Here is a 57671-nt window from a genome sequence, read left to right as displayed (position 1 = left end):
CTTTATTCATCAACTAAAAATCAATCTCTTGTCTGCCCGGGTTCAGCTGAACAGAACACTGACGGAAGATTCGGAATGGATATTATGTATGGCCTTGGCAATGAGACTGCCAACGGAAATTACCTTGAACTTGTCACTGCTCAGAGCCTGGGCATTGAGCGGGATGGTGTCGGTCACGATGACCTGCGAAAAAGCCGAGTTGTTGAGACGCTCCACTGCAGGTCCGGAAAGGACCGCATGGGAGGCGCAGGCAACGACATCCTCGGCGCCGTTTTCGGCCAGCATGTTCCCGGCCTCGGTCATGGTGCCGGCCGTGTCGATCATGTCATCGAGCACAACGGCGATCTTGCCCTTGACGTCACCGATGAGCTGCATGGCATGAGCCTTGTTCGGACCTTCGCGGCGCTTGTCCACGATGGCCAGCCCTACGCCGAGACGCTTGGCGTAAGCTCTCGCCCGCTCAGTGCCGCCAGCATCGGGCGACACGATGATCAAATTGTCACCCAGCTTGCGGATATACTCAAGCAGTACCTGGGCCGCATAGAGGTTGTCCACGGGCTTGTTGAAGAAACCCTGGATCTGCCCGGAATGCAGGTCGATGGTCAGAACGCGGTCCACGCCGGCAACGGTGATGAAGTCGGCCACCAGTTTGGCGCTGATCGGTGCGCGGGGCACGACTTTTCGATCCTGACGGGCGTAACCGAAATACGGCACCACCGCCGTGACCCGGCCTGCACTGGCACGCTTCAGGGCGTCGAGCATCAGGCAGAGTTCCATCAGGTTATGATTGACCGGAGCGCAGGTGGATTGCACCACATACACATCGTCACCCCGAACGTTCTCGCCCATTTCAACACGGATCTCTCCATCGCTGAACTTATCGACCAGGGAGTGGGTCAACTTGCAGCCCAGATGATCACAAATGCGGGCAGCCAAAGCCGGATTGGCGGTTCCCGTGACGATTTTCAGCTCGCCCATGCGTGGCATAATCTGTCCTTGGATAAAAAAATGGCTGGGGCGGGAGGATTCGAACCTCCGAATGACGGAACCAAAAACCGTTGCCTTGCCAGCTTGGCGACGCCCCAACATAGGTCGCCCGGCCTGTCGGCCAGTGGCTTCCTCAAGTAAAAGAAAAAGAGCGTCGGGTTTGCAGACCCGCAGCCCAACCCTAAGCCTTCACGAAATCCAGTCCAGAGGTTCGCCGGATCTGCTCGCGTGGCATGTGTTCCCCATGGTCCGCATGACGCAGGCACACCGAATCGCACGCTCCGCTGAAGAAAAAAGAGCCACAAAACTTGAACCGCTTCCACTCATGACGCAGGCGTCCGGAAAGTGATTCAGTATTTGCCTTTTGACCTCGTAAAGCGCTGGAAATTCATGAAAAACAACGTCTTCAAACCCATTCCAAAGCTTGGGCGGTTTCGTGAAGCAAAGACTCATAATAGGGCTGATTTCGGGTGTCAACTCTTTTCTTGGTCGCACGCCTGCGCTTTCACGCATCTCGTCCCAGCGCCCGTAGGCCCACTTGGTGTTGACGTGCACGGAAGGACAGATCACCAGCAGAGTGTAGCCGGACAGATCGCAGTCCACCGGCTGGAGCTTCTCGCCAATCCCCGTGACCCAGGCCGGTTCGTTTTCCAGAAAAAAAGGTACATCAGCCCCCAGTGTCAGGGCCAGTCCTGCCAGCTCGCTCCTGCCCAGGGCACGCTCTTCGGCCCGGGCGTTGAGCCAGGAAAGAAAGGCGGCCGCATCGCTGCTGCCCCCCCCGAGACCCGCGCCCATGGGTATGTTCTTGTGCAGATGCACCGACACGCCCGGAGCAAAACCCGTAGCTTCGGCGAACCTCATGTACGCCCGGGACAGGATATTTTCCCCGCCGTCAAGATCTGGAACGGAACAGGACAGGCTAAGGCCCTGCCCTCCGGTCAGCTGCACTTCCAGAATATCGCATGGCGAGGGGAGCGGGTAAAAGAGGCTCTCAATCTCATGATAGCCGTCTTCCCGCACCCCGACAATGTCCAGGTAAAGGTTGACCTTGCACCCTGCGCGAAGCGTCCAGACCGCGCTCATCCCTGCCTGATCCGACATGTTCCTAGGAGAGGGGCACGGTACGGAAGATGTTGCGGCCCTGACGCTTGAGCAGCAGCATGACAACGCCCTTCTCCTTGCCGTCGCCTTCGACCACCTCACGCAAGGCCTTGACCGTGTCCACGGCCTTGCCGTTGGCTTCAAGGATCACATCCCCGGCGCTCAGGTCGTTTTGCGCAGCCAGGGAACCCTCGCTCACTTCAACCACCAGAAGCCCCTGGGCCCGGTCGAGCTCCAGCGCCTTCGCCTCGGCCTCGGTCACGGGGCGGACGCTCAGGCCAAGGACATCCTCGCCCTGGTCTTGCGGGGCGCCGGGCCGTCCCTGCGCCACCTTTTCCGCGCTGCGCTCACCCAGGACCAGTGGAATCTTGACGATCTTGCCCTCGCGCCAGACCGAAAGATCGATCTTCACGCCGGGGAGGAGATCACCGATCTTGCGGGTCAGATCCCCGGCGTCTGCCACGGAAATCCCATCCACGGCGACAATGACGTCTCCGGCCTTGATCCCGGCCTTTTCCGCCGGATCTCCGGCCGTCACGGACGAAACCAGGGCGCCCCGAACCTCTTCAAGGCCCAGGGCCTTGGCGGAATTCTCATCCACGTTCTGGATGGACACGCCCAGCCAGCCGCGCTTCACGCTCTGGTATTCCCTCAGCTGCTCGATGACCTGCCTGGCCATGTTGCTGGGAATGGCAAAGCCGATGCCCTGCCCCGATGCCACGATGGCGGTGTTGATGCCTATCACCTGCCCGTCCAGGTTGATGAGCGGCCCGCCGCTGTTGCCGGGATTGATGGAAGCGTCGGTCTGAATGAAGTTGTCGTAGGGACCGGCGCCGATGGTGCGGCCCTTGGCGCTGACGATTCCGGCCGTGACGGTGTGGTCAAGGCCGAAGGGATTGCCGATGGCCATGACCCACTGCCCTACCTTGAGCGCGTCGGAGTCGCCAAAAACCAGATACGGCAGCGGCTTGTCGGCCTTGATCTTCAGAAGCGCCAGATCCGTCTCCTTGTCCGTGCCGATGACTTCGGCGTCGTAGGAGCGGTCGCCGTTCTTGTCGACCTGAAGATTGACCTTGATGGAATCCGCGCCCTCGATGACATGGTTGTTGGTGACTATGTAACCGTCAGCGGAAAAGACAAAGCCCGATCCCAGAGAACGTTGTTCGCGCGGGGCTCCCTGGCCCTGCTCCCCGAAAAATCGATCGAACTGATCGAAGAAATCCCCGAACGGGTGCTGTCCCTGAGGCCCCCTCGGAAAAAACTGCTGCATGTTGCGCTGATTTTTGACGATCTTGACCGTGCTGATATTGACCACCGCCTGGCCCGACTTTTCCGCAAGCTCCGTGAAATCCGGAAGCTGCGCGGCCATGGATGCCGAAGCCACAAACACGAACATGATGGTAAGGAGTCGAATGGCATATTTCATTGAAGACCTCCGTCTCTTGTTGACAACCTGCAAAAAGCATCGATCATGCCAGAGCCAACCCACTGGTCGGCAAGAAGAAAAAATTTGCGCGCAGACATTCTGTGCAGCCAATTGCACACTTGTGACCATCTGCAGAATCCTGCGCCTCATTCCTGCACTTGCGATGCAGCCGGGTCCAGCAGAAAGCGCATGGCCATCCACTCCGACCAGTACATCCAGCCCCCGCCCGAACCCACAAAACCCACATGGCCGCCGGTCGGAGGAGTGAGCAGGGTCAGATTCCCGTTGGCGCGGGCTTCCCCTTCAGGATAACACCGCGGCCCCAGAAAAGGATCATTGGCGGCATTTATTATACACGTCCGCCGGTCGATGCCGGGCAGATACTGCCGCGAACTGGATCTGCGCCAGTAGTCAAGCGCGTCGCGGAATCCGTGCAGGGGGGCCGTGAAGCGGTCGTCAAACTGGCGAAAGGTGCGCAGCTTCTCCACGCCTTTGAGGTCGAGCGCTCCGGGAAAAAGCCGACCTTTATCGATAATCTTCTTTCGCAGCTGGTCAAGCAGATAACGGGTGTAGAGGGCGCACTGGGGACGGGCCAGAGCCCTGGCCGAATCCTCCAGGTCGCAGGGTACGGAAATGGCCACGGCCCCACTAACGACCCCGGGAATGATCGACGCATCCTCCCCGAGATACTTGAGAATGACGTTTCCACCGAGACTGAACCCAATCAGGTGTACACTCCGATAGCGCCGCAGGGACGCGATCATGAGCAGGGCCTCGTGCAAGTCTCGGGTCCAGCCCGAATGGTACATGGAGACTTTGCGATTGGGCTCCCCACTGCAACCCCTGAAGTTCATGGCCACGGCGTCAAGGCCGTGCTCCCGCGCGGCCCTGACCATTCCCAGTACGTATTTACGCCGGGAATGCCCCTCCAGGCCGTGCATGATGAACACAAGACCGGGGCTCCCCTCGCCCCGGGACCAGTCCAGATCCACGAAATCGCCGTCCGAAGTCTCGAAACGCTCCCGCTCGTAACACGCGTCCGGCATGGACCGGAACAAAGGCGGGAAAAGGGTCTGGACATGCCCCGAGGAGAAGGGAAAGGCTCTCGCCAGCTGAACCAAACCTTATTCCTCTACGCTGACCCGGGTAATGATGACCGACTCCTTGGGCACGTCCTGATGAAAACCGAAGTTGCCCGTGGGCACGCCCGCGATCTCTTCCATGACTTCAATCCCCTCGACCACCTGCGCGAACACGGCGTAGCCGAAATCCCGCGAGCCGTGATCCAGGAACGCGTTGTCGCGCAGATTGATGAAAAACTGTGAGGTCGCACTGTCCACGGCCTGGGTGCGGGCCATGGCCAGGGTGCCGCGCTGATTTTTGAGTCCGTTGTCGGCTTCGTTCTTGATCGGATCGCCCGTCTTCTTTTCGCTCATGTTCTCGGTCATCCCGCCGCCCTGGATCATAAAATTGGGAATGACGCGATGGAAGATCGTCCCGTCGTAAAAGCCCTCGCGCACATAATTGAGAAAGTTCTCGCAGGTCAGAGGGGCTTTGTCCGCGAACAGTTCAATCTTCATCGTCCCCTTGGAAGTTTCCATAACTATCATTTTTAGTGTCTCCTTATGGTTTCTTGCGCGCCAGGCAGATTCCGTCCTGCTCCGGCGCATGATTCGGTAAGAATGCGTAAATATTGACCGCGTCCCAGCGCCTGCCATCCTGGATCAGGATGTTGAATTCGCCTGCGTCGGCAAAGGCGGTGTTGTCCGCGACCAGCAGCCCCCCGGGCCGCAACAGTCGGTGGCAGACGGATTCGAGCTTTGCGTAATAGCGCTGGTCCACATCCAGAAAAACCAGGTCAAAGCCTTCGTCACCAAAAGGCAGCGCGCGGGCGTCGGCGCACAGAATGGCGCAGCTCTGCCCCAGTCCGAAAGACGCCAGATTGGCCCGCGCCTCGCGGCAATGGGCCTCATGCATGTCCACGCTGAAGGCAAATCCGCCCGTATCCCGCATGGCCTGGGCCAAAAAAGTCGTGGAATAGCCTACGGCCGCGCCCAGCTCAAGCACGCGCAAGGCCCCCATGACCCGGCACAGAAGCGCCAGCAGCCCGCCCACGACCGGCCCGATGACCGGCACTCCCCGCGCAGCGGCATCCCCGGCCAGCCTCGACAGATCGCGTGCTCCGTCCGGAACCAGAGCACGAAAATAGGAGTGCGGGTCTTTCACGAGCCGGGGCAAGGCGTCCACTCCAGTACCAGGGCATCTTCGCCGCTGTCGGCGTAATACGCCCTGCGCATCCCCACCTGCACAAATCCGCACCCCCCGTAAAGGGCCCGGGCCGCGGCATTGCCGCTGCGAACCTCAAGCACCGCACGTTCTGCGCCCCGCAAGCGTCCCTGCTCCAGGAAAAAAAGCAGCAGCGAGCGGCCGATGCCTTTGCCGCGCTGGGCGACAGTCACCGCCACGTTGACTATTTCCAGCTCACCCGCCACACTGTAAGCCGTCAGGTATGCGCACAGCCCGGCAGGATCAAAGGCGCCCACGGCCAAAAAACGATCCTGCCCCAAAAGGTCCCTGAACTGCTCGAAATTCCATGCGTCGTCAAAGACCCGGGCCTCCAGAGCGGCCAGCGCCGCTGCATCCCGAGGCCCGAGCACGCGCAGTTCGAGACCCTTTTCAACCATCTTTACCTCTTTTCAGTGCGGGAACTCATGTCTTTGGAAACAGGCCAGGAAAAAATCCATGTCGTGGACGAAAACAACCTGCCCCTGGCCATCATGGCTTCGGAGCAGGTCCATCTGCAGGGACTGAGGCACAGGGGTTTTCTGCTCTTGCTGACGGATGCACAGGGACGTCTCGTGTTGCGCAGGCTGGACAAAAGCCACCCCCTTCATCCGGGGCGCTGGGACATCGTGGGCTGCGGGCACATCATGGCCACTGAGGCCGCCGAGGAGGCCGCCGAAAGGCATCTGCCCCCCGTCGCGGCCGAGCTGACCGGAAATCTGCGGCATATGCTGACATTGGCCGAAGGAGCGGGAACCGGCAACGAAATCGTGGACGTCTTTTGCGCCGGTCTTTCAAGCCAGGCCGCCCGGCTCCTTCTTCAGGATCTCTCCTTCATGGCCGTGGACCAGGACGAACTCGACGCCCTGGCCTCCGCCTACCCGGACCAGCTCTCACCGGCGCTTCTGACCGTGTGGAACGCGAATCTTCATCGCCCGGCCACTGCTAGTTGATATAGACCTTCGAGAAACACGCCTCATCCTCAAGAGAGCGGCCAGTTCCGCGCACTACCGTGGTCAAGGGATCATCATCGATATGCACCATGAGGGAACTCTGCTGCGTGATGAGTTTATCCAGACCCTTTAAAAGGGCCCCGCCGCCAGCCAGCAGCAGGCCGTTGGTGGCGATGTCCGCGACCAGTTCGGGAGGAGTCTTCTCAAGGGCCCTGCGCACGGCTGCGACAATGGCGGCCACGGGCTCCTTGATCGCCTCGCGCACATGCGAGTCGTTCAGGATGATGGACTTCGGGTTGCCGTCGACCAGGTTCTTTCCCGCCACCCGGTATTGCAGGGGCTCGGGCAGGGGCACGGCGGACGCGATGTGGATCTTGGCCGCCTCGGCCATGTTCTCACCGATCAGAAGCTGAAATTCATCCTGAACGTAGCGCTGGATGGCGTCGTTGATCTCGTCCCCGGCGATGCGCACGGATTCTGAGTAGGCCACGGCGGAAAGCGAAATGACCGCCACTTCGGTAGTGCCGCCGCCGATGTCGACCACCATGTTGCCCCTCGGTTCGTGGATGGGCAGGCCCGCCCCGATGGCTGCGGCCATGGGCTCCTCGATGAGCTTGACCTCCCGCGCTCCGGCCTGCAGCGCCGACTCGATGACCGCCCTCTTCTCCACCTGGGTTATCCCCGCAGGCACGCAGATGACCATGCGCGGCTTGACGATGCGCATGCCTGTCATGACCTTCTTGATGAAGTAGGAGATCATGGCCTTGGTGACCTCGAAGTCGGCGATGACCCCGTCCTTCAGGGGACGCACGGCACGGATCCTTTCCGGGGTGCGGCCGAGATATTCCTTGGCCTCCCGGCCCACGGCCAGGATGGCATCGTTGCGGATGTCGAGGGCCACCACCGACGGCTCGTTGAGCACGATCCCGTCCTTGGGCGAATACAGGAGCGTGTTGGCCGTGCCGAGGTCCATGGCCAGATTTTTACCGAGAAAGCCGAAAAGCTTGCTGAAAAACATATTCGCCCTGCCTGACTTAAGGGTGATAATCGGAATTGTCGAAATCGGAAGCGTCGCCCGGATCGGTTATGCCGGGAAGGGCAAAACGCCTGACCTTGTTCCTCAGATACAGATTCTCCAGAAAAAGAGCCAAGTAATCCGAGGCCATGTTGGCAAAGGCCCGGATTTCACTGCTGATGACCCCGCTTTCGCGATCCCCGAAAACCAGCACGCCCCGACAACGGGTATGCACTTTCAGGGGAAAAGCCATGAGGGTATTCAAAACCGGGCCCGGGATGTCGCGGCCAAAAAGGGGCGTGCGGCCAAGCTCGCTCTTGCCGTCGCCAAAAAAGACAGGCTGATTCTTCTTGAAGACCCATCCCAGAAGTCCGCTGCCCGTGCTGAAAGACTGCCGGGCAGTGATGTTCTCGGGCATGAACGGCTTGTTGCTGCCTTCAAGGAGATAGTTGTTCCCCCACTCGTCGCTGACCACCAGGAAGGCGTATTCGTAACCGCTGGCCCCGGCCAGAAGAGCCAGATAGCGATTCAGAAAGTCCGTCCATTTGGGATGCGCCTCGCGCAGGGCGTACACCTGCTGCAGCACACGATACAGGGCCTGCTCGCGACTGGAAACCCCGCCCTCGCCCACATCATCGATGATGGCGGCCACAACCAGGGCAAAGAGGGACAGCAGACGCTGGTCCTTGGACGTGAAGGCGTAGGTTTTCTTGCTGTCCATGCACAGGGCGCCAAGTCCGCCGGGCAGGGGACAGCCAACGAAAACCTTGATCTGCTCGTCCTGTTCTGCGCCGTAGTAACCAAGAAAGGTATTCTTCTCGTCGAACTTCTCGACAACAAGCGGCGAGTCGTTCTTGAGAATCCAGCCCACCAGGCCCTGGCCAGATTCGATCTTTGCGCCCTTGCGGATGGAATCCCCAAGACTGAATGAAGTGGTTAAATCGAAAGTTCCGGCAGAATTGCGACAAAAGAGAACCACCGAATAGGCGTCAAAAACGCTGCCGATGCTCTCAAGCAGCCTGTCCAGGGATGGGTATTTCATGGTCATGGGATAAACACTCGCACGGCGTGCCTGTGGTTTGAAACACGCATCGACGCAAGGACTCGAACATACAGGGAATGAATACTCTCTTCAACCTCCGGAGCGACCGGCGGCACGAACTGAAAATCCTGTTTACTGGCAACGCAAAACATGAAAAATAGTCTACACACTACCGTAACAAACACAATGAGATAGTTGGCACCAGCATGAAATGGCAAAACGCGTTCTCCGAGATTCCGACCCTTAAAGCCCTGAAAAACGGGCACCTGCTGCCGAAATCTCCATTGCGCGACATGAATGAGCTGCGGCGCTTCCTGGATTTCATCCACATCAAATTCTGCCTGCTCAAACCCTACGCCGAGGTCAAGGGCTATCCCCTGATCGACGCACGCGACCTTTTGCCTTCGTTCGAGCCTTCCCTGACCGAATTCCCGGAACTTCCGGGCTTTTCCATGGTCGCCTTCGGGCGCCCGCTGGACTACTTCAACGAAATTTTCCAGTTCGACCTGCTGCACACCTGCCGCGACCCGGGCAGCCGCGTACTCGGAGACAGTTGCGTGCTGGAATCCTCGCTGCACAGCAAGAACCTGGCCTGCTTCCTGGCGCACATGTCAAAAGAGATGCGCGAGGAATTCAAGGAGGCGACCAGGGATCACCAGATCTCGGATATCTCCTCCTATTCCCTGCTCGTCGGCTTCCTGAGCCGCATGGACCGCGCCCACGTCCTCTCGTTGGACCGCGACGGCCAGTTCTATCTGTCAGGAATCTACGCGTCCCTGCCCTCGGACCTGGACACCGAACTCAAACGCTTCGGGCTCAGGAGCCGCAAATTCAAATCCAACGACAATCTGCTTTACGAAAACAACCGCGAATTCGTGTACCAGTTTCTTATGGAACTGTACGGTTACCCCATCTCTTCGGAACGCAAGACCTCGGCCGCAATTTTTGCCAGACGCCTGCACAAGATGGGAGAAAATTTCCTGATAAAGGCGCTGGGGCAGTCGGACCGGACCCTGACATCCATTTTCAGCAGCCAGTCCGGACACGCCTACCCCCGCGTGGAGAAAGTCGCCCTGGTTCCCATGGAAATCGGCAGCAGGGATGTCGTCGATTACCTGGAAGAAGGAGGCTACTTTTTTGACCGCAAGCGGCGCATCGTCATCCTGCGGGTGGTTTACCGCCAGCACAAATTCGACGCCAACAACGTCCGCCAGGACCGCGCCCTGTCCGTCTGGAGACAGGAGATCCTCCACCCCCTGACCGGAAAGGTCTGCACCTCCGTCAACCTGCTCAAGGACACCTACACCATGAGCCTCAAACTCAACGACATCGTGCGCGGTGAGTATCTGGGCCGGGTGGTTTACAAGAAAAACGACATCATCGAGAATACGGAGACCCACGAAAAGCGCCTCAAATTCCTGCACTCGTGGCTCAGCAAGCATCAGCGGCGCATGATCGGATATTCGGATGAATTCTATGCCGAGATCGTGCGCGTACTGGACGGTTATCTGTGCGATCCGGGGCTGGCCGAGGAGTTCGGCGAACACCACGAACTCTACCAGGAGGTCTGGACCACTTTCAGCTACATCAAGCAGGCCAGGGAGATCAAAGAACTCGAAGACCTGAAGAGCCGCATCCACAAGGGAAAGAAGATCTCGTACCTTGAAATGCTGCGGCTGAGCACCGCTGTCCTTGGCAACCTGAAATTTGAATTTGCCCATTATTTCGAGCCGCTGGTCGCCAAGGCCATCTTTTTTTCCGAATCCATGCTCAACGACCGCTATCTGATCAAGACCTACATGACGCCAAAAGAGGATCAACTTACCGAAAACGGCATCATCATCAGAAAGCTTTACCGCAGGCTGGTCTCCCTGGTTGACGAACTCAAAGCCATACGCAAGACAAAGACCGATGCGTAACCCCACCACCCTCTAACAGCGGGAAACACCTATGTCCGAACTGCTGACCACCCCTCTTCATGCCTGGCACAAGAACAACGGAGCCAGAATGGTCCCTTTCGCGGGCTGGGACATGCCTGTCCAATATGTAGGCATCCTTGAGGAACACAAGCACACCAGAGCCCACGCGTCCATCTTCGACATCTCCCACATGGGAGAGTTTCTGCTCGAGGGCGACGGCGCGACCGAGGCCCTGGCCGCCGTCGTGACCCACAACCTGGCCACCCTGGCTCCCGGGAAGTGCCGCTACGGGTTCCTCCTGAACGAAAAGGGCGGCGTGCTCGACGATCTCATCGTCTACCGGCTGGACACGGAAAAATACATGCTCGTGGTCAACGGAGCATGCATCGAATCCGATTTCGCCTGGATAAAAAGCCACCTCCCGGCAAGCCTGACCCTTGTCGACCAGAGTTTCGAGATCGCCAAGATCGACCTGCAGGGCCCGGAATCCTTTGATGTGCTGGCCCGCATCATGCCCGGAGACTGGACCGGCCTTGGCTACTTCGCCTTCCGTGAAGTGGAGTTTGAAGGATTCAAGCTCATAGTCAGCCGTACCGGCTACACGGGCGAATTGGGCTGCGAATTCTACCTGCCCTGGGACAAGGCCGAGGTGCTGTGGGAGAAGCTCATGGCCGACGAAGCCGTGCGCCCGGCGGGCCTTGGCGCACGTGACACGTTGCGCCTTGAGGTCGGGCTGCCCCTGTACGGCCAGGACCTGGACACGGATCACACCCCGGTGGAGGCCGGCTATGGAGCCATGCTCAAGAGCGAAGCGCAGTTCATGGGCAAATCCGGGCTCGGCAACGTGCGCGAAAAGCTGATCGGCCTGCGCATCGACGGCCGCCGCAGCGCTCGCCATTACGACGAGGTTTATGTGGGCGAAACCAGGGTCGGCACGGTCACCAGCGGCTCCATCGCGCCCAGCCTTGGCTACTGCGTGGCCATGGCCTTTGTGCACGCGGACATGGCCGACAAGGAGGCGTTTACGATCAAGGGACCCCGGACCACCCTTGAAGCCATCCGCGTGGACATGCCTTTCTACACCGCAGGCACGGCCCGCAGGAAGCTGATCTAGGTGGCGCGTCTCAATTCCTTTTATCTGGCTCCCGCCCTGTGGCGGGAGCCTTTTTCACTCGACGGGGAAGAATTCCACCACCTGACCCGCGTGCTGCGCGCCAAGACAGGAGACACGATCCGCCTTTTTGACGGTCGGGGTCGATGGGGAATTTTCTGCGTCCGGGAACTGTCCAAGAAAAACGCCGGCCTCCAGCGCCTGTCAGAGCAGACAGACCCCGCTCCATCCTGTCCGCTTGTTCTGGCCGTGGGCTGGTCCAAGGGGCTGCGTCGGGGTTTTTTACTGGAAAAGGCGGTGGAACTCGGCGCGGCGCAGGTCTGGTTATGGAAGGCGGGCCGCTCCCAGGGTGCGGTTCCGGAAGAAGGCAAAGACGGATGGGAGAGACAGCTCACGGCTGCGGCCAAGCAGTGCGGCACAAGCTGGCTGCCCCGAATCCGGACTTTTTCCGGGCCCGGTGACGTCATCCGCGCCGCTGTTGACCTTGGATCCAAGGTGCTTTGCTGGGAACAGGAAGAGAGCGGGTTCGTCGCCCCCTCGCTGCTGGCCCATCCGCGGGGCAGCATCGCGGTACTGGGACCGGAAGGCGGGCTGGAGCTCAAAGAAGCCGCTCTTTTCCGGGAGCATGGTTTCATCCCGGTGGGGCTTGGTCCGAACATCCTGCGCTTTGAAACTGCCGCCGTCCTGGTCCTGTCCCTGCACCTCTGGGCCGCCCGGCAACACCTGCCAGTCCCCTGACAGGCAGTCAGCTAAAGCCGGGACATCCTCTCCAGTTCCCCTTCCAGAAAACGCCGCAGATCCATTTCAAGGTCCAGGGCCCTGGAGTCATCGCCTGCGGTGACAACCTTGAAAAACTCCGCGCAAAGACCGCGCGGCTCCCTGCTCCAGGCGCTGGTGAATCCCTGCTTGCCGCCCTCGTCGAGGGTCGCGGGCAAAAAATCTTCGCCCCGCCAGGCATGTGACCAGTGGATCACGTACCAGTAGTGCAGCAGGAAGCGATCCAGCAAAACAAACACCCACTGCACCGTGTCCAAGGGGCCGACCTGCACGCTGCGCTGTCCGATGCCCAGTCCCAGGACCTTGCCCCGCACCAGGCGTTCGCCCTGAAAAAGGGCGGCAAGTCCGGCCGTGGCCCCGCCCACGGCGGCAAAAAGTCCCAGGCTGCTGCCCAGCGTGGCCAGATCAAGCGCGACCCCCGCCGCTCCACCGGCGGCCACGGCCGCTGCCACGAGCTTGCCCTTGCTCAGTCCGAAGACGGTCCAGGTGGTGCGGGAAAACAGATCCTGACGCAGGACCGACTGTTCCGGGAGCACAAAGGATCGCCGATCATGGCGAAACTGCAGGCAGACCTGCTCGTGCAGCACTTCCTCCTCCTGCCGGATCCGCTCCTCCAGACGCGTGGTCAGGCGGGCCTCCACTTCGGCCCTGCGGTCCAGGTCGGACAGCCGCGCCGTTTCCACCATGCCAAGCACACGCCGCAAGAAAGCGCAGACCAGGGCCGCGCATTCCGCGTTCCTGCGCTGCCAGTCGCGCACAAAGACATCCACCACCAAACCCAGCGCGTCCTCCCAGTCCTGTTCGAGGGCGCGCAGGCTTTCGAGCAGACGCATGCGTTCGGCAAAAGTTGCGCGTAAGGCGTTGAAAGTACGCACCATATTGAAATGTTTGCGCAGCTCGTTCTTCCATTCCTCCAGAAACTGCTCCTCCCCGGTCTTGCAGTTGAGAATGGCCATGCGCGGGCGTCCGGTCAAACGCAAAATCTCCATCTCGGCCTTGTCGACCTGTCGCAGCGGGCGTGAGGCGTCGAGCACATAGATGATCCCGGCTCCATCGCGCACCGGGGTCAGTAACTCGCACTCATGGGCCATGCCCGGGTCATCCCTGAACTCGGCCAGGAACGCAGCGAAGACCTCGTTTTCCGGACCGCGGAATTTTCGCATCCAGCCAAGGGTCTGCACGGGGTTCTGAAAACCGGGAGTGTCCACGAAGGCAATGACATCCCTTCCGTCGATGCTGACCGGGTAGGTCATGGATTCCACGGTCTCGCCCGGCCGGGGGCTGATGCGGATCTGATCATTCTCGACCAGGGTGGCCACCACCGAGGACTTTCCTTCGTTTGGATGACCGATGACGGCAAAAACGGGCATGGACTTCATGTGTTTGCTCCAAAAATATCAACGCGCAGCGGGGCCAGACGGGCAACGGCATCGGCCCAGACCGCCCGCTCGGCCTCATTTGGAGCGGTCAGCCAGTCCCCGCCGGAAGGGCGGCCGCAGAAAACAAGGACCAGGTTCCGGCCCCGGCCTTCTTCCCGGCCAAGCAGCGCCAGGGCCTGCATGTTCTCCCGGATGGGCGGCTGCCAGGCCTCGACGAGCACCACAAACCGCTCGAATCCTCCGGCCCAGTCGAGCCCGGCGCAATCATCCAGCACCTGCCGGACCTCATCCACCTCCAGGGCGGCGGGAACCACGCGCCCGGCAGGATAGCCACAGACCCGCCGGGTCAGGTCCGAGAGAAGACCGTCTTCGATCCGGCCCACAAGTTCCGGCGGCAAGAGCAGCACGCAGCCTACTTCGGCCGGAGACTGCCGGGCGGAACGTTCCGCGTCCGGACTCGCCTCGATGCCAAGGGGCAAGGGCGCGGACGGGCTCTCTTTGCCCCTGGACGAGCCAAGCAGCGGCGCCTGCATGCGATCGACGATGCGTCCGAGATCAGGATGGACAAAACGCCGTTCCGCGCGCCGCAGCATCCAGTGGGCCGACGCCAGCAGGAGAAGTCTGGGCAGCAGGGCATAGACCAGCAGGCACATGCACAAAAATGGCCACCAGGCAACGAGGTCCGCGCTGGCCAGGGCCTGAATGCCGTCTTTTAGAACTATGCGGCTGCCCTCGATCTGGAGCAGGGTCGGCGTCAGCCCCCACTGCTCCGGCAGCCAGGACCACGGCACGGACAGGGCCGAGACCAGGGAGTGCATGCCCTGCGCCCCGATCTGCAGGGTCGACTGCCAGCCAAACGCAAGGTCCGTGACCGCCACGCTGACGGCCAGGCTCGCCAGAGAACCGAAAGCCAGGCAGAGGCCGCCCAGATGCAGGAGCCGCAAGCTCTCCCAACCCAGCATCCGGGCAGGCCAACCCCGGCGCAGGAAAAGCGCGCGGACAAATCCGGCCTGGGCGGAAAGGCTGCCGGGCCTGCGCCAGAAAAGATCGAACAGGGGGCGCAGCGGGATGCGAAATTCGGCCCGGCCCAGCCCCCGAAGCACAAGCAATCCTGCGGCCAGCAGGCTGAACCCCGCCTGAGGCAAGACGGCCAGCAGCAAAAAAACCGAGACATTGACCGGCTCGATTCCCGAGTAGAGGAGCAACGCCCGCACCAGCGAGATGCCCGTCAGCAGGCCGCCGATCACAAGCAGCAGGCGCAGCACGACCAGGACCGTCCGCAACGAATCCGACGGCAGCCCTGCGGCACCTGCATCCCGGCGATGCTCCAGCCAGTATGCGCCTTGCAGCTTGGGAGGCACTGCATCGGCCTTGGCAGCCAGTCCGATAGTGCGATCCCGGTCCAGGATTTCTCCGGGATCGAGGACCCTGTCCTTTTCAAGGAACCATTCCAGGTCGAGATAGTCGCCAAGGCGCATGCCGTGTTTCATGGCCACAAGCCTTACCAGCACGCTGCCCTGTTGGCAAAAGAGAGACCACGGCAAAAATTGCGCCCTTGTCAAAAAAAACATGAAACGCTAGCGTTCGCACTTCCTCGAAACGAAGCACACCGATCAAGGTTACTTTATCGATGCTAGCCCCCGCTGGAGCAGCTCTCCAAGGATTTTCATGTTTTCTACCCGCCGCAGCCTCAGTCTGCGCCTGATCATCTCCATGGGGCTTTTGAGCCTGGCGGCCAGCACCATCCTGGCCGCTGTCCAGCTTCATTTCAAATATGAGAGCAATATCGGCGCTGTGTACGAATCCATGGAACAGGTAGCCTCCGGCGATCTCAACAGCATCTCCGCTAGCCTGTGGCAACTTGATACCGCCCTGCTCGACATCCAGCTGCAAGGACTCATCGCACGACCGAACTTCGTGCACGCGGCCATTGTCCAATCCGGCAAGACCATCGCAGAGGCCGGCCGCGTCGATGCCAAAAGAGCCATAAGACGCGAATTCGAGCTCACATTTGCCTTCAACGATCAGCCCTACGAACTGGGCACACTGGTGCTAGTCGCTTCGCTGGACGGGCTCAGGGCCCAGGTTGGCCGCGAATTCCTGGACCTCTTCGTGGGCGAGGTCATCGTCGCGCTGTTTCTGGTCTCTGCCCTGCTTTTTCTTTTTCACCGCCAGATAGGCATGCATCTGCGGACCCTGGCCGCCCGGGTCCGGGACATCTCTCCCGTCAATCTGGAGCAACCCATCGCGCTCAACAAGAGGTTCCGCGACGACGAACTCGACCAGGTCACCGCTTCGCTGGAAAAAATGCGGAGCGGACTGCTGGAGGCCTTCACCAAACTGAGCGAGGAAGTCGAAGAACGACGCATCGCCGAATCGAGACTGTCCCTGGCCAAGGAACAGGCCGAAAGCGCGACTCAGGCCAAGACCCAGTTTCTGGCCAACATGAGCCATGAAATCCGCACGCCCATGAACGGGGTCATGGGCATGCTCCAGCTGGCCATGGACAACTCCGACCCGGCCGTCATTCAGCAGTATCTGCAAACGGCCATGCGTTCCTCCCGCAGCCTGTTGCGGCTCCTGAACGACATTCTGGACCTCTCCCGGCTGGAAGCCTCGCGCATGCCCGTGATGCAAGAGCCTTTCGACATCCGCGAAATCATGGATGAGTTGACGGACAGCTTTCAGGCCGTGGTCCTGGACCGGGGCCTAGCGTTGCGCGGCACTGTCGACGACGCCGTGCCCCCGGCCCTGCTCGGAGACACGGTGCGAATCCGCCAGATCCTGACCAACCTCATCGGCAACGCGGTCAAGTTCACCCTGCGCGGAAAGGTCGAGATCCGCGTCTCAAACCTGTCCCCCGTCAAACCCGGCGAGAACCGCATCTACATCGAGATCGAGGACACCGGAGTGGGCATCCCCGACAAGGCGCAACCCGCCCTGTTCGCGCCTTTTGCGCAGGCCGACTCGACCCAGACCCGAAAATTCGAGGGCTCGGGCCTTGGCCTCAGCATCACCCAGCAACTGGTCGTGCTGCTGGGCGGCTCCATGGCCTTCGAGTCGAGCCCGAGCGGCTCGCTTTTTGCCGTCTGTCTGCCGTTGCAGCCCGCGCCGCCGCACTCACTCAAGCATGCTCCGCCGCTCCAAACCGAGAATGAGCAGCCCATACAGTCCCTCAAGGTGCTCGTGGCCGAAGACAACCCCGTCAACAGCATGATCGCCATAAAATTCCTGGAAGGCATGCAGCACAAGCCAATCCTGGCCACGAACGGGCGGGAAGTTCTCGAATACATGCGCAGCGAACCTTTCGACCTGGTGCTCATGGACATCCAGATGCCTGAAACTGACGGATTGGAAGCGACCCGAGTCATCCGCTCCTGGCCCAAATCCGAAGGCGGAGAGACTCCCATCGTGGCCATGACCGCCCACGCCTTCTCTTCCGACACCGAGCGCTTCATGGCCGCGGGCATGAACGGGCACCTGCCCAAACCCGTCTCTCGCCAGGATCTGGAACGTCTCCTGCGCACAATGCCAATGGCCCGGCAGGCATGACCAAAAACGGACACACCCTGTTCCGGCCGCCCGCAGAAGCGTACAGCGCGCTCATTCGCGTGGCCGACGGATGCCCGCACAATTCCTGCGCCTTTTGCGCCATGTACCGTGGCGTTGCCTACCGCGTTCACGATCAGGCCTCCGTGAACCGGAGCATCGCCCTGGCCGCCGCGCAAGACCCGGGCGCCCGGCGGATTTTTCTGGCCGACGGAGACGTGCTGGCTCTTCCCGCCGCGATGCTGGAAATGATTCTGGACACGGCGCGCGCATCGTTTCCAAGACTTTCGAGGGTCAACTGTTATGCTTCCGGCCAGGCCCTGGCGGGCAAAAGCGACGCGCAGCTGGAGCGCCTGCGCCAAAAGGGCCTGCACACCCTTTATCTTGGCCTTGAGAGCGGTTCCGAAGAGGTCCTGCGACGCATGTCCAAGGGGGGCACGGCCCAAGGAATGATCGACGGCTGTCTGCGCGCTCAAAACGCCGGCCTGACCGTCTCGGTCATGGTCCTCATCGGCCTCGGCGGTCAGGAACTGTCCGCGCTGCATGCCCGGCAGACCGCGGAAGCGCTGAACGCCATGCAGCCCACCCTCCTGTCCTGCCTGCGTTTGGTCCCCATCGCAGGCACCGCCCTTGCCCGGCGCATCGCGGACGCGAGCTTCAGGGAGCTCACGGAAGAGCAGTCCGTGCGGGAACTGCGGGACATCCTTGCGGGCCTGAACCTTGGACGAACCGTTTTCCGAGCCGATCACAGCTCCAATATCCTGCCTCTCTCCGGCCGCCTGCCACGGGACAAAGACAGGCTTCTGGACGAATTGGACGAACTGCTCGAATGCAAAGCGCTGGACCCGGATACCCCCGGAGCGATGCCCGCCCTGCTGTAGATCGCGTTTACGCCCACGCGCTTTTCCCATGGGAGCTGACAAACTATTCCGCAGTCGGCCTGCGCCGCTTCAATTCTTGCTTTTTTTCGCATATCCAGCCATGCAAAAGGGCCTGCACAACCGCAGAAATCAACGGGACCCGCAGCGATGCACCGGAGCACGGCACCTTCCCTGAACCCCGCGCATAATTCGCCGGGCAACCCGGTGTGCGCCTCGGCAGTCCTTCACCCGACCGGAATAACATCGAGCGAGACAGAAGATGATCGACCTGTTTTCAATCCAGGCCTCGGACAACCCGATACGGCAGATATCTTTGGCTTTCTTCAATTCCGGCGGCCACCAGCCTGAAGAAAGCCGCATTGTGACCACTGCGATTCTGGTCGGTGCGGTCGTTCTGGCCTACATCATCTGGAAACGCTTTGGCGGGGGAGCACCCTGGAACCGGCAGTCCGGATCCACCGTAGTGCCCAAGGACATCGCCACCATCCTGGAGCAGGCCATGGTCGTACGCAGTCGCATCGACATGAGCTTTCACCCCATCACCACTTCCCGCCAGACCATCTCGTGCACGCTCTTTGAAATGGCGGACACGGGCATTACCCTGGAGATGCCTCTGGGCGTGGACCCTTCCGATGCATGGATCGGCAAGCTCATGGTCTGCTATTTTCGCATCCCCCGTGAAAACAAGCAGCCTTATTACTACACCTTTCTGTCCCCGGTGGCGGGCGTGTGGAAAAAAGGAGACATCTCCTACGTAATCCTTGGCATACCCCCCAAGGTCGAGCTTGGTCAGAAACGCAAACATCTGCGGCTGGAGCTTCCCCCCAGGGACATAAAGGATTTTCGCATCTGGCCAGCAACCGAGGACGGAAGCTTCCACTTCGAGGCGGATCCCAAAAACTGGCCCAACCCTCTTGCTGTCTACACCCGTAACGATCCTGACGGACTCAAAGTGCTTGACCTTTCCGGCGGAGGCATCAAATTGTCATTTGATCCGAAGCTCTACGACGGACTCAATGATTTTGTGGCCAAAAATCCGATTCTGTTCATGCGCCTTGAGCTTGAACAGACCAACGACATGGAATTTCCTCCGTATTTCATGGCCGCCAAGCTGCGCACCAAGGCCCAGGACCCTGATCAGGACGTCTTGATGCTCGGCTACGAGTTCGTGGAATGCTGCTCCAGCGACGGCTCGGAAACCATCGACTGGGTCAAGATCGATCCCGAAAGGGGCATCGACGAACTGGTCACGTGGGTTTTCAAACGCCACCTGGAGCTTTACCGGGAACGGGAAATTGTTTAGTTGAGCAAGCGTTTTTCAACTTGTAAACCTTCCATTGGAGGACACAGTATCTATGGACGAGGGCCCTGACAGTCGACTTTGGACCACACTGAGGCGCTTTTTTTCACGCAGGGGCGAATGCCATCTGGAAGAAGCCATACAAGAGGCCAAAGACGGCGGTGAACTGCAGAACGACGAAATGTCCATGCTTTTGAACGTGCTGCAGCTTGATGACAAACAAGCATACGAAATCATGATTCCCCGCACGGACATCGTCTGTGCTGAAATCGACGAAACTATCACTGAAGTCGCCAGAAAATTCTTTGAAAGCGGGCACTCGCGCCTGCCCATCTACAAGGAAACCAAGGATCAGATAATGGGTGTGCTGCACTGCAAGGAGCTGCTGCGCTTTTTTGTCGGCGACGAAGAGGCCCCGACGGACCTGGCTTCCGTCCTGCGGCCGCCATATTTCATTCCCGAAACCAAGAACGTCAAAAACATCCTGCTTGATTTTCAGAGCAACAAACAGCACATGGCCATCGTTCTGGACGAATACGGCGGAACGGCGGGTCTGGTCACCCTAGAAGACGTGCTCGAAGAAATAGTCGGCGACATCGAGGACGAATACGACCCCATACGCCCCGAGGACATCCAGCCCATCGACGAGGGCACGTTCCTCGTTTCCGGACGAACCATCCTCGAGGACTTGCACGAGGAATGCGGCATCCTGCTGGAATCCGAACAGGTCGAAACCGTGGGCGGTTACATCAGCGAACAGCTCGGCCGCGTCCCCGAGACCGACGAATCCCTGGAGCTGCAGGGCTACACGTTTCTCATCAAGGAAGCCGATGTCAAACAGATCCAATGGGTTATCGTCTCCAAGCCAACATCCTGACTCTCTTTTGCACCGTCTTGGTCCCATGGGCTTGGCTCTCATCGGGACCTGGTTTGGATTTGCCAATCCGCTCCTGCACTTCCCCCTGGCCATCCTGCTTCTGCCCGCAGCGCTTGTCCTGTCCGCGCTACGGGCCAAAAGCTTTGCCCAGTCCTTCAGAAACGGATTCCTGACCGCGTTGCCGGGCTATGCCGCCAGCCTTTACTGGCTGGCGATCCCCGTGCACGACCACGGCGGATTGCCCTGGGCCCTGGCCCTGCCCTGTCCGGTCCTGGTCGGGGCCCTGCTCGCCGCTTACGCCGGCCTGTTCTGCATGGGCGTGCACCTGATCAGATTCCGGATTTTCGCCCCCCTGGCCATACCCGCCTCGGGGCTCCTGTGGGCCAGCCTGGAACTGGTCCGCAACCATTTCCTGACCGGCTTCTCCTGGCTGACCCTGGCCCAGGCCCTGGCGCCCTGGCCTCAAACCCTGGGCCTTGCCGCCTGGATCGGCGGCTTCGGGCTGTCCGCGCTGCTGGCAAGCATAAGCCACTGCCTGTTCATCAGCAAAAGTTTCTCGCGCCTGGCCGTGCTGCCCCTGATCGGCCTTGCCCTGCTGCCCGGTCTGGTCTCCAGCCCCCAGGCCCCGAAAGCCACGGCTTCGGTATCCATGATCCAGGGCAACATCGATCAGGGCCTCAAATGGGACGAGGGCATGCAGGCGGACATCCTCAAGACCTATCTGGACCTTTCGTTCAAGGCCGTCGCCGAAAACACGCCGGACCTTGTCGTCTGGCCGGAAACAGCCATGCCCTTCTATTTTCAGGACCCGTCCGACCTGACCACGAACATGCGCCTTGGCGTGGCGCGGATGCAGGTGCCGGTCCTGGCCGGAGCTCCGGCCTATTCCATCCCCATGGAACCGGGCGCTCCTCCGTACGTCCTGCACAACCGCGCCTATCTTCTGGGCGCAAACGGCGAGCCTCTGGCCTCCTATGACAAGGAACACCTCGTCCCCTTTGGCGAATACGTGCCTCTGGGCAAATGGCTGCCCTTCATCACCAAGCTGGTCCCGGGACAGTTCGAGTTCAAGCCAGGCCTGAGCACCGAACCGCTCAAGACCGGTCCGCTGGCAATGGGCCTGCTGATCTGCTATGAAGCGATCTTCCCGGAACTGGCCCAAAAACAGGTCGAGCTCGGGGCCAATGTGCTGGTCAACATCAGCAACGACGCCTGGTTCGGTCGCTCTTCGGCGCCGTGGCAGCATCTGCACCTCTCCGTACTGCGTGCCGTGGAGCAGAACCGGGCCATCATCCGAGCCACCAACTCCGGCGTGAGCGTCTTCATCGGCCCTGACGGCGGCCTGCGAGGCCCCACTGAGCTCTTCACGACCAGGATCGCACACGACCCGGCCATACCGCTCTTGACAGAGACGACCTTTTACCACGAACATTTCCTTCTGATTCACATGGCCTTTCCCGTCCTGACGATCGCCCTCCTGTGGGCCCTTTGGCGGAAAGGCCCAAAAATTCACACCTAATCGAGAACATCATGCTGCAATATTCAGAACTTAAAGCCCGAGCCGCGCAACTGGACGAACGCTTCACCGACTTCTGGAGGCGGCTTTGACCTGCGCAAGAACAAGGAACGCCTGAACGAAATCGAAAAGCAGCTCTCCTCGCCCGGAGCCTGGGACAAGCCCGAGCTTTTGACCCCGGTGCTGCAGGAGAAGACCCAGCTTGAAAGCCGGGTGGACGAATGGGAAGCCCTCCATCAATCCCGGGACAACGCGCTGGAGTGGCTCGAAATGGCCTCCACGGAACAGACCGAAGAGATGCTGCATGCCCTGGAGGATGCCCTGGAGGAGATGAGCGCCAGGCTTGAGGCCGCCCAGATGCGAACCCTGCTGAGCGATCCAGAGGATGTGAGCGAGGCCATCCTCGAAATCCATCCCGGAGCAGGCGGAACCGAGTCCCAGGACTGGGCCGAGATGCTGCTGCGCATGTATCGCCGTTTCGCCGAGCGGGTAGGCTTCAAGGTCGAGCTTCTGGACCTGCTGCCCGGCGACGAGGCGGGCATCAAGAGCGTAACCCTGCACATCCACGGCCCCTACGCCTATGGCCAGCTCAAGGGCGAAAAAGGCACCCACCGCCTGATTCGCATCTCGCCCTTCGACTCCAGCGGGCGGCGGCACACCTCTTTTGCCTCCGTGGACGTGTATCCCGACGCAGGCCAGGATATTGAAATCGAGATTCGGGACGAGGACATCCGGATAGACATCTTCCGCTCCAGCGGACCGGGAGGCCAGTCCGTGAACACCACTGACTCGGCGGTGCGCGTTACGCACATCCCGACGGGCCTTGTGGCCCAGTGCCAAAACGAGAAGTCCCAGCACAAGAACAAGGAAGCGGCCATGAAGGTTTTGAAAGCCCGCCTCTACGAGCTTGAGCTGCAAAAAATAGCAAGCGAGCGGCAGGCAGAGTATATCGCCAAGGGAGCCATCGCGTTCGGCTCCCAGATCAGGACGTACACCCTGCAGCCCTATCGCCTGGTCAAGGACCACCGCACCGGCACGGACACCAGCAACGTGGACGCGGTCCTCGACGGCAACATTGACGCATTCATACACAACTACCTTTTATACCTGCATGGCAAATCATAATCTCCCTCCGGACGAGGCGCTGCTGGATGAACTTGAATCCCTGGAAAAGGAGGTGCATTTGCCTCCGGCCGACTCAGAGGTGGCGGCCCTGGTCCGGCTGATCCGCTCCGACCCGTCCTGGCCTGAACGTTTGCGTCAGAAAAAACTTGGGCAATGGCTCGTCCTGCCCCTGCACGGCGACAAATTTCCGGCGCTGGTCCGGCTTAAGGAGCACATCGAACACCTGACCGTTCTGCAGGGCCAGGATGCGCTGACCGGCCTGGCCAATCGCCGTGGATTCGATCAGGCCATGTCCATGGAGATAGAGCGTTCCTCGCGCTTCAAGACCCCACTGACGCTATGCATCATGGATCTGGACAACTTCAAGGCCGTCAACGACATCCATGGACACCCCTGCGGAGACGAGGTCATCAGGGCCATGGCGTCGATCTTGCTTGCCGAAATGAGAATGATCGACACGGCGGCCCGCATCGGCGGCGAGGAGTTCGCCCTCTTGCTGCCCGGCACGGGACAGGCCAGGGCCCTGAAACTCCTGGAGCGCATCCAGTCGGTCATTAAAGACACCTGGATCACCTGCGGCGAGGCACGGCTCACCATGACCATGTCCATGGGGGTGGCCAGCTATCGGGGCAAACTCACGCCTGACCCGGTCAAACTTCTGGCCGAGGCGGACAAGGCCCTGTACCGCGCGAAGCGGGCCGGAAAAAACAGGATCGAGACCTCACCCATCCTGGACCTCGTCCACGCAGAAGAGCCGTCGCTGGTGCACCAGAACGAAAAACGCTTTCTTTTTTCCTCATTCTCCGACCCATCGTCAGGGCCGGAGTAGAACAAGGACCGACATGACCGAAGCCAACACGACACTCAGCATCTCCGTCGCCAGCGGCAAAGGCGGCGTGGGCAAGACCAATCTCGCCCTGAATCTCTGTTTTGCCCTGCATGAACTCGGCAACAGCATCGTCCTGCTGGACGCCGATCTGGGGCTGGCCAACCTGGACGTGCTCCTTGGCATTTCCCCGGAAAAAAACCTGCAGGACCTGCTTGGTGACACCTCGGCCGAAAACGTTGTCATTCCCCTGGCGGGAGACGGCTTCGTCCTGCTCCCATCGGCCTCCGGCGTGGCCGAACTGGTGGAAATGGACGAGGACGTGCAAGGCCTGCTGCTGGACAAACTGGACGCCCTGTTCCGGCGCTACGATTTCCTGATCCTCGATCTGGGCGCCGGCATCAGCCCGACAGTGCTCTCGTTTGCGGCCATGCCCCAGGAACGGATCGTGGTCATCACCCCCGAGCCCACTTCCCTGACCGACAGCTATGCCCTGATCAAGGTGCTCTGCACCCAGCGTCAGATCAGGAATTTCCAGATCATCGTGAACATGGCCGAATCGCAAAAAGAGGCCAAAAACGCCTTCAACCGCCTGGCCCAGGCCTGCGAGCATTTCCTGAGCCTGCCCATCAGCCTGCTCGGCGTGGTCCACCGCGACCCCATGGTCACGGAATCCGTCCGCCATCAGGTTCCGCTCCTGAAATTTGCCCCAACCTGCCAGGCGGCGCAGGACATTCGCGAAATCGCCCAAAAAATCATGGACCGCCGCATCAGATTGAAAGATCTCATCTCCCGCAGCCCGATCCTGAAACCCCTGATCTAAAGAGGCCTCCTTGAAGACAAGCATCCATGCCGCACTCTGGTTCACCCTGGCCCTGGCCCTTTTTGCGCCCGCCCTGGCCGGGGCCGAGACGACAATCCTCTTCTCCGCGAACAGTCTGGGAGAATTCGCCCCATGTCCCAGTTGAGGGAATAAAACCTTCGGGGGGCTGGCCCGGCGGGCCACCTATTTCAAAACCGCGCGCGAGAATGCGGACACCGTCATCATAAGCGGCGGATACGAGTTTTCCCCCATCGGTCTGGAGAGGGACAGGCACCCGTCCGTCATCTCCAAGCTCAAGAGAGCCTACGACCTGCTTGGCTACGATATCGCGCTGCGTGCCCCCAATGACGCCGTCGCCTTCGAGCATGCAGGCGTGGAAACCGGTCAGTGGGCCGGCCCGTTTGACGAACCGCAACTGGTCGTCAGGCAGGTGCAGGGCGGCAGCCTGGCTTTCGTTCTTTTCCCCGACAGCGGGCTGCACGACCTCGAGATCGAGGACAGGGCCGCCGCTTTGGCGAAATCTCTGCGCAAAGACGGCAAGCACAACTTGATCATCGGGATCAGCACCTGGGGCGCGAACCGGGAGAACGATTTCATCGACCGTCACGGCGCGGCTTTCGACATCATTCTTGGGTCCGGGCCGGGCCCGGGCTATGCGGGTCTCTTCATGCGCGAGAACTCGCTGCTCTGGGTGCGGGCCTTCACCAAAGGCAGAAACATCCTCGGCGTGACCATTCCAACTCTGCCCGAACCCGGCGTCAAGATGATCTGGGAGCCGCAGACTACCGTTTTCACGGCGGCCACGCCTCTTGGCGGCGAAGTCGTCGCGGACCCTGAAATCCACGCCATCTTCAATCCCTAGCCAATTCCTTGCATTTTGCCGCAATTCCCCATAATTTGGCACTTATAATAAATTATCCTTGAAGGAAAACGCATGTCCATTTTCGCCGGCCCGACCCAATTTTTTTACAAGATGCAAGGCAGCGGCAACGATTTCATCGTCATCGACAACCGCGCAAAGACCATATCCCCCGGGCTCATGCCCCGCTGGGCCAAGGCGCTGTGCCCGCACGCCTTCAGCATCGGCGCGGACGGCATCATATTTCTGGAACTCGACGACTCCGGACAGGCCGCTACGCGTTGGCACTTTTTCAATGCCGATGGCTCCCGCGCCGAGATGTGCGGCAACGGCTCGCGCTGTGCCACCCTGCTGGCCCACAAGCTAGGCATGGCCCCAGCCGAACACCTCATGCTCACTGACGCGGGCGCGGTGCACGCCCAGGTCTTCCCTGAAGCCGGCGAGGTGGAAGTGCAGCTGACCCCGGCGCGTGACATGGCCCTGAATTTTACCCTCGAACTGGGCGGCGAGACCTTTACGGCCCATTTCGCCAACACCGGCGTCCCGCATACGGTCATTATCACCGACGACGTCAAGGGCCTTGATGTAAAAAGCCTTGGAGCCAAGGTCCGCTATCACGGACACTTCGCCCCGGCCGGGACCAACGCCAACTTCATCCAGATCCTGAACCGCGGGGAGCTCCTGCTGCGCACCTACGAGCGAGGCGTGGAAAACGAGACCCATGCCTGCGGAACCGGCGCGGCCGCTTCCGTGGCCGTTGCCCACGCGCTGGGCCTTTGCGATGCCAGGGCAAGCGTAACCACCTCGGGCTCGGAAGTGCTCGGGATAGGAGTTCAAGGCTCGGACATTTTCCTGCGCGGCAAAGCACTGCTCGTCTACAAGGGCGAGTTCTGCCCCGCCGCCCTGGGCCTTTAAGGCTCCAGACGGCCAACTTATCAACCACAGCCCCAATCCGGGAGGAAACGATGCAATTCAAAGGAGCGTTTACAGCCCTGGTCACCCCGTTTTCAAACGGCCAGCTTGACGAGGAAGCCTATCGAGAGCTCATCGAATGGCAGATTCAAAGCGGGATCAACGGCGTAGTGCCCTGCGGCACCACCGGAGAGTCCGCCACCATGAGCCACGACGAACACAAGCGGGTGATCCGAATTTGCGTGGACCAGGTCAAGGCCCGGGTGCCGGTCCTGGCCGGTGCCGGATCGAACAACACTGCCGAGGCGGTGGAACTGACCCGCTTTGCCAAGGAGGCAGGAGCCGATGGCGCGCTTCTGATCACGCCCTACTACAACAAGCCGACCCAGGAAGGGCTCTACCAGCACTTCAAGCGCATCGCCGATGAAGTGTCCATGCCCTTCATCCTCTACAACGTTCCGGGCCGCACCAGCGTGAACCTGCTTCCGCAAACAGTGGCCAGGCTGAACAAAGACATCCCGGACGTGGTCGGCATCAAGGAAGCCACGGGCGATCTGAGTCAGATATCCCAGGTTCTCGAATTCTGCGGCCCCGACTTCCAGGTCCTCTCCGGCGATGATTTCACGGTGCTGCCCCTTTTGTCCGTGGGGGGCTGCGGAGTCATCTCGGTTGTCTCGAACATTCTGCCCGACAAGATGAGCGCGCTCTGCTCGGCCTGGTTTGCGGCCGATCTGCCCAAGGCGCGGGAAATGCACTTCCTGCTGGCGTCGTTCTCCCGCATGATGTTCATTGAAACCAACCCCATCCCGGTCAAGACGGCCCTCTCCCTCATGGGCCGCATCAAGCTTGATATGCGCCTGCCCCTGACACCCATGAGCCCTGCCAACGCAGAAGCACTGCACGGATTCCTGGCCGACAAGGGACTGATCTGATCCACTCGACGCACCATGAAAAAAGGCCGCTGTCCCCAACGGGGAGGCGGCCTTTCTCTTTTTCGACGCAATACGGGATCAGCTCAGCACAACCTGGTCCTTGCCGTCGCGCTCCTGCAAAAAAACATTGACCTGCTGATCCCGTTCCGTAGCCACGGTCTTGCCGATAAAATCGGCCTGAATGGGCAGTTCACGGTGTCCGCGATCGACCAGCACAAGGAGTTTCACAGCCTCGGGCCTGCCAAAATCCAGGATGGCCTCAAGGGCGCAGCGGATGGTCCGACCGGTGAAGAGCACGTCATCGATGAGGATGATGGTCTTGTCTTCCACGGAAAAATCAATACGTGTGGCGTTGATGTTCGGAGTGGCCGTGGAGGAGGTCCAGTCGTCGCGGTACAGATTGATGTCCAGTTCCCCGCAGGGAATGCTCCGCTGTGTACGCGCCGACAGGAGGGCGCAAAGCCTGCATGCGAGGTCCGCGCCGCGCCGCTGGATGCCGACCAGGGCTATGGACTCGTGGTCCGCGATCTGTTCCAGAATCTGACAGGCGAGACGGTCAAGTGTGCGCTCGACATCGCGAGCGGCCATGATTTCCTTGCTGCGGTGCATGAGACTCCTCCATTTCATGTGACAAGCCTTGTTCACTAAGGGCCCCAAGTTGTAATTGCAAGTGAATCGTCCTATAGCATTAAACGATAAATTCTTGGGACACGGAGGAAGATAAATGGGCGTCGACAATCTTTTCTTTCTTGAGCTCATCGAGTGGTTTGACGACAGCGGTCAGGAATTCGCGCGGCGATTCCCACAGGATGGCTCCGGCGAAATCAAGTACGGCGCGCAGATGGTCGTGCGCGAATCCCAAGCCGGCATCTTCTTCTACAACGGCAAGGCCGTGCATGTCTTCGGACCGGGCAGGCACACCCTGAAGACCGCCAACATCCCAATCCTGAACAAGATCATGGGCATCCCCTGGGGGCTGGAGAGCCCGCTCCGGGCGGAAGCCTACATGGTGAACACCAAGGTCTTCCCCAACCTCAAATGGGGCACCCGGGAGCCGGTGGCTTTCAAGGATTCGGAACTCGGACTCATCCGCCTGCGCGCCTACGGCATGTTCAACATCCAGATCGTGCAGCCCCTGCTCTTCATCAACTCACTGGTCGGCACCATGGGCTCCTTTACCGTGGCCGACTTAAGCGACTACCTGGGCAAGGTCATCGTCTCCAGGTTCAACGATTACCTGGGCGAAAACATGGACACCATCCTGAACCTGCCCAGCCGCTACGAAGCATGGTCCGCGGGCTTGCGGGAACGGCTGCAGGAAGATTTCCGCCATTTCGGGCTGTCGCTGAACCAGCTCTTCATCAACGCCATCACCCCGCCGCCCGAAGTCCAGAAGGCCATGGACGACAAGACCAAGCTCGGCATGTTCGACGACATGAACAAGCTCATGCAGCTCAAGGCCGCGTCCGCCATGGAAAAGGCGGCCGCGAATCCCGGTAGCGCGGGCGAGTCCATGGGGCTCGGGGTAGGCTTCATGATGCCCTCGCTCATGGCCCAGGCCATGCAGATGGCAGGACAATCCGCCACGGCGCCTGCAGCGCAGGCCAACGGCCTGAAGTGCCCGGAATGCACCCAGCCCATCCGCCAGGACGACAAGTTCTGCCCCTCCTGCGGACACCAGCTGGTCGTCTTTGAACAGTGCAAGGGCTGCGGGAAAAACCTGGCCCCGGGCACGCGCTTCTGTCCGCGCTGCGGCAGGCAGGCAGGCAGCGTCCGCGAGACTGCCAAATGTCCGTCCTGCGGTCAGGAAAACCTGGCTTCCTCCACGTTCTGCAATCATTGCGGGGAGCGCATGGGCTGACCATGACCGGTCATCTCTCACATCAATGCCCGCAATGCGGAGCGCCGGTGGCGCTAAAGGAAACGGACAGGATTTTTTCCTGTCCGTTTTGTCAGGTCCGCCTGTTCATCCACAGCAGCGGCCCCTTTGAATACCGCCTGAAACCGCGCATCAGTCATCCGGGCACGCTCATTCATATCCCGTACTGGAGGTTCAGGGGCAACGCCTTTGTACTTGGACCGCAAACCACCCAGCACAAGATTCTCGATTCGAACCTCCTGGCCCTGAGCAATCCGGCTCTCCCGGCCTCGCTTGGGCTGCGCACCCAGGCCATGGAGCTGTCCTTTGTGGAACCGACGACGGACGGCCTCTTTCTGCCCCCGACCATACCAAGCATCGACTTCAAATCCCGTCTCCTGCGCGCCCTCCCAGGCCTGCCTGTCCAGAGAGGACCAAAGCTCACGGCCTGCGTGGGCGACAGTCTCTCGCTTGTCTACCAGCCCGTCTTTCAAAGCCATGAACTTGTGGACGGGATCACCGGCGAGCATCTCGGACCGGCCTGCATCGACCCGGCTGAAGCGCAAAAGGCTGGCAGTCGGCTCAGGTTCACCTCGACCCTGTGCCCCAAATGCGGATGGGATCTGATCGGAGACCGTCAGAGCCTGGTTCAGACCTGCCCGCACTGCGACACGGCGTGGGAACCCGGTCCCGAGGGCGGCCAGCAGATCGCCCCGCATTTTCTGCATACGCAGGAGAAGCCAGACATCTACCTGCCCTTCTGGAACCTGCGCGTCCAGGCCAGAGGGTTCAGGCTCCAGACCTGGGCCGACCTGATCCGGCTGACCAACCTGCCGCGCGCCCTCTTGCCCTGGATGGAGTCTACGGCCTTTTCCTTCCGCGTACCGGCCTTCAAGATCAGGCCCGGACTTTTCCTGAACCTGAGCGCCCAGGTCAGCCTTTACCAGCCAGAGGCTCCGACGCTTGAAACCCTGCCCCGCACGCCCCTGCATCCCGTGACCCTGCCCAGGGAGGAAGCGTTCCAGGCTCTACCCGTGGTCCTCGGCCGCCTGGCCCCGGCCCGCAAGAACCTGTTTCCCAGAATCCAGGGTGGTTCGTTGCGCGCAGGCGAGGCGAGCATCGAATATCTGCCGTTTATTGAAGGCCCGCGGGAATTCGTGCAGCCCGAAATGAACATGGCGATCCAGAAAAATGCCCTCCACTGGTCCACGACGCTCTAAAAAAAAGCGAAACCCGCCGGCCAAGCCCGACTGATTTCGCCATCAGGTAAGAAAAAGGGAGCGGCTCAGCCTGGAAAAATTTCGCCTTCCGTTGCCAGGCCCATGACCTTGGAGGCCAGGTGCAGACGCACGCGCACTTCGTCGAGGTCGTAGGGACGATAGACGTAATCGTCGGCTCCGGAAGAGATGCACTGACGGATCCCCCCCACGGCTCCACGCGGGATTCCCCCCATCAGATAGGCCCCCTGCAAGGCCTGCGTGTTGCGCACCCGCCAGAAAAGCTCATCGCATCCCATGAAGTCCGAATGCCAGTCAGCCAGGATCAGCACAGGAGGAGTTGCGGCCAGGGCAGCCTTCCAGACCGCATCCTCGTCCTCGAGAACCTCGCACGAGTATCCCCAGGTCCCGAGCGCCTTGACCAGAACATTGCGCGACAGGCTGGGCTCCTCGACAATTATTATGTGCAGTGCATTTTCCACTCTTGGCTCCATCAAACAAATATTTTCATTCGTCGTTCTCCGCATTGCGCAAAGTCCCGCGCACGAAAAAAGGCAGGATCGCCTCAATTCAATCCGGCCTGTCTTCCCGGGCGCATTCCAAGGGAACAGACCCTGATTCATCCTTGTGCTGAATCACGTGTCCGAAAATATAGGTGCAGATCGGCACGCCAAGCACCAGTCCCCAGATATGAAAAAGCTTGGCCCCGATGGTCAGGATGACGAGCACGATGACGGGATTTATGCGCATGTAGGAACCGTAGATCCTGGGATTGAGCACATATCCCTCAAGCAGGTGAATGACCGTGATCATGACGATGGCCAGCAGCATGGTCGTCAGCCCCGAGTTCTGCAGGGCAATGAGACAGATGGGCACGGAACTGATGAAAACGCCCAGAACGGGAATGAAGCTGCACAAAAAGACGATGACCGTCAAAAAGGCCATGGCCGAACCAAGGCCCAGCAACGACACGCCGATAGCCGTGAGCAGGGCGTTGACCAGCGCTATGACGAACTGGGCCTCCAGGGCCTTGCCCAGGACCATGGCGAAATCCCTGATGCTGCCGGCTACCTCGCGATAAACGAAACCAAGCTTGGAGGCTTCAAGTGAGCACACACTGGCTGAAAGGCGTGGCAGATCGAGAACTATGAGAAAAGAAAAGAGCAGTGCCAGCAGAAAGGCCGAGGCAATGGCGGCTATCCTGCCCCCCACGCCTCGCACCAGATCAAGCAGCTGATTGACCTTGTTTTGCCCTTCGGGATGATCACCCATGCCGAAAATCTGCTGCACCAGGGCGGCGACCCTGGACTTGCCGTTACCCGGTGCAGAGTGGTCCGCAAAAGCCCCTAGCTCCGGTATGGCGTTGGCGATCATGGGATAGCGCTCGCCCAGCGCCCCCAGTTCCTGATCCAGGCGTTCCACGTATTGAGGGAGCTGCGTGACGAAGAGTACGGTCTGATCCTTGGCCCGGGGCACCAGGAACACGCCCACGGTGATGAGCACTCCCAGAAATATGCTCGCCACCAGCACGACCCGAAGCGACCGGTTCGGAATCAGCCCCTGCAGCCTGTTCACACCTCGATTCTGGATATACCCGAACACAAAGGTCAGAAAAAGAAGCAGGAAAAAGGAGCGCAGTATGAAAACGACTGCAAACACGCCGCCCCAGACCAGAGCTCTGATCAGCGCGGGCATGATCCGCTCGGTGACATTGGACGGTCCTTGGCCGCAATCAGGGGTCATGAGTGTTCCTTAAAAAAGGTTTGAGAGCTCATCTTGAGCAAAAAAAGACCGGCCATGCCCGGTTCCATCCATTCCGAAAAATTGCGTAACGGAGGCCCCAATATCGCTCAGTGTGTCGCGGACACCCATGCATCCGGAGGCAATTCCTGGACCATGAGCCAGCACAGGTACCCGCTCCCGCGTATGATCCGTGCCGGGCCAGGTCGGGTCGCAGCCGTGATCGGCGGTCAGAATGCACAGGTCTCCAGGCATGAGCCGCGACAACAATTCGGGCAGACGTGCATCCAGGGCCTCAAGCGCGCGGGCATAACCGGCCACGTCCCGACGATGACCATGAACCGAATCAAAATCAACGAAATTCGTCATGACCAATGTCCGGTCCCCGGCGCTCTCAAAGGCGGCCAGGGTCGCGGCCATGAGCTGGTCGTGGCCATGGGCGCGGATGCTTTTGCCAACCCCCCGATGAGCAAAAATATCTCCGACCTTGCCAACACACAAGACCGTTCCTCCAGCCGCCGTCAAAAGATCCAGCACAGTGGGCGAAGGAGCGGGGATTGAAAAATCGCGCCGGTTGCCGGTACGCGTAAACGTATTCCTGTCTTTGCCCACAAAAGGCCGGGCGATAACCCTGGCGATGCGGTATTTGTCCGCCAGTTCCCGGGCGATGGAGCAGACTTTGAGCAGACGCTCAAGGCCGAAGGCCTCTTCGTGGGCCGCAATCTGCAGCACTGAATCCACGGAGGTATAGACGATGGGCCGGCCGCTGCGCAGATGTTCCTCGCCGTGGCGGGTCAGAATTTCGATGCCTGAGGCCTTGCAATTGCCCAGCACCCCGGGCAGGGCGGCGCGGGACACCAGCTCGTCCAGCAGATCTTCAGGGATGGAGTTCGTGTCCTGCTCGAAATAGCCCCAGTCAAAGAGTACCGGAGCCCCTGTCATTTCGAAATGACCGCTCGGGGTGTCCTTGCCCCGGCTGATTTCCGAGGCGCATCCGTGCCTGCCCAGAACCTGTCCGGGCACCTCCAGGCCGGGAGGAAGCGTTCCAGTGGACAGCTCGGCCGCCAGACCCAGTCCCAGGGAAGATAGCACCGGGAGCCGAAGCGGACCCTTGCGGCCGTCGTCGGCCAACCCTTGGGCGCAGACTTTTGCGATGTGCCCCAGCGTGTCCGCGCCAAGATCCTTGAACTGGTCCGCATCCGGAGCTCCGCCCACCCCCAGGGAATCGAGCACGAGCAGACAGACCCGCCTCATGCGCACTCCGACGGCGACGTCCCCGATGGACATTTCCCGGATGGACACGTCCGGGCCAGGATGTCGTCCAGCAGACCGCTGGCCCCGAAGCGGAAAGTGCGTGGGCTGATCCAGTCCCTGCCCATGATCTCCTCCGCCAAATCCAGATAAACTTGGGCGTCTGCCATGGTGCGCAACCCGCCTGAAGCCTTGAAGCCCGTCGACGCGCCCTTTTGGGCGCTGACTTCGAGCATGATCCGGGCCGCCTCGGGCGTGGCATGGATCGCGGCCTTGCCCGTGGAGGTCTTCAAAAAATCGGCGCCGTGGTCCACCGCCAGACTGCCGGCCGCACGGATCGCCTCCCGGTTCCCGAGTACCCCCGTCTCGAGGATGACCTTGAGCCGCACCGGGCAGACACGGCGGCATAGATCGAGATACTTTTCCACCTCGCTTTCCCGGCCAGCCAAAAACGCCCGGTAGGGAAATACAAGATCCACTTCCGTGGCGCCAAGGGCAAGGGCCACTTCGATCTCGCGGACGCTGCCCTCAGGGTCAAGGTCGCCCCCCGGAAAATTCACCACCGTGGCCAGCTCTATTCCCTGAAGAGAGCTGCGCTGCAGGCACGCCTTCACCTTGGGAAGGTGGCGGGGAAAAACGCAGATGGCGGCAATCTGGCCGCAAGGCCCGGACGCCCGGGAGCAAAGCGCCTCGATATCGGCGTCGGTCTCGACGCCGGACAGGGAGGTCAGATCCAGAAGAGAAACCATTCTCTGCCCGGATCGAATCGGAGTATCCTGCATGACAGCCTTCAACGGTTGAATGATGATAAACAAACGGCCTTGACTTGACGCAAAAAACAGACCGGCCGGGACAAACAAAACGCGTTTGGACCGGGGCAAAACAAAACATGTCGCAAGCGCGGACGCAAGCCCGGCGTGGGGTCAATCCGCACAAAAAAGCAGATTCTTCTTGTTCACGAAAGCATGCTGCAGTACACACTTCGTTCATGACAAGCCGCCGAAACCCGCACGTACTCCTCATTGCCATGATCGTTCTCCTGGTTCTCCCCGTGTCCGCACGCGCGGACCAGGTGTTCACCGGATCCCCGTTCTGGGAGGGCTTCACCAGCGAGGAAGGCCAAGGACTTTACCATGACCTGATGCGCGCCATCTATGGCCCCGGCGGTAACACGATCCGCCATCTGGAGGTGCCGGCCAAACGCGGGCTCATCATGGTCCGCGAAGGCACAATCGACATCTACACATGCCTTTCGGACCCCGTTGACGGCCTGCAACTGGCTGAGGAACCCATGTACGAAGGCGAATTCCACGCCATTTTCCGCAAGGACGTCTCCCCTTACTGGGACGGAGTAACCTCCATGGCGAACAAACGGCTGGTGTGGAGGCTTGGATATTACAGCCCCAAGGATTTTCCGGTACCCATCCAGTTCAGCGAAACCATCAGCGGGACCGAGGCCCTGGAGCGGGTCCTCCGCGGAGGAGCGGATTTCTATGTCGACGACCGCAACCTCATCTTGGAATCCATGCGGAATCTCAAGACACCGCTCGATGAAAATGATTTCCGCATCGAATCCGTGGGATTTCGCCAGTATTTTCCGGTCTTCTCCACTTCCGAACGGGGCCGGAAGTTGCGCAGGATCTTTGAGGAAGGCATGCACGCCCTGGCCGATCAGGGCAAGCTGGCCCCGATCTACGAAAAATGGCGTCTGCCCATGCCGAGAAAATATCAAAGATAGGCCTGGACTTCAGTACATAACGACATGCCCAAAGCGACCAGGAACACCCCTCTTTTGCCCCGGATCATCATCTTTGTCGTAGGCCTGCTCCTGACTCTTTACGGCACGGTCATTCCCCTGTTGCCTCTGATCGGCTCAAGGGCATCCGGCGAAATCACAGTCATCCGTCGCGAACTCGGCGATCGCCAGAATCCCGTGGCCAACAGCTACAGCTACTCCGTAGGCTTTGAGTTCACCCTCCCGGACGGACGCGTCATCCCCGGCAATACCAAAACCATCGGCACCGCCATGAGCGCAGGCATCTCCAAAGGCGCAAGCGTGGTCTTCTACCTGCCCGCCCTACCCTACATAAACGCCCTGGAACGGGACGTCCGCTTTGATCTCGGCAAGGTAGCCATCCTGGCGGCGGGGCTGTTCTTGTGTTTCGCGGCTGTCAGACGAAAGGTCAAATAGACTCTCCCTTGTCAACGCGCAGCGGCCCTCGACCCGACGCTTACGCTCTCACCCTGCGCCAATTCCTTGAGCCCCGACCCAAAACGGTCGACGCGTAGAATCCGGAAAAGCTCCGCATCGTTGGCCTGCGTGTCACGATAGCCGACGAAATAAACCCGTTTGCCGTCCACGGACCAGACCGGATCAAAGGCGGTGATCTCACGCGGCGTGATCTGCATGTTCTTGCCCACGCCGACCCAGCTGTCGTGCAGGGACAGGGCGGAACTTGGTTCGTGCATGATATTCTCAAAGCGAGGGGTACCGGGAACCGAATGACTGAAGACGAGCACCGTCGGGTCGGCGGGACAGACCGAAAACGTGTCCAGGCTGGTGACGCTTTGCGCCTTTGAGCCCATGATATCAGCCAGCGGAACGCTTTTGAGCACCCCACCGGCAGGGTCAACCCAGTAGGCATTCACCATGTCATGGACCAGCAGGGAGTCCTCCGGGGTAACGGACAGCGAGCACAGAAAACCCACGTTCTCGCCGTCCTCCCGCAAGGCAGTGCCCAGAGCCGAACCGTCGGCCGCCACGACCATGAGACTGGTGAGCGCGCGGGCGTCTCGGGCCACAAAGGCGATCCATGCACCCGTCCCGGACCAGACCGGGGAGGAGGCCGCGAAAAGCGATGAAGAGATCCTCGTTTCCCTTCCGCTCCCTGAATCGAAAGTCCACAAATCGGACATCTCCCCATCATCCCCGGCCCCGCTCGGGCGGAAAAAGGCGATCAGTCGTCCGTCCGGACTGACACCAGGCCTTGCTCCCTGGACGAGGCGCTTCTGCTTCCCGCCCTCACCATCGCAGCTCCAGATCCACCCCTGGCGCTCATAGACCAGGATGTCGTCCGCCGCGCTGGAGGCGGCCTGCCCGGTCAGCGCAACAAGACAGAAAACAAGACCCATCGCCAGGCCGCCTGTAACAGACCACCTCATAAAACCTCCTTCGGGGTTCATCCCGACGTACCCGCCCTGCCGTCTCCATCTGCCGTTTCGCGCCGGGACCTGCCCGCAAGTGCCTCGCAACGCATCTGCAACAGGATGTCCGCACTTTTGGGACCCAGGTCACGATGCTTGTCCGGCAGACGCACGGACTTGATCAGATCCAGATCGCGCCGCGCCGTCTCCAGCTGTTCGCCGCCGTGATCCGCCGCCACCAGCCGGAAAAAACTCTCCATTATCCCGGCCTTGTCGAGTTCCAGCAGCAGGCGCACCCTGGTCGAGGGCTTGAGGTCTGCGTAACGTCCGGCGGCCATGTGCCAGCGCGCGGCCAAACGTCCGGCCGCACCGTGGCGGTTCGGGAGGCGCAGGCGCAGGGCCAGTTCCCGCGCCATGTCCGGGCCGACCGCCTCGTGGCCGTGATGCCGAGGCAGAAGCTCTGGAGGCGTCACGGTCTTGCCCAGATCGTGACACAGCGCCATCCAGACCCCGAGAGCGTTCCCGGCGCACCTGTCCATAACCCTGGCGGTATGCTCCAGCACGCTCGCATCGTGAAACTGGGGCGGACCGGCCGGCATGGTGTGCGCATCCCTGAACTCGACCAGCCACGGTTCGAGCTTGCCCCCGGCCTGCAGCATGCGCAAAAAATTTCCCGGCGCAGACGCGGCGCAGGCCTTCAAGACCTCCTGTCCGACCCTCTCCGCAGCCACCCGGCCAAGCGCATCGACCGTAACACCGTGCATGGCCTCCAGCAATTGCGCGTGCACCGTGAAATCTGGAAATACGGCGGAAAACCGGGCCGCGCGGATCGCCCGTAGCGGATCGGCCAGAAAGTTGGCCGGTGCCACGGGGCGCAGAATCTTCTCGCGCAGATCGCTGAGCGCCTGGGGGTGGGCCACAATCTCGCCGGCATCGTCCCTGGCCAGGGCGTTTATGGTCAGGTCGCGGGACTGAAGATCTTCCTCTATGCTCGAAAAATCCGAGATCGTGTACTGACTGGTTCCACGCACAAAGACCGGGATGCCTTGCCCGACCCTGACCAGCCCCGGTACCCGCCGCCTCAGCTCCCGTTCGTCCCCGCCGATGGCCACAAAATCGAGGTCCACGGGTTTTTGCCCCCGCACCTGATCGCGCACCGCCCCGCCGACAAGATAAATTTTCATTCCTGCTCCGCCTGTTCCCTCAGCATCCCGGCCTGGACGCAACGCAGGATCTCGTAGCTGAATTCACCGTCGAGGGCCTCGATCACCGCGCCAAGCGAGGCCGCACCGCGCAGCCGCATGGACCTGATGCTGTCCTCGATGCGGGAGAGTTGCCCACGGCTCAGGCCCGTCGCCTGCGCAGCCGAGACATGCCCCAGGGCGATGGCCTTGACCAGATGCCCGTAGATGGTGGCGGGCTTCAGGCCCCTGGCTTCGGCTACCGCCTCGACACTGCCGTTTTCCTGGAAAAGATCCAGGCTGGTCTGTTCCGTGCCGGACAGAACCTGCGCTGCGGGCCTGGTCTTCTGGACGCGCGGCGCGGGAGCGTCAGGGACGTCATCCGGTCGGCCATGTTCGGATTCGTGACGTTGCAGAATCTCGACAAAACGCTCCCCATAGGCCCCAAGCTTCATTCGTCCCACCCCGCTGATGCCTTGCAGGTCCTCGACGACCCGAGGCCTGTAGCGGACCATCTCCAGAAGAGTCCGGTCGGAAAAAACCGCGTAGGGCGGCACGCCCTGTTCGCGGGAGATCTCCAGCCGCAATGCGCGCAGATTTTCCCACAGTTCGCGGGCCTCGGGCGAGGACACTTCCGCCATCTTGGGCGCCAGGGTTTTTTGCACCCCCCTGACCGGCACAGGGTCCCGGCGCAGAGGCACGGATCGCCCGCCCCTCATGACTTCCCAGCTGTGGGCATTGAGCTTAAGGGCCCCATACCCTTCCATGTCAACGTCGGCCAGCCCTGCCGCCACCAGCTGACGATAGACGCTCAGCCACTCCGGACGGGAGAGCTCCGTGCCGATGCCGAAAGTCGAGACCGTCCCATGCCCCCAGCGCTCGATGGCCTTCGTCTGCTTGCCGACCAGCACATCGGCCAGATGCCCCGCGCCAAAACCTTCCTGCACCCGATAGATGGTGGACAGGGCCTTCTGGGCCGCCACCGTCCCCTCCCAGGATTCAACAGGCTCAAGACAGATGTCGCAGTTTCCGCAGGGCTCGGGCAGGTCCTGGCCGAAATAGCGCAGCAGCACCTGCCGCCGGCAGTTGGTGGTCTCGCAGTAGCCGAGCAGCGAGGTCAGCTTCTGCTGCTTGAGCCGTTCGTGCCGCACCCGGCTTTCCGCCCGTCCTTCCTGAGAATCGGCAGGGAGGCGGGTCGTGCCGGCGTCCATGGCCACCAGTCGCCGCAACATGGCGATGTCGCCCAGACCGTAGGTCATCAGAGCCACGGCGGGCAGACCGTCGCGCCCCGCACGCCCGGTTTCCTGATGGTAGGCCTCAAGGCTCGTGGGCGGATCGAGGTGCACCACGAAACGCACGTTGGGCTTGTCCACGCCCATGCCGAAAGCGACGGTGGCGACCATGATCACCCCGTCCTCGCGCATGAAACGCTCCTGGTTTCGCTCCCGCGTGGCCGGATCCAGCCCCGCGTGGTAGGGCAGGGCCGTAAGGCCCAGTTTGCCGAGACTCGCGGCAGTGGCCTCGACCTTCTTGCGGGACATGCGGTAGACGATGCCCGCATCGCCTGCAGGCTGCGCGCGCAGAAAAGCGGCCAGCTGCTGCTCGGGATGATCCTTCAGCGCGACTAGATAGCGGATGTTGGGACGGTCAAAACCCGAGGCAAATACCCGCGCCGACTCAAGTCCAAGCTGGCGGATGATGTCCGCCCGGGTCAAATCATCGGCCGTGGCGGTCAGGGCCAGACGCGGCACCTCTGGAAAACGCTGGGCGATCATTCCGAGACGCGTATATTCAGGCCTGAAATCGTGGCCCCACTGGGACACGCAGTGCGCTTCATCAATGGCGAAAAGCGCCAGTGGAACACGCCCGAGCTGCTCCAGAAAACCAGGCATGAAAAGGCGTTCAGGGGCAACATAAATCAGATCCAGCCGTCCGGCCAGCAGTTCGGCCTCGACTCCCCGGGCTTCGGCCGCTGAAAGCGAGGAGTTCAGGTAGGCCGCGCGCACGCCGTTTTGAGTCAGGCTCTGCACCTGATCGCGCATGAGCGCGATGAGCGGGGAGACGACAACGGCGGTGCCGGGTCGGATCAGGGCGGGAATCTGATAGCACAGGGATTTCCCCCCGCCGGTGGGCATGAGCACAACGGCATCACGCCCGGCCAGCAGGGTTTCGATAATGGCTTCCTGCGGTCCGACGAACCCGTCGAAACCGAAAACCGTACGCAGAACATCAATGGGTTTGGGCATGGAGACCTCGGTCAAGGGTGATTTGGGCTCTGCCCTACTCAAAGCGTGGAGCTTCTGTCAAAGTACGCAGGCCAAAGCGGCAGGGCATCCGCGTCGCCCCCTCCGGCAGGGCGTCGCCCACCACCAAATTTGCCTACGCGGTCCCTATGCGGCCCCTGAGGGCCGCAACCTGACGGATAATCACCGACAACAAGGCTCCACGAATCAAGATTATTAGACCCGGCAAGGGATCAATGCAAGGAGACTCACCCCCCTGGCCGAAACCCAATAATTCAGCACGTCATGTTTACAATCCACTATATCTGATCAAACGAGACATCACGGCCATCGTTCATCAGCGCCCATCATCACCGCAAAAAAACAACCGCACGCCTGGTCCTGCACACACATTGCTTGAACTATACTTGAATAATATCAAAGATCGAGGTATTATTGATAATTGTCGACAAACCCAAACACCCCGGAGAACTCCCATGCATCTGTTCATGCTCCTCGTCCTGAGCATCATTCTGCACAGTGGCACAGCCCAGGCGGAATCAGACGTGGCCGGCTTCATCAAAACCACCGAGGGAAGCGGACAAATTTTGCGTGCGGGCAATGCCATTCCTGCCAAGATTGGAGACATCCTTTATGTAGAGGACAGTGTCATCACCTCGGATCAAAGCACTATCGGGATCATGCTTGAAGACGACACTGTTCTTTCTCTGGGGCCAAACAGCCGTCTCGAACTGAACGACTTCGCCTTTGCACCACAGGAAGAAAAATTTTCCATCGCCATACGTCTGCTCAAAGGTTCCTTCGCCTACATGTCCGGAGTCATTGCCCGGCTTGCCCCCGAGAAAGTTCGCATCGAAACGCCGGATGCGGTCATCGCCGTTCATGGCACACGTTTTCTGGTCAAGGTGGTGGAACAATGATCGCGCGGACTCTCTTTCTCATCCTTTGTCTGGCCTTTGCCGGTTGCGCAACCAAGGGCACAACCGTAGTCCTGCTCGCGGACCCCGACGGCTCGGTCGGGCAGGTAAAGGTCAGCACTCCGGCCGGAACGCAAAATCTTTCCGCAGCCGGACACAGCACAAGAGTCAGCGATTCCTCGGCCGCCCCCAGCGCACTGCGGACCCTCGATCAGGAAAAGATTGAGCACGAGTATGGCCAGGTTCTCCAGGCGATGCCCAATCCGCCCGAAACCTTCCTGCTCTACTTTGAATACGGCAGAGCGGAACTGACCGCCGAGTCGAAGCCCGTTCCACTCATGATCATCGAAGCCATCACCAGACGCAATTCCCGCGATGTGCGCATCAACGGCCACTCGGACACTGTCGGACATCGAGAAGACAACGCCCGCCTGTCTCTGGAGCGTGCGGAGAGCGCGCGGGATATCCTGGCCGGACAGGGAGTCGATCCGTCCATCATGAAGGTGTTTTCCCACGGTGAGGGCAATCTGCTCATCCCCACCGCCGACGAAATTCCCGAACCCAGGAACCGCCGCGTGGAAGTACTGGTCCGCTGATCACCGCACGGCCAGGCGTCAATAAATGAAGCCACACAGATACCGCCGCCGGGACATCCTTCGCCTGCTGGGCACCGGATGCGTCATCACGCTCTGTGTCGTGGTCCTGCATGTCATGCGCCCGGAGTTGCTCACCCACTTCGAGCGCAAGGTCTATGATGTGCTGCTGTCCCAAACCAGTCAGCGGACACCGGGGCCTGTGCCGGTACTCATCGCCATCGACGACAAGTCCCTGACCGAACTGGGTCAATGGCCCTGGCCGCGACATTTGCTGGCAAGCCTGATCACCCGCCTGCGCGATGCCGGCGCAGACATCGTGACCCTGGACCTGATCCTCTCCGCCCGCGACAGGACCTCCCCGCTGCTGGTACAGGAAGAACTGCGCCAAGCAACGGGATTCTCAATTGATCTTCAAGGGTTGCCCCGGAACAGGCTGGACCATGACCGTCTGCTGGCGGAAGCTCTGGCACAATTGCCGACCGTTCTGGGCTACAAGCTGCTCTTTACCCCGAATAGCAGCAACGACCCCTTCTGCGACGTTCATCCGATCCTCTCCGGACAAACCATGCCTGGCGGATTTTCGCTGCACACGGCAGATAGCGCCGTCTGCCCCCTGACGATCCTGACAGCGGCCGCGACAAATTCAGGTTTCATCAACGCCCTGCCCGACTCCGACGGAGTCATCCGAAGAATCCCGCTCACGGCGCTGCACGCGGACGAACTGCTGCCAAGCCTGATCCTGGCAACGGTCATGACCCGGGGCGAAGCCGCCATCGGTCTGGGGCAAGATGCCGACGGAAACTTCGTGCAGTTTGGCCGCAAGCGCACGCACATCGACGCGCAGGGCAACGTGCTGCTCAGATATCGCGGCCCCAGCGGAACCTTTGCCACGTACTCCGCGGCCGACATTCTCAGCGGCCCCCTGCCGAACTTGCAGGGCTGTGTGGCCATTGTCGGCCCTACAGCCTCAGGGCTTGGCGACAATCATGTCACTCCCGTGGGCCGGGTCTTTCCGGGCATTGAAATCCATGCCACCCTGCTCGACAACCTGCTCCAGAATGACGCCCTCACCCGACCGGCCTGGGCCATCGGAGCGGAAGCATGCGCCATCGTGATCGTCGGCCTCCTGTCGAGCCTGTTGATGATGTTCGCCGGCCCCCTGTTCTGCGCGGCCAGTCTGGTCCTGGGGGTGACAGGGGCGTGGAGCGCCAGCCTCTGGCTTCTGAACGGACCCGGCTACTGGGTTTCGCCTTTGACCACTGAAATAATCCTGCTGGGCAACATGGCTCTTTTGAGCCTCGTCAAATACGGCATGGAGGAACGCGAATTGCGCATCCGCAGCAAGCAGCTGCTCAACGCCCAGGACGCCACCATCATGAGCCTCACCGCGCTGGCCGAAACTCGCGACCCCGAAACCGGCGGGCACATCCGGCGCACTCGCGAATATATCCTCGTCCTGGCCCGCGTCCTGGCCCGAAAATCAAAGTACAAAAAACATCTCGACCGGGAGGCCCTCGAACTGCTCTACAAATCCGCGCCCCTGCACGATATTGGCAAGGTCGGCATAGCCGACAGCATCCTGCTCAAGCCAGGCTCGCTGACCCGCGAAGAATTCAGGGAGATGCAGCGTCACACCACCCTTGGATCCGAAACCCTGGCCGAGGCGGAACGCCAGAGCACGGACAGCGGTGACCGCTCATTCCTGGCTCTGGCGCGCGAAATCGCTCTCTCCCACCATGAAAAATGGGACGGCACAGGCTATCCGCATGGGCTCAAAGGAGAGGCCATCCCCATCGGGGGCAGGCTCATGGCGCTGGCCGATGTCTATGATGCGCTGGTCACGAAACGCGTCTACAAGGACGCCATGCCGCACGATGAGGCCTGTCAGATCATCCTGGACGGACGCGGCTCCCATTTCGATCCGGACGTAGTCGATGCATTCGAACTGTCTCAGCAAGAGTTCCTGGAGATCCGCACCCGCTACGACTGATTCTGCATCAGCCAAACTTCGGGCGCAGCCACAGACTTGTTCTTCCACCCGCCCCCATGTATGTCCCGCACAGCGGGCAGACGCGGCCCTATCCATTCACATCCAGCACCAACACGACATGACCCTCTACGCATTTTTCGGAGCCCTGGAACAGGGTTTTTTATACGGCATCATGGCCCTCGGGGTGTACCTGACCTTTCGCATCCTCGACTTTCCGGACCTGACGGTTGACGGCAGCCTGCCTCTGGGGGCTTCGGTCAGCGCCGTGACCATCACCGCCGGGCACAGCCCGTATCTGGCCCTTGCGCTGGCCTCGGCGGCGGGGTTTCTGGCCGGCGCGGTGACCGCGATCCTGAACACCAAGCTCAAAATCCTGCATCTGCTGGCCTCCATCCTGACCATGATCTCGCTTTATTCCATCAATATCAGGATCATGGGTGGGCCCAACGTAGCGCTTCTGGGCACTCAGTCGGTACTGACGGACCTGGAAAACCTGGGCCTGCCGCTCTATCAGCTCACCCCCGTATTCTTTTTTATTGTCGCGGCCCTCATCACGTCCGGGCTGATCTGGTTCCTGCACACCGAATACGGGCAGGCCATGCTGGCCACCGGCGACAACCGGCAGATGATCACCTCCCAGGGCGTAAACACGGACAACGTCATCATTTTCGGTGTGGGCCTCTCCAACGCCCTGGTCGCCTTCAGCGGGGCGCTCATCGCCCAGAATCAGGGCGCGGCGGATGTGAACATGGGCGTGGGCACCATCGTCGCGGGGCTGGCCTCGGTCATCCTCGGCGAAACGGTCTTCGGCAAGGCGACCATCGCCCGGGCCTGCATCGCCGTCATCGTCGGCTCCATCCTCTACCGCACCGCCATCGCCCTGGCGCTGGGTTCAAAACTCGGCAGCTTCTCCTTCACCCCCAGCGACCTGAACCTGATCACCGCCTTTCTGGTCATCGCGGCCCTGACCTCGCCCATGCTCAAGCGGAGGTTCACCCGATGATCCGCGTCCAGGCCATCAACAAGTATTTTCACCGCGGCAGTGTGAACGAAGTGCACAGCCTGCGGGACCTTTCCATCGATATCGAGCAGGGCGACTTCATCACCATCATCGGGTCCAATGGCGCGGGCAAGTCGACCTTCCTGTCCTGCCTGGCCGGGACCCATGCCCTCGACTCCGGGAGCATCACCATGGCCGGGACGGACGTAACGCGCTGGCCCGAGCACAAGCGCGCCCGCTTCATCGGCCGCGTCTTTCAGGATCCGCTTATGGGCACCTGCGCCAGCGGCTCCATTGCCCAGAACATGGCCCTGGCCCAAAAAAGGGGACAGCGCCGCGGCCTTGCCCGAGGCGTCAAGACGGCCGACAGGGAAGCCTTTCGCCAGCACCTGCGCGTACTGGGACTTGGGCTTGAAGACCGCATCCAGGACCGGGCAGGCTTGCTCTCCGGCGGACAGCGCCAGGCCCTGACCATGGTCATGGCCACCCTGGTCCGACCCGAACTGCTGCTCCTGGACGAGCACACCGCAGCCCTTGATCCCAAGACCGCAGGCCAGATTCTGGAGCTGACCCGAAACATCGTCGCCGAACACGGCCTGACCACGCTCATGGTCACCCACAACATGCATCAGGCCCTGACCATGGGCAACCGGCTGATCATGATGCATCGGGGTCGCATCATCTTCGACGTACGCGGAGAGGAGAAAGAGGGGCTTACCGTGGAGGTCCTGCTGAACAAATTCCAGAGCCAGGCAGATGCGGAAGTTTCCGACAGGATGCTGCTGGGCTAATCTTCAGCACACTCTTTGCTAGGCCAAAAGCTGGCAAGGAGGAAAAATGAAACACGAAACCCGGCTTTACCGCATCCCCCTCCTGACTGCACTGGTGCTGATCATGGCGCTTTGCGTCTGGGTCTCCTGGTCCTGGCAAGGGTATTCCGACCGCTCCATGGAGTGGCGTCGGCAGCGTGCCCAGGACAGCTTCGCCACGCTGAACGCGGTCATCGCATCCATGAGCAACGGCGAACTGACCGACTGGAAACAGGTTGAGACCGTACTCTCAAGCATCATTCGCGGTTCGCGCACCCTCTTTGTCGTGGTCCAGGGCCGTCATGGTCGCCTGGCCCAGACCGGGACGATGCCGGAATTCCTGATGACCAACAGCACCCGGGGCGAAATGGACACGGACGATCTCTATGTCATGTGGTCCCCCCTGCAACCCGCCCACATCCCCGCCAACTGGACCGAGGCGCTCGAAGCGACCAACCTGGGCCTTGGGCTTTGGCCGTACAGCAACCCGGTCATGTACCTGGGTTTTCGCAACACCTCGGAAAATTTCACCACGTCCTGGTTCTGGCAACGTCAGGGCCCTATCTTCGCCTCCGCCCTGGTTTGCATCCTCGCTGTCACGATCGTCTGGATCACTGGCATACGCCGCCGCATCCTGGCCGGCGAACTGGCCGCCGAACGTATCCGCAGCGCGCATCTGGAAGAACTCGGCCTTGCCGCCGCCGGTCTGGCCCACGAGACCAAGAACCCGCTCGGCATCATCATGGGCATGGCCCAACAGATCGAAGCCCGGCACGATATTCCGGCCGAAAGCCGGGCCATGCTCGGGCACATCATGGACGAGGTGGACAAGGCCTCGTCTCGTCTGGGAAACTTCATGAACTTCGCCCGTCAGCGAAAACCCAGCCTCGCACCTGTGCGCATCGACAGGCTCTGCCGGGAAGTGGCCCACATCCTCGGACCCGACTTCGAAGCTGGCGGCGTCGAACTTCTGACTCAGGTCAAAGCCACCACCATCCATGCCGACGAAGCCATGCTGCGCCAGGTACTGGTCAATCTGCTTTTAAACAGCCTGCACGCCTCGCCGGCGGTTACGACGGTCAGGATCGCACTCGGCAACCGGGAGCGCAGGCTGCTCCTCACCGTTGAAGACCAAGGGCACGGCATCTCCTCCGAACTGCTGCCGGACATCTTCAAGCCCTACGTCAGCGGATCGCCCACGGGCCACGGGCTGGGATTGGCCATTGTCAAACGCGTGGTGGAGGCTCATGGTTGGAAAATAAGTGCCCGGTCCGTCCGGGGCCAGGGCACGACCATGACCATTTCCGGCATCAAACCCGCAAGAGAGACTTCATGAACAGATCCATTCTGGTCGTCGACGACGAGGTCCGCTACCGTGAACTCTACGCCCGCGTGCTGCGAGGCGCGGGACTTGACGTGCTGGAAGCCGCAAATGCTGCCGACGCGCTGGGATTTCTGGGCCGTGAACCGCTGGACATGATCATCAGCGACGTACGCATGCCAGGCGAAAGCGGACTCGATCTGCTTCGCCGGGTGAGGGCCAGAAAACCGGAACTGCCCTTTCTTCTGGTCACCGCCTACGCCGATGTGCGCGAGGCCGTGGACGCCCTCAAACTCGGAGCCGTGGACTATCTGGCCAAACCCGTGGATCTGGACGAACTCCTTGCGGCCGTACGCGACACGCTGGGCGTGGACGCCGGCACGGACACGGAAATCCCCGCCGGATCATTGGCCGGCATCGTGGCCGAGAGCCCGGCCATGCGCGTCGTACTGCGCGACGCCTACCGCGTGGCGCCCAGCGACGCCACGATTCTTCTGACCGGCGAGAGCGGCTGCGGAAAAGAGGTCGTGGCGCAATTCATCCACCGGCACAGCGCTCGTGGCGACAAGCCCATGGTCCCGGTCAACTGCGCGGCCATCGCCCCGGCCCTGCTGGCCAGCGAACTGTTCGGGCATGAAAAAGGCGCCTTCACCGGAGCAGTAACCAAGCGCAAGGGATATTTTCGCGAAGCCCATGAAGGGACCCTCTTTCTCGACGAAATCGGCGACATGCCCCTGGAGTTGCAGCCGTCCCTGCTGCGGGCCACGGAAACCGGGCGCATCACCCCCGTAGGCTCGGACAAGGAGGCTCTCATCGACTGCAGACTCATCGCGGCGACCAACCATGACCTGGAAACCGACGTGGCCGAGGGGCGTTTTCGTCAGGACCTCTTCTACCGGCTGAACGTCATCACCATCGATATCCCCCCCCTGCGGGAGCGCCCGGAAGACATCCCGCCCCTGGCGCGGGCCTTCCTGAACAAGGACAAGACCGAAGCCAAAAGGCTCTCGCGCGCGGCCCTGCAGACTCTCATCAGCCACCCCTGGCCGGGCAATGTGCGAGAACTGGCCAACGCCATGTCCCATGTACGCCTCCTGAGCCAGACCGACGTCATCCTGCCCGAACATCTTCCGCCCGCCGTGCGCAGGTCCGCAGGCAAGACCGCTCCGGAATCACGAGGCCTCTTGCCGGAAGATGCCCCGGCCCAGGCCAAGACCCTCGAACAGCACGAAATCGAGGCCGTCACCGCCGCCCTGAAGCAAACCGGAGGCAACCGCACCCACGCGGCACAGCTCCTGGGCATCACCCGGCGCGGACTCATCTACAAGCTCAAGCGCCTCGGACTGGAATAGATACGAGTTCCGCCAGCTGTGAAAAGAGTGCTCAAACAGGCCTGAACTGCACAACTTTTATCCACACGTCCCTCTCCTCGGCGCCGCCTGGCGCCGGACTTTCCCCGCCGAACGCCATCTTCCCGCCTTGGCACGCCACTTGCCTTGGAATCCCTCAATAATCCAGGGAGGAACCATGGACACCTTATTCAAAAATACACGCCTGCCGCTCCTTGCGGCTCTGCTCTGCCTTCATTTCCTGGCCATGCCGGTCCAGGGAGCGCAAAAATTGCCCCAGGAGCCGCAAAGCCCTGCCGAACACGAATTCAGGAAAAAGGATTCCCGTCCAAACGACCGGAAGCCCACCGATTTCAAGGACTCGCGCCATGGCCGAGACAAGCAGGAACAACATGCTGATTTCAAACCGCATTCTCGGCGCGACAACGCCGGACCTGATAACCAGGCGCTGGCCCTGCCCAAGCCCACTGCCTCCGAGCGAGGCGCTTTAAATGAAGCAACTGAGTCAGGGGGCAAAGGTCCTGGATCCGCAAGTACTGCAAAGATGCCCCCTACGGCCGACCTCGAGCGCCATGACCAGGGTCCGAAGCGCCTCGGACATGACTCGACCGATAAGCGTCAGAACAAAAAACGCCGCGTCGTTCATGTCGCACAGCCCCGGCAGCAAACCCCGCTGCAACAAAGCCTTTTTGTCTCCCACGATAATGGCGGACGCGATGATCATCGAGACTCAAGACGGTCGTGGACCTATTATCAAAGGGATTATCGGCAAATAAAAGACAGCGGCAAGCGCTCCTCGCAATTGCGTCATGACGGCGGCAAAGGGCAACGGCCCGTGAGCATCACGCGCGTGGTCCACAAGATTCCCTCGCGCCATGCCGTAGTCGTGCACGGTCGGGACAGATATCATTATTATTCCGGCAGGTTCTATCGTCCCTGGAACAGCGGATTCATCCTGGTACGCCCGCCGCTCGGCCTGGTCGTGCTGAACATTCCGCTGGGCAGCCGTATGGTTCTCTCCGCCGGCATCACCTACCATGTCTTCGGCGACGTCTTTTACCGCAGGGTGCCCACGGGCTATCAGGTTGTGGAACCGATACGCAGCCACATCGCAAGCCGTCCGGATCGGGTTGAAGTCATCATCGACCTCCTGAACATCCGTTACGGCCCGGAAACCTATGAGGCGGTCATCTCCCAGGTCGGGCGCTACACAGTCCTGCGCGTGCTCGGCAGCGCACCCGGGTGGCTCTATGTGGAAGTGGAGGGGGAAGAAGATTTACGCGGGTGGGTCATGGAGCGCTACGTCAGCAGCGGTGGTGGTCTGGGCTGACGGATTTCCCCCATGAAAAAAAACGGCCGGGAAAATATTCCGGCCGTTTTTTTATTTCAGCGCCCCAGCCGTCGCATCAATTCAAGGGCCATGGCGTGGCGGTTGAAGGGCGGAATGATGTACACCCCGGCAAAATGAGGCCAGGCGTACTCCAGCAGTTCCCAGGCGATGTTCACGCCCTCTTCCTGGCCATGCTCTCCGGCACGGGCCATGCGCTCACGGGTTTCGGACGGAATCTCGATGCCGGGAAACTCGTTGTGCAGAAACTCGGCGTTGCGGCTGCTCGCCAGCGGCATGATGCCGAGCACGATGGGTGCGGTTATGTGCGCGGTCGCGGCCAGAATTTCATCCACGCGCTCTTTGGAATATACGGGCTGAGTCAAAAAATAGCTTGCCCCGGCCGCCATTTTTTTCTCCATGCGCCCGACCTGCAGCGCCATGCTCCGGGTATTGGGATTGAAGGCGCCGCCGATGCAGAAATTGACGGGCAGGCGCATGGAATCCCCATAGTGGTTGCGTCCCTCGTTGAACCCGGCCAGAAGCGCCATGAGTTCAAGCGAACGCAGGTCGTAAACTCCCGAGACCCGCTCCGCGCTCCCGGCCGAAGGCGGGTCGCCGGTCACGGCCAGGACGTTGTGCAGATTCGATGCGGCCAGCCCCATGATGGTCGATTGCATGCCGACCAGGTTGCGGTCGCGGCCCGTCATGTGCACCACCACGTCCACGCCGGTCCTGGCACGGACCATGCCGGCCAGCACGATGTTTGACAGGCGCGGCACGGCCAGCGGATTCTCGGCGATGGTGATGGCGTCCACGCCGGCGGTGGCCAGGGCCTCGGCCGCCGCCAGGACCGGCTCGACATCGAGATGCTTGGGCGGGTCGAGCTCCACCAGAATGACCTTGCCCTCGCCAAGACGACGGGACAGGCGGGTTGGGGCGGCTGTCTGCGTCCTTGTCTCGTCCGGCGACACGGAAATGATCCGCGCCTCGGGGGAACCCGCGTCAAGGACACGCACCAAAGCCGCGATATGCTCCGGGGCGGTGCCGCAGCACCCTCCCAAAAGGCGTGCGCCATAGGTCGCGCAAGCCGCGGTGCGACGGGCGAAATACTCGGGAGAGGACGCATAGATGAGACGATCGCCGGAAGACTCGGGAAATCCCGCGTTGGGCAGCACCGAGAGCGGGACCGTCACGGGGCCCAGCCCCTGCACGACCTCCAGGGCATTCTTGGGGCCGATCCCGCAGTTGAGGCCCACCACGTCGGCACCGGCCCTGATCAGGGCGTCGAAACATTCACGGGCCGTGCGCCCTGAATGAGTCCGCCCGCGCTGGGTGAAAACCATCTGCGCGGCAACGGGCACGGATACCCCGGCCTTGACCCCGCGCAGGGCGGTCAGCAGGAGAGACAGGCTGGCGAAGGTTTCAAGAATGATGAAATCGGCGCCCCCTTCCACCAGGGCCTGAGCCTGCTGACTGAAGATATCCTCCAATTCCCCCTGGCTGAACGGATCAAGCCCCATGCGCCCCAATGGCCCCATGGCCCCGGCAACCCAGCGACCGGCCCCGGCCTCGGCGCGTGCCAGTTCCGCGCCACGCAGGTTGATCTCGCGGGTCCTGTCCGCCAGATCGAAACGCCCGAGCTTGGCCCTGTTGGCCCCGAAAGTGTTGGTCTCGATGATCTCCGCACCGGCGTCTGCGTAGGCCTTGTGGATGGATCGCACCAGCGCCGGATCGGTCAGGTTCAGGGCATCGTAACAGGATGAGCTGTCCACGCCGCGATCAAACAGCAGCGACCCCATGGCCCCGTCGGCCACCACCACCCGCTCGCCCAGAGCCGTCAGGATGTGCTGCTTCACCGTCCGCCCTCCAGACCGGCCAGGCCGACCCGGTGCACATCCGCGACGTCGCGCTGCACGGTGCGGGCATAGCTTACCGCCGGATGACCGAACATCATGGCGTACATTGAGCGATGATCGGCCGGGATGCCAAGCGCCCGTCCAAGCTCCGGAACCACGCTCTGCAGAGCCCAGCGCGCAAAGCCGCACCAGACGGTGCCCAATCCCAGGCTATGGGCCATGAGCTCGAAATAGGACAGGGCTATGAACGGATCCGCGTCCGGAGCGGCCGAATCCCTGGGCGCGGAAGCGATGATCATGTGCGGAGCCTTGCGATAGATGATGTCCCGCCCCTGATCGTAAGGGGCGACCATCTTGGCGAAGAACTCCATGCCATCGGGCAGGCTGTCCTCGAGCACGGCCTTGCGGATCCCGTCCATGGTCCGGACCCGGATCTGTTCCATCACCTGCGGGTCGTCAACCAGGGTGAAGCGGACCCGGCGCTGATTCTTGCCCGTCGGCGCATGGGCGACCACGTCCATGAGCCTGTCAAGAATTTCCCCGTCAACGCTTTCAGGACGGAAGCGACGTACTGAACGTCGGCTCTTGATCAGATTTTCCAGCGCATCGGGAGACGGGGGCAAAACCGGAGCGCTCCGATCCGGGTCCTTGCCCAGAATGGAAAGGGCTGCGGTGGGACAAACGGCCAGGCAGTGCTGGCACCCGATGCAATACGACTCCCGGTGCTCGGGAATGCGCGGCAAGCCTTCGTCCATGGTTATGATGGACACCGGGCAATCGGCCGCGCATTCTCCGCACTGTACGCAGCGGGTCTCGTCAATGATGAAATCAAGCATGCTTCCTCCAAAAGTCATGAGCGTGAACATTTCCCTCCTACGGCGTGAGCGGTGGATGCACAAGTGCGGCAAAGGCACGCAACTTTGTTGCACGAACCTTGACTTCATGCAATTCTGTTGCATAAATATCCTTCCAAAATCATGGAGGAAAAATGAGAAAAAACCTTTGCTTGCTCACCTTGTTACTGAGTTTGTTCTCAGTCTCGGCCCAGGCCGCTCCCTCCGCCTTCGTGACCATAACTCCGCAAAAATACTTTGTTGACAAAGTCAGCGGCGGCGAGGTCCCCGTTGCGGTCATGGTCGAACCCGGGGCCAATCCCCACGCTTACGAGCCAAGGCCAAGGCAAATGGCCGAACTGGCCAAGGCCAGCATCTACTTTGCCATCGGCGACAGCTTCGATCAGACTTGGCTTGAGCGGATCATGGGCGCAAGCCCGAAAATGACCGTCGTACACACGGCCGAGGGCATCGCAAAGATTCCCATGAGCGAGGAGCATCACCACGAAGAAGACCACGCCGGGGATGGACACGTGACGGAGGCGGATGATGCCGGACGCCACGACCAGCACGATCCTGACCAGGGCATGCTCGACCCGCACATCTGGCTCGATCCCGCGCTGGTCAGGATTCAGGTGGCTCACATCCGGGACGGTCTCAGCCGTGTGGATCCCGATCGGGCGGATCTCTATGCCGCCAATGCTGCCGCCTTCGAAAGGGAACTGGACGAACTCGACCGCGAAATCCGGTCCATTCTGGCACCGTTGCCCCCGGAAAAACGGACATTCCTTGTCTTCCATCCCTCATGGGGCTATTTTGCCAAGGCCTACGGGCTGACCCAGGCATCCATCGAGGTGGACGGCAAGGAGCCAAGCCCCAGGGATCTGGCGCGGATCATCGCGGCCGGCAAGGAATCGGGGGCCAAGGTTGTTTTCGTGCAGCCGCAATTTTCGCAGAAAAGCGCCACCGTCATCGCCAAGCAGATCGGAGCCACGGTTGTCCGCCTCGACCCTCTGGCCGAGGATTGGGCCACGAATATGCGCAGCGCTGCCCGCGCCTGTGCCGACGCACTCAACTAAAGGACTTCAAAAGCGATCATGACGCCGGGGCACTTCAAGGCCCGGCCATCTTCAACTCATAAAACCGGAAAGCGCATGAACACGCACGACCACTCCTGCCCCACCTGTTCCGGACATGGCCATCCGATCATTCCCGAACCTCACTTCAGGCCCCTGCCGGGAACGGGGACCCCTGTCATCGAGCTTCAGGGCGTGAGTTTCGCCTACGACGATCGGGAAGTGCTCTCGGATGTCGACCTGAAAGTCTCAAGCGGCGACTTCATGGCCGTGATCGGTCCCAACGGCGGGGGCAAGACCACTCTTGTCAAGCTTATCCTCGGTCTGCTCGCGCCCAGGGCAGGGACGGTGCGCGTGCTCGGAGCCGATCCGCTCTCCGTGCGGCCCGCAGTGGGGTATGTGCCGCAGCACGCGCTCATCCAGCCAAGCTTTCCGGTCACGGTCCATGAGGCCGTCCTGCTCGGACTGCGCCGGGAAGGCGGGCTGCTCTCTACCGGGCGCTGGCCCGGCTATCGCGCCAGGGACAAGGCCAAGGCCATGGAAACCCTGCGCATGGTGGACATGGCCGAACTGGCCACGCGCCGCTTCGACGCCCTCTCCGGAGGACAAAAGCAGCGCGTCCTGGTGGCCCGGGCCCTGGTTTCGGATCCGGCCCTTCTGCTCTTTGACGAGCCCACGTCAAACATCGACCCCCAGGGCAAGGTCTGCCTCTTCGATCTGCTCTCGGCGCTCAGTTCCTCCATCACCATAGTCATGGTCAGCCACGACCTCATCTCCGCCTCCACGCGCATCTCAAGCGTGGCCGTGGTCAACCGCAAACTCATCCAGAACCAAAGCCGGGAACTCACACCATCCATGCTCGAACTCATCTACGGCACACACGACGCATCCTGCCCCCTGGACACCTACATACGGGAAGTGTCCTCCATCTTCGGCCAGACCGGCCCGCGGGGTTCCATATGAACTCCGTGCTCGGCATGGAATTCATGCAAAACGCCCTGATGGCGGGACTGCTGGCAAGCCTGGCCTGCGGCATCATCGGCTCGCTGGTGGTCGTCAACCGGCAGGTCTTCATGGCCGGCGGGGTGGCTCACACCGCATACGGCGGAGTGGGCCTGGCCTTCTACCTCGGCCTCCCCGTCCTGCCCTGCGCCGTGGGCTTCACGGTGCTGGCCGCGCTGATCATGGCCCTGGCCTCCTTTGGCCGCAGCGAACGCAGCGACGGCATCATCGGCATCATGTGGGCGGCGGGCATGGCCTTTGGAATCATCCTGCTGGATCTGACCCCGGGCTACAACGTCGATCTGATGAGCTACCTCTTCGGCAGCCTTCTGGCGGTGCCCACAAGCGACATCTGGTTCATGCTCCTGCTCGATGTTTTCATCCTGGCCGTGGTCCTTTTCTGGTACAAGGACTTTCTGTCCCTGTCCTTCGACATGGAATTCGCACGCTCAACCGGCGTGCCCGTGCGCATGCTCTACGTCCTGATGCAGGTCATGACCGCCGTGACCGTGGTCATGGTCATCCAGGTCGCTGGCCTCATTCTGGTCATCGCGCTTTTGACCATCCCTCCCATGCTGGCCGAACTCTTCACCAATTCCCTATGGAAGACCATGGCCCTTGCAACCCTGGCCAGCCTGTTCTTCTGTCTCTGCGGACTGGCGGTCTCCTATCATCTTGACCTCACATCCGGAGCGTCCATCATCGCCGTGGCCACGACCGGATACGTCCTGGCCTGGAGCGGCAGATCGCTTTGGAGGCGGACATGAGGGCGCGCATGCCCGCAAAGACGGCCGCCAAACGATTGAAGGAGGCGGGCCTTGAGAGCACCGATCGCCGCCTGCAGGTGCTCATGGAGGTCGGCAACACGGCGCATCCGTCCAGCGCACAGGAAATTCTGGAAAAGATCAGCGCCAAAAACGACATCAACCGGGTCACGGTGTATCGCATTCTCGATCTGCTGGTGGAACACGAAGTCCTGAACCGGCTTGGGCTCGGCGAAAAATCCCAGCGCTTCTGCCTGCGGGGCGCCCATGAAGACGAGCACCCGCACTTCCACTGCACCCGATGCGACTGCTATCTGTGCCTGAATGTTCCCCACCTGCCGCTGGACCGCCAAGCCCTGGACGATCTTTCCCTGGACATCCGCCACGTCGACATCCGCCTGGAAGGCATCTGCCCCGCCTGCCAGAAAAAGTTGCGCGAACCACATGAATCGTCGTCACCCGTCAAGCCTGAATAGAAATCCTCACGCAGACAGAAGCATGAAAAAACCGGGCTCCTCGCGAAGCCCGGTTGCAATGCAGTTTATCCTCAGCAAACCCGTCAATACCCTTTGAGCTTGTCGATATACTCGGGCAGCCACAGGGATATTTGCGGGATGTAGGTGACGAGGATCAGGAAGAAAAGCAGAATCATGAGCCACGGCAGCGCCGCGCGCACGACCCAGGTCAGGTCGCGCTTGGTTATGCCCGCCGTGACAAAGAGGTTGAGCCCAACGGGCGGAGTGATCAGCCCGATCTCCATGTTGACCACGCAGATGACACCCAGATGAATGGGATCGATGCCGAGCTTGACCGCGATGGGAAAGAGGATCGGGATCATGATCATGGTGATGGCCGAAGGCTCCATGAAGTTGCCTGCCAGGAGCAGCAGGATGTTGACGACGATCAGGAAGCCCCAGGCCGGCAAACCCCAGCCGACAATGGTCTCGGCGATAAGGTGCGGAATCCGCTCCGTGGTCAGAACGTGGGCAAAAAGCATGGCGTTGCCGATGATAAAAAGCAGCATGATGCTGACCTTCGCGGCATCCAGGACCACGTGCCGCACTTCCGGATGAACCCAGGACCTGGGAATGGCCGCCAAGGTCTGCCACAATCCGCGAAACAGAGCCGAAGCCAGGGGCTCGTCAACTTTGCGCAGGGGAACTTCCTTGAGCGGGCCCATGTCGCGATAGACGAAGACTGCGATCCAGTAGGCATACACGGCCGAAATGGCCGCCGCTTCCGTGGGACTGCAGATGCCTCCGTAGATGGACCCGAGCACGATGACGACCAGCATCAGTCCGCCCATGGCCGTGAATCCGGACCTGAAAACCTGCCTGAATCCCGGCCAGGCCAGGGCCGGATAATTCTTGATCCGGGCCACGATGTAGATGGCGATCATGAGCAGCAGTCCCAGGCAGATGCCGGGGATGAAACCGGCCATGAACAGCCGGGCCGCCGACTCCTGGGTGGCCGCCGCGTACACGAGCATGACGATGGAAGGCGGAATGAGGATACCGAGCGTGCCGGCGTTGCAGATGACACCGGCCGCGAAGGATTCAGGATAGCCCGAACGGACCATGCCGCCAATGACGATGCTGCCGATGGCGGCCACTGTGGCCGGCGAGGATCCGGATACGGCGGCAAAGAGCATGCAGGCCAGGACCGAGGCCATGGCCAGGCCGCCCTTGACATGCCCGATGCAATCGAGAGCGAAGTTGATGAGCCGCTTGGCCACGCCCCCCGTGGACAAAAACTGGGAGGACAGGATGAAGAACGGAATGGCCAGCAGGGTATAGTGTTCGGAAACCGATTCAAAGAGTTTCAAGGCGATGGACGCCAGGGAATCGTGGGAAAAGAACAGGATGGTCGTGATGCTCGAAAGACCCAACGCAATGGCGATGGGCATCCCCGTGGCAATAAAGAGGAAGAGCAGGGTGAACAGTGCCGCAGTTGTCATTCGTCGTCTCCATCCAGGGAAGTCCCCTCTTTTTGCGCCAGATACATGCTCTCCTTGGCCTCATCCAGCAGCTTGAAACCTTCCTGCCTGCCCTGGATGACTGCCCAGAGAAGGTCCAGAAGACGGATGGCCAGCATGATCATGCCGCCAAAGAGGATGCTGTTGGCAATCCATTTGGGGACAGGAATGTCCTCAAGGTGGATCCCTATGCTTTTGAGCTTCCCGAGATAGACCCAGCTGCCCACGAGAAACAGCCCACAGTAGATGAGGCACAGCAGAATGGCCACGATGGAGATGGTTCTGCGCACATTCGCCGAAAACAGCCTGACCAAGGCGTCGACACCGATATGCGAACCGACCTTGATGCCGTAGGAAACCCCGAACATGACCAGCCAGCCCGACAGCAGCAGAGTCAACTCCTGGGCCCAGTGGATGCCCACGTTGAACCCGAACCGCATCAGCACTTCCATGAAAACCAGGAGTGTCATCGAAGCCAGGAGGAGGGAAATGATCCCCTCCTCCACTTTGTTGATGAATGTATTCATGATCTGACGGGACTAGTTGTTGGAGGCGATGGCTGCTTCGAGGTTTTCCTTGCCCACTGCGTCCTCGAACTGCTTCCAGACCGGCTTCATGGCTTCGAC

57 protein-coding genes and 1 tRNA gene (1 of these 58 running past the window's edge) are annotated in these 57671 nt (G+C 60.9%); 31 read left to right on the top strand and 27 right to left on the bottom strand.

Annotation, left to right across the window (positions count from 1 at the left end; all coding sequences use genetic code 11):
• Window positions 1-42: 42 nt before the first annotated feature.
• From CVU60_07545 to rimI, 8 genes are all read right to left on the bottom strand, one after another.
• Complete coding sequence (locus CVU60_07545) at window positions 43-987, bottom strand: phosphoribosylpyrophosphate synthetase (protein ID PKN42064.1); 945 nt, start codon at window positions 985-987, stop codon at window positions 43-45.
• Between the two features lie 22 nt (window positions 988-1009).
• Window positions 1010-1085 (bottom strand) — tRNA-Gln (locus CVU60_07540).
• 91 nt (window positions 1086-1176) lie between these two features.
• A complete protein-coding gene (locus CVU60_07535) occupies window positions 1177-2070 on the bottom strand; it encodes a 4-(cytidine 5'-diphospho)-2-C-methyl-D-erythritol kinase (protein PKN42063.1) in 894 nt (297 codons plus the stop codon).
• Between the two features lie 22 nt (window positions 2071-2092).
• Window positions 2093-3514: a peptidase gene (locus tag CVU60_07530; GenBank protein ID PKN42062.1), complete on the bottom strand. Its 1422-nt coding sequence runs from the start codon at window positions 3512-3514 to the stop codon at window positions 2093-2095.
• A 146-nt stretch (window positions 3515-3660) separates the two neighbouring features.
• Entirely contained in the window at window positions 3661-4635 is a 975-nt protein-coding gene (locus CVU60_07525) for an alpha/beta hydrolase (GenBank protein PKN42061.1), read from the bottom strand.
• A 3-nt stretch (window positions 4636-4638) separates the two neighbouring features.
• Window positions 4639-5124: a peptidyl-prolyl cis-trans isomerase A gene (locus CVU60_07520; protein PKN42060.1), complete on the bottom strand. Its 486-nt coding sequence runs from the start codon at window positions 5122-5124 to the stop codon at window positions 4639-4641.
• Window positions 5125-5137: 13 nt separating this feature from the next.
• On the bottom strand, window positions 5138-5752 hold the full coding sequence (locus CVU60_07515; protein ID PKN42059.1) for a hypothetical protein: 615 nt from the start codon (window positions 5750-5752) through the stop codon (window positions 5138-5140).
• Window positions 5737-6198, bottom strand: a complete 462-nt coding sequence (gene rimI / locus CVU60_07510; GenBank protein ID PKN42058.1) for a ribosomal-protein-alanine N-acetyltransferase — start codon at window positions 6196-6198, stop codon at window positions 5737-5739. Before rimI ends, CVU60_07515 begins: the two co-directional genes overlap by 16 nt.
• 27 nt (window positions 6199-6225) lie before the next feature.
• Here rimI and CVU60_07505 point away from each other — a divergent pair, with 27 nt between their 5' ends.
• On the top strand, window positions 6226-6750 hold the full coding sequence (locus CVU60_07505; protein PKN42057.1) for a hypothetical protein: 525 nt from the start codon (window positions 6226-6228) through the stop codon (window positions 6748-6750).
• Here the strand turns inward: CVU60_07505 and CVU60_07500 are convergent.
• A complete protein-coding gene (locus CVU60_07500) occupies window positions 6743-7768 on the bottom strand; it encodes a rod shape-determining protein (protein ID PKN42056.1) in 1026 nt (341 codons plus the stop codon). The genes CVU60_07505 and CVU60_07500 overlap by 8 nt on opposite strands.
• A gap of 16 nt (window positions 7769-7784) precedes the next feature.
• Entirely contained in the window at window positions 7785-8813 is a 1029-nt protein-coding gene (locus CVU60_07495) for a hypothetical protein (protein ID PKN42055.1), read from the bottom strand.
• A gap of 200 nt (window positions 8814-9013) precedes the next feature.
• Here CVU60_07495 and CVU60_07490 point away from each other — a divergent pair, with 200 nt between their 5' ends.
• From CVU60_07490 to CVU60_07480, 3 genes are read left to right on the top strand one after another with little or no spacing between them, the layout of a single operon-like run.
• The gene (locus CVU60_07490; GenBank protein ID PKN42054.1) at window positions 9014-10726 is read left to right on the top strand and encodes a hypothetical protein; all 1713 of its coding nucleotides are present in this window, start codon (window positions 9014-9016) and stop codon (window positions 10724-10726) included.
• Between the two features lie 31 nt (window positions 10727-10757).
• Window positions 10758-11840 carry a glycine cleavage system protein T gene (gcvT, locus tag CVU60_07485; GenBank protein PKN42053.1) on the top strand — a complete coding sequence of 361 codons (1083 nt, stop codon included), beginning with the start codon at window positions 10758-10760 and terminating at the stop codon, window positions 11838-11840.
• The gene (locus CVU60_07480; GenBank protein PKN42052.1) at window positions 11841-12575 is read left to right on the top strand and encodes a 16S rRNA (uracil(1498)-N(3))-methyltransferase; all 735 of its coding nucleotides are present in this window, start codon (window positions 11841-11843) and stop codon (window positions 12573-12575) included.
• Window positions 12576-12586: 11 nt separating this feature from the next.
• Here the strand turns inward: CVU60_07480 and CVU60_07475 are convergent, their stop codons facing one another.
• Both CVU60_07475 and CVU60_07470 read right to left on the bottom strand, forming a co-directional pair.
• Window positions 12587-13993 (bottom strand): DUF3482 domain-containing protein, encoded by a 1407-nt coding sequence (locus CVU60_07475; protein PKN42051.1) that lies wholly within the window; start codon window positions 13991-13993, stop codon window positions 12587-12589.
• Window positions 13990-15564 carry a hypothetical protein gene (locus tag CVU60_07470; protein PKN42050.1) on the bottom strand — a complete coding sequence of 525 codons (1575 nt, stop codon included), beginning with the start codon at window positions 15562-15564 and terminating at the stop codon, window positions 13990-13992. Before CVU60_07470 ends, CVU60_07475 begins: the two co-directional genes overlap by 4 nt.
• Before the next feature lie 97 nt (window positions 15565-15661).
• Here CVU60_07470 and CVU60_07465 point away from each other — a divergent pair, with 97 nt between their 5' ends.
• From CVU60_07465 to CVU60_07415, 11 genes are all read left to right on the top strand, one after another.
• Window positions 15662-17545, top strand: a complete 1884-nt coding sequence (locus CVU60_07465; protein PKN42049.1) for a hypothetical protein — start codon at window positions 15662-15664, stop codon at window positions 17543-17545.
• Window positions 17542-18423: a radical SAM protein gene (locus CVU60_07460; GenBank protein PKN42048.1), complete on the top strand. Its 882-nt coding sequence runs from the start codon at window positions 17542-17544 to the stop codon at window positions 18421-18423. The genes CVU60_07465 and CVU60_07460 overlap by 4 nt, the downstream gene beginning before the upstream one ends.
• A 259-nt stretch (window positions 18424-18682) precedes the next feature.
• A complete protein-coding gene (locus CVU60_07455; protein ID PKN42047.1) occupies window positions 18683-19726 on the top strand; it encodes a hypothetical protein in 1044 nt (347 codons plus the stop codon).
• 52 nt (window positions 19727-19778) lie between these two features.
• The gene (locus CVU60_07450) at window positions 19779-20600 is read left to right on the top strand and encodes a magnesium/cobalt efflux protein (protein PKN42046.1); all 822 of its coding nucleotides are present in this window, start codon (window positions 19779-19781) and stop codon (window positions 20598-20600) included.
• Window positions 20554-22119 (top strand): apolipoprotein N-acyltransferase, encoded by a 1566-nt coding sequence (gene lnt / locus CVU60_07445; GenBank protein PKN42045.1) that lies wholly within the window; start codon window positions 20554-20556, stop codon window positions 22117-22119. The genes CVU60_07450 and lnt overlap by 47 nt, the downstream gene beginning before the upstream one ends.
• An 11-nt stretch (window positions 22120-22130) precedes the next feature.
• A protein-coding gene (locus tag CVU60_07440; GenBank protein PKN42044.1) for a peptide chain release factor 2 occupies window positions 22131-23241 on the top strand; the annotation gives its coding sequence in 2 pieces (ribosomal slippage) (window positions 22131-22205 and window positions 22207-23241; 1110 coding nt in all).
• Entirely contained in the window at window positions 23228-24070 is an 843-nt protein-coding gene (locus CVU60_07435) for a GGDEF domain-containing protein (GenBank protein PKN42043.1), read from the top strand. The genes CVU60_07440 and CVU60_07435 overlap by 14 nt, the downstream gene beginning before the upstream one ends.
• A gap of 13 nt (window positions 24071-24083) precedes the next feature.
• Window positions 24084-24890, top strand: coding sequence for a flagellar synthesis regulator FleN (locus tag CVU60_07430; GenBank protein ID PKN42042.1), 807 nt, complete (start codon window positions 24084-24086; stop codon window positions 24888-24890).
• A 373-nt stretch (window positions 24891-25263) separates the two neighbouring features.
• Complete coding sequence (locus CVU60_07425; protein ID PKN42041.1) at window positions 25264-25752, top strand: hypothetical protein; 489 nt, start codon at window positions 25264-25266, stop codon at window positions 25750-25752.
• Between the two features lie 72 nt (window positions 25753-25824).
• Window positions 25825-26664 (top strand): diaminopimelate epimerase, encoded by an 840-nt coding sequence (locus CVU60_07420; GenBank protein PKN42040.1) that lies wholly within the window; start codon window positions 25825-25827, stop codon window positions 26662-26664.
• A 50-nt stretch (window positions 26665-26714) separates the two neighbouring features.
• Window positions 26715-27593: a 4-hydroxy-tetrahydrodipicolinate synthase gene (locus CVU60_07415; protein PKN42039.1), complete on the top strand. Its 879-nt coding sequence runs from the start codon at window positions 26715-26717 to the stop codon at window positions 27591-27593.
• Window positions 27594-27671: 78 nt separating this feature from the next.
• On the opposite strand, the gene CVU60_07410 is transcribed toward CVU60_07415, so the two are convergent.
• Complete coding sequence (locus CVU60_07410; GenBank protein ID PKN42038.1) at window positions 27672-28202, bottom strand: bifunctional pyr operon transcriptional regulator/uracil phosphoribosyltransferase PyrR; 531 nt, start codon at window positions 28200-28202, stop codon at window positions 27672-27674.
• Between the two features lie 115 nt (window positions 28203-28317).
• On the opposite strand from CVU60_07410, the gene CVU60_07405 reads away from it, so the two are divergent.
• The gene (locus CVU60_07405) at window positions 28318-29454 is read left to right on the top strand and encodes a virion core protein (lumpy skin disease virus) (GenBank protein PKN42037.1); all 1137 of its coding nucleotides are present in this window, start codon (window positions 28318-28320) and stop codon (window positions 29452-29454) included.
• A gap of 47 nt (window positions 29455-29501) precedes the next feature.
• Entirely contained in the window at window positions 29502-30671 is a 1170-nt protein-coding gene (locus CVU60_07400) for a hypothetical protein (GenBank protein ID PKN42036.1), read from the top strand.
• A 65-nt stretch (window positions 30672-30736) separates the two neighbouring features.
• On the opposite strand, the gene CVU60_07395 is transcribed toward CVU60_07400, so the two are convergent.
• The 4 genes from CVU60_07395 to deoC all read right to left on the bottom strand — a co-directional run bounded on the left by CVU60_07395 (window position 30737) and on the right by deoC (window position 34441).
• Window positions 30737-31150 (bottom strand): hypothetical protein, encoded by a 414-nt coding sequence (locus CVU60_07395; protein PKN42035.1) that lies wholly within the window; start codon window positions 31148-31150, stop codon window positions 30737-30739.
• Between the two features lie 88 nt (window positions 31151-31238).
• A complete protein-coding gene (locus tag CVU60_07390) occupies window positions 31239-32411 on the bottom strand; it encodes a hypothetical protein (protein ID PKN42034.1) in 1173 nt (390 codons plus the stop codon).
• Between the two features lie 9 nt (window positions 32412-32420).
• Window positions 32421-33662 carry a phosphopentomutase gene (locus CVU60_07385; protein PKN42279.1) on the bottom strand — a complete coding sequence of 414 codons (1242 nt, stop codon included), beginning with the start codon at window positions 33660-33662 and terminating at the stop codon, window positions 32421-32423.
• A complete protein-coding gene (deoC, locus tag CVU60_07380; protein ID PKN42033.1) occupies window positions 33659-34441 on the bottom strand; it encodes a deoxyribose-phosphate aldolase in 783 nt (260 codons plus the stop codon). Before deoC ends, CVU60_07385 begins: the two co-directional genes overlap by 4 nt.
• Window positions 34442-34686: 245 nt before the next feature.
• On the opposite strand from deoC, the gene CVU60_07375 reads away from it, so the two are divergent.
• On the top strand, window positions 34687-35397 hold the full coding sequence (locus CVU60_07375; protein ID PKN42032.1) for an ABC transporter substrate-binding protein: 711 nt from the start codon (window positions 34687-34689) through the stop codon (window positions 35395-35397).
• Window positions 35398-35451: 54 nt separating this feature from the next.
• Window positions 35452-35850 carry a hypothetical protein gene (locus tag CVU60_07370; GenBank protein PKN42031.1) on the top strand — a complete coding sequence of 133 codons (399 nt, stop codon included), beginning with the start codon at window positions 35452-35454 and terminating at the stop codon, window positions 35848-35850.
• Between the two features lie 11 nt (window positions 35851-35861).
• Here the strand turns inward: CVU60_07370 and CVU60_07365 are convergent, their stop codons facing one another.
• From CVU60_07365 to recQ, 3 genes are read right to left on the bottom strand one after another with little or no spacing between them, the layout of a single operon-like run.
• Window positions 35862-36821, bottom strand: a complete 960-nt coding sequence (locus tag CVU60_07365) for a hypothetical protein (protein PKN42030.1) — start codon at window positions 36819-36821, stop codon at window positions 35862-35864.
• Window positions 36822-36838: 17 nt separating this feature from the next.
• A complete protein-coding gene (locus CVU60_07360; GenBank protein ID PKN42029.1) occupies window positions 36839-37987 on the bottom strand; it encodes a tRNA nucleotidyltransferase in 1149 nt (382 codons plus the stop codon).
• Entirely contained in the window at window positions 37984-40230 is a 2247-nt protein-coding gene (recQ, locus tag CVU60_07355; GenBank protein ID PKN42028.1) for a DNA helicase RecQ, read from the bottom strand. The genes CVU60_07360 and recQ overlap by 4 nt, the downstream gene beginning before the upstream one ends.
• Window positions 40231-40463: 233 nt before the next feature.
• Between recQ and CVU60_07350 the strand changes: the two genes are divergently transcribed.
• The 7 genes from CVU60_07350 (at window position 40464) to CVU60_07320 (ending at window position 48212) form a co-directional block, all read left to right on the top strand.
• Window positions 40464-41147 carry a hypothetical protein gene (locus CVU60_07350; protein ID PKN42027.1) on the top strand — a complete coding sequence of 228 codons (684 nt, stop codon included), beginning with the start codon at window positions 40464-40466 and terminating at the stop codon, window positions 41145-41147.
• Window positions 41144-41740, top strand: coding sequence for an OmpA family protein (locus tag CVU60_07345; GenBank protein PKN42026.1), 597 nt, complete (start codon window positions 41144-41146; stop codon window positions 41738-41740). The genes CVU60_07350 and CVU60_07345 overlap by 4 nt, the downstream gene beginning before the upstream one ends.
• 25 nt (window positions 41741-41765) lie before the next feature.
• Window positions 41766-43730, top strand: coding sequence for a metal-dependent phosphohydrolase (locus CVU60_07340; protein PKN42025.1), 1965 nt, complete (start codon window positions 41766-41768; stop codon window positions 43728-43730).
• A gap of 118 nt (window positions 43731-43848) precedes the next feature.
• Complete coding sequence (locus CVU60_07335; GenBank protein PKN42024.1) at window positions 43849-44733, top strand: ABC transporter permease; 885 nt, start codon at window positions 43849-43851, stop codon at window positions 44731-44733.
• Window positions 44730-45521, top strand: coding sequence for an ABC transporter ATP-binding protein (locus CVU60_07330; protein ID PKN42023.1), 792 nt, complete (start codon window positions 44730-44732; stop codon window positions 45519-45521). The genes CVU60_07335 and CVU60_07330 overlap by 4 nt, the downstream gene beginning before the upstream one ends.
• A 46-nt stretch (window positions 45522-45567) precedes the next feature.
• Window positions 45568-46875 (top strand): hypothetical protein, encoded by a 1308-nt coding sequence (locus CVU60_07325; GenBank protein ID PKN42022.1) that lies wholly within the window; start codon window positions 45568-45570, stop codon window positions 46873-46875.
• Window positions 46872-48212 (top strand): sigma-54-dependent Fis family transcriptional regulator, encoded by a 1341-nt coding sequence (locus CVU60_07320; GenBank protein ID PKN42021.1) that lies wholly within the window; start codon window positions 46872-46874, stop codon window positions 48210-48212. The genes CVU60_07325 and CVU60_07320 overlap by 4 nt, the downstream gene beginning before the upstream one ends.
• Before the next feature lie 184 nt (window positions 48213-48396).
• Here CVU60_07320 and CVU60_07315 read toward each other — a convergent pair whose 3' ends face one another.
• Complete coding sequence (locus CVU60_07315; GenBank protein PKN42020.1) at window positions 48397-48621, bottom strand: hypothetical protein; 225 nt, start codon at window positions 48619-48621, stop codon at window positions 48397-48399.
• A 93-nt stretch (window positions 48622-48714) separates the two neighbouring features.
• Complete coding sequence (locus CVU60_07310) at window positions 48715-48933, bottom strand: hypothetical protein (protein ID PKN42019.1); 219 nt, start codon at window positions 48931-48933, stop codon at window positions 48715-48717.
• A 111-nt stretch (window positions 48934-49044) separates the two neighbouring features.
• Between CVU60_07310 and CVU60_07305 the strand changes: the two genes are divergently transcribed.
• Complete coding sequence (locus tag CVU60_07305) at window positions 49045-49539, top strand: hypothetical protein (GenBank protein ID PKN42018.1); 495 nt, start codon at window positions 49045-49047, stop codon at window positions 49537-49539.
• A 56-nt stretch (window positions 49540-49595) separates the two neighbouring features.
• On the opposite strand, the gene CVU60_07300 is transcribed toward CVU60_07305, so the two are convergent.
• Window positions 49596-51395, bottom strand: coding sequence for a bifunctional homocysteine S-methyltransferase/methylenetetrahydrofolate reductase (locus tag CVU60_07300; protein PKN42017.1), 1800 nt, complete (start codon window positions 51393-51395; stop codon window positions 49596-49598).
• The gene (locus tag CVU60_07295; protein PKN42278.1) at window positions 51392-52231 is read right to left on the bottom strand and encodes a nitroreductase; all 840 of its coding nucleotides are present in this window, start codon (window positions 52229-52231) and stop codon (window positions 51392-51394) included. Before CVU60_07295 ends, CVU60_07300 begins: the two co-directional genes overlap by 4 nt.
• A 152-nt stretch (window positions 52232-52383) precedes the next feature.
• Between CVU60_07295 and CVU60_07290 the strand changes: the two genes are divergently transcribed.
• From CVU60_07290 to CVU60_07275, 4 genes are all read left to right on the top strand, one after another.
• The gene (locus tag CVU60_07290) at window positions 52384-53307 is read left to right on the top strand and encodes an ABC transporter substrate-binding protein (protein ID PKN42016.1); all 924 of its coding nucleotides are present in this window, start codon (window positions 52384-52386) and stop codon (window positions 53305-53307) included.
• A gap of 75 nt (window positions 53308-53382) precedes the next feature.
• Entirely contained in the window at window positions 53383-54267 is an 885-nt protein-coding gene (locus CVU60_07285) for a metal ABC transporter ATP-binding protein (protein PKN42015.1), read from the top strand.
• Window positions 54264-55073, top strand: coding sequence for a hypothetical protein (locus CVU60_07280; protein ID PKN42014.1), 810 nt, complete (start codon window positions 54264-54266; stop codon window positions 55071-55073). The genes CVU60_07285 and CVU60_07280 overlap by 4 nt, the downstream gene beginning before the upstream one ends.
• Window positions 55070-55546: a transcriptional repressor gene (locus CVU60_07275; GenBank protein ID PKN42013.1), complete on the top strand. Its 477-nt coding sequence runs from the start codon at window positions 55070-55072 to the stop codon at window positions 55544-55546. Before CVU60_07280 ends, CVU60_07275 begins: the two co-directional genes overlap by 4 nt.
• An 83-nt stretch (window positions 55547-55629) precedes the next feature.
• On the opposite strand, the gene CVU60_07270 is transcribed toward CVU60_07275, so the two are convergent.
• The 3 genes in view from CVU60_07270 to CVU60_07260 are tightly spaced (at most 12 nt apart) and all read right to left on the bottom strand, a layout consistent with a single transcriptional unit that may run on beyond the window.
• Window positions 55630-57027 carry a C4-dicarboxylate ABC transporter permease gene (locus CVU60_07270; GenBank protein ID PKN42012.1) on the bottom strand — a complete coding sequence of 466 codons (1398 nt, stop codon included), beginning with the start codon at window positions 57025-57027 and terminating at the stop codon, window positions 55630-55632.
• A complete protein-coding gene (locus tag CVU60_07265; GenBank protein PKN42011.1) occupies window positions 57024-57572 on the bottom strand; it encodes a TRAP transporter small permease in 549 nt (182 codons plus the stop codon). The genes CVU60_07270 and CVU60_07265 overlap by 4 nt, the downstream gene beginning before the upstream one ends.
• A 12-nt stretch (window positions 57573-57584) precedes the next feature.
• Window positions 57585-57671, bottom strand: the final stretch of a protein-coding gene (locus CVU60_07260; GenBank protein PKN42010.1) for a C4-dicarboxylate ABC transporter. The gene runs 903 nt beyond the window's last position; 87 of the gene's 990 nt are visible here — the last part of the coding sequence; its start codon lies beyond the right edge, outside the window; the stop codon is at window positions 57585-57587.

This window comes from Deltaproteobacteria bacterium HGW-Deltaproteobacteria-18 (genome assembly GCA_002841885.1).
GTDB lineage: Bacteria > Desulfobacterota > Desulfovibrionia > Desulfovibrionales > Desulfomicrobiaceae > Desulfomicrobium.
This window is presented reverse-complemented; position numbering and strand designations above follow the sequence as displayed.

Coding starts and splice junctions, on each gene's coding strand:
- CVU60_07545 (PKN42064.1), bottom strand. CDS start 987: ATGCCACGCATGGGCGAGCTGAAAATCGTCACGGGAACCGCCAATCCG.
- CVU60_07535 (PKN42063.1), bottom strand. CDS start 2,070: ATGAGCGCGGTCTGGACGCTTCGCGCAGGGTGCAAGGTCAACCTTTAC.
- CVU60_07530 (PKN42062.1), bottom strand. CDS start 3,514: ATGAAATATGCCATTCGACTCCTTACCATCATGTTCGTGTTTGTGGCT.
- CVU60_07520 (PKN42060.1), bottom strand. CDS start 5,124: ATGATAGTTATGGAAACTTCCAAGGGGACGATGAAGATTGAACTGTTC.
- rimI (PKN42058.1), bottom strand. CDS start 6,198: ATGGTTGAAAAGGGTCTCGAACTGCGCGTGCTCGGGCCTCGGGATGCA.
- CVU60_07505 (PKN42057.1), top strand. CDS start 6,226: ATGTCTTTGGAAACAGGCCAGGAAAAAATCCATGTCGTGGACGAAAAC.
- CVU60_07500 (PKN42056.1), bottom strand. CDS start 7,768: ATGTTTTTCAGCAAGCTTTTCGGCTTTCTCGGTAAAAATCTGGCCATG.
- CVU60_07495 (PKN42055.1), bottom strand. CDS start 8,813: ATGACCATGAAATACCCATCCCTGGACAGGCTGCTTGAGAGCATCGGC.
- CVU60_07490 (PKN42054.1), top strand. CDS start 9,014: ATGAAATGGCAAAACGCGTTCTCCGAGATTCCGACCCTTAAAGCCCTG.
- gcvT (PKN42053.1), top strand. CDS start 10,758: ATGTCCGAACTGCTGACCACCCCTCTTCATGCCTGGCACAAGAACAAC.
- CVU60_07475 (PKN42051.1), bottom strand. CDS start 13,993: ATGAAGTCCATGCCCGTTTTTGCCGTCATCGGTCATCCAAACGAAGGA.
- CVU60_07470 (PKN42050.1), bottom strand. CDS start 15,564: ATGTTTTTTTTGACAAGGGCGCAATTTTTGCCGTGGTCTCTCTTTTGC.
- CVU60_07465 (PKN42049.1), top strand. CDS start 15,662: ATGTTTTCTACCCGCCGCAGCCTCAGTCTGCGCCTGATCATCTCCATG.
- CVU60_07460 (PKN42048.1), top strand. CDS start 17,542: ATGACCAAAAACGGACACACCCTGTTCCGGCCGCCCGCAGAAGCGTAC.
- CVU60_07455 (PKN42047.1), top strand. CDS start 18,683: ATGATCGACCTGTTTTCAATCCAGGCCTCGGACAACCCGATACGGCAG.
- CVU60_07450 (PKN42046.1), top strand. CDS start 19,779: ATGGACGAGGGCCCTGACAGTCGACTTTGGACCACACTGAGGCGCTTT.
- lnt (PKN42045.1), top strand. CDS start 20,554: ATGTCAAACAGATCCAATGGGTTATCGTCTCCAAGCCAACATCCTGAC.
- CVU60_07435 (PKN42043.1), top strand. CDS start 23,228: ATGGCAAATCATAATCTCCCTCCGGACGAGGCGCTGCTGGATGAACTT.
- CVU60_07430 (PKN42042.1), top strand. CDS start 24,084: ATGACCGAAGCCAACACGACACTCAGCATCTCCGTCGCCAGCGGCAAA.
- CVU60_07420 (PKN42040.1), top strand. CDS start 25,825: ATGTCCATTTTCGCCGGCCCGACCCAATTTTTTTACAAGATGCAAGGC.
- CVU60_07415 (PKN42039.1), top strand. CDS start 26,715: ATGCAATTCAAAGGAGCGTTTACAGCCCTGGTCACCCCGTTTTCAAAC.
- CVU60_07410 (PKN42038.1), bottom strand. CDS start 28,202: ATGCACCGCAGCAAGGAAATCATGGCCGCTCGCGATGTCGAGCGCACA.
- CVU60_07405 (PKN42037.1), top strand. CDS start 28,318: ATGGGCGTCGACAATCTTTTCTTTCTTGAGCTCATCGAGTGGTTTGAC.
- CVU60_07390 (PKN42034.1), bottom strand. CDS start 32,411: ATGACCCCTGATTGCGGCCAAGGACCGTCCAATGTCACCGAGCGGATC.
- CVU60_07385 (PKN42279.1), bottom strand. CDS start 33,662: ATGAGGCGGGTCTGTCTGCTCGTGCTCGATTCCCTGGGGGTGGGCGGA.
- deoC (PKN42033.1), bottom strand. CDS start 34,441: ATGCAGGATACTCCGATTCGATCCGGGCAGAGAATGGTTTCTCTTCTG.
- CVU60_07375 (PKN42032.1), top strand. CDS start 34,687: ATGATCGTTCTCCTGGTTCTCCCCGTGTCCGCACGCGCGGACCAGGTG.
- CVU60_07365 (PKN42030.1), bottom strand. CDS start 36,821: ATGAGGTGGTCTGTTACAGGCGGCCTGGCGATGGGTCTTGTTTTCTGT.
- CVU60_07360 (PKN42029.1), bottom strand. CDS start 37,987: ATGAAAATTTATCTTGTCGGCGGGGCGGTGCGCGATCAGGTGCGGGGG.
- recQ (PKN42028.1), bottom strand. CDS start 40,230: ATGCCCAAACCCATTGATGTTCTGCGTACGGTTTTCGGTTTCGACGGG.
- CVU60_07350 (PKN42027.1), top strand. CDS start 40,464: ATGCAAGGAGACTCACCCCCCTGGCCGAAACCCAATAATTCAGCACGT.
- CVU60_07345 (PKN42026.1), top strand. CDS start 41,144: ATGATCGCGCGGACTCTCTTTCTCATCCTTTGTCTGGCCTTTGCCGGT.
- CVU60_07340 (PKN42025.1), top strand. CDS start 41,766: ATGAAGCCACACAGATACCGCCGCCGGGACATCCTTCGCCTGCTGGGC.
- CVU60_07335 (PKN42024.1), top strand. CDS start 43,849: ATGACCCTCTACGCATTTTTCGGAGCCCTGGAACAGGGTTTTTTATAC.
- CVU60_07330 (PKN42023.1), top strand. CDS start 44,730: ATGATCCGCGTCCAGGCCATCAACAAGTATTTTCACCGCGGCAGTGTG.
- CVU60_07325 (PKN42022.1), top strand. CDS start 45,568: ATGAAACACGAAACCCGGCTTTACCGCATCCCCCTCCTGACTGCACTG.
- CVU60_07320 (PKN42021.1), top strand. CDS start 46,872: ATGAACAGATCCATTCTGGTCGTCGACGACGAGGTCCGCTACCGTGAA.
- CVU60_07315 (PKN42020.1), bottom strand. CDS start 48,621: ATGCGGTTTGAAATCAGCATGTTGTTCCTGCTTGTCTCGGCCATGGCG.
- CVU60_07310 (PKN42019.1), bottom strand. CDS start 48,933: ATGATCATCGCGTCCGCCATTATCGTGGGAGACAAAAAGGCTTTGTTG.
- CVU60_07295 (PKN42278.1), bottom strand. CDS start 52,231: ATGCTTGATTTCATCATTGACGAGACCCGCTGCGTACAGTGCGGAGAA.
- CVU60_07290 (PKN42016.1), top strand. CDS start 52,384: ATGAGAAAAAACCTTTGCTTGCTCACCTTGTTACTGAGTTTGTTCTCA.
- CVU60_07285 (PKN42015.1), top strand. CDS start 53,383: ATGAACACGCACGACCACTCCTGCCCCACCTGTTCCGGACATGGCCAT.
- CVU60_07280 (PKN42014.1), top strand. CDS start 54,264: ATGAACTCCGTGCTCGGCATGGAATTCATGCAAAACGCCCTGATGGCG.
- CVU60_07275 (PKN42013.1), top strand. CDS start 55,070: ATGAGGGCGCGCATGCCCGCAAAGACGGCCGCCAAACGATTGAAGGAG.
- CVU60_07270 (PKN42012.1), bottom strand. CDS start 57,027: ATGACAACTGCGGCACTGTTCACCCTGCTCTTCCTCTTTATTGCCACG.
- CVU60_07265 (PKN42011.1), bottom strand. CDS start 57,572: ATGAATACATTCATCAACAAAGTGGAGGAGGGGATCATTTCCCTCCTC.